The sequence below is a fragment of the Pseudomonas parakoreensis genome (assembly GCF_021602155.1).
GTDB classification, from domain to species: Bacteria; Pseudomonadota; Gammaproteobacteria; order Pseudomonadales; family Pseudomonadaceae; genus Aquipseudomonas; species Aquipseudomonas parakoreensis.
The window spans coordinates 57672-115342 of sequence record NZ_BQHY01000004.1 but is presented as its reverse complement, the minus strand read 5'-3'; the positions used below and the strand labels follow the sequence as shown (position 1 = coordinate 115342).

The window sequence follows — 57671 nt, the reverse complement described above, 5'->3', positions numbered from 1 at the left end:
CCATGCGTCCTTGGCCTTGAGCAGTTCGCGGATATACGGGCTCTTGTAGTTGGCTTCCAGCGGGAATTCGCCGCCGAAGGTGGTTTCCGGGTAGCGCTTGATCGCCGGGAAGTACCAGTGGTTGTCGTAATGCACCAGCAGCGGCTTGTCGTTGGCGATCAGCTCGGCGCCGAGGCTCAGGCCGAACAGAATCAGAAACAGCCACAGCGACCACCAGCCACGCTTGTTGGCTTTGAACAGTTCGAACCGGCGGCGGTTGAGCGGGGACAGGTTCATCTCAATGCTCCCGGCTGGCGAAGTCGATGCGCGGATCGACCAGGGTGTAGGTGAGGTCGCCGATCAGTTTCACCACCAGCCCCAGCAGGGTGAAGATGAACAGGGTGCCGAACACCACCGGGTAATCGCGGTTGATCGCCGCTTCGAAACTCATCAGGCCCAGGCCGTCGAGGGAGAAGATCACCTCCACCAGCAACGAGCCGGTGAAGAAGATGCCGATGAACGCCGACGGAAACCCGGCAATCACCAGCAGCATGGCGTTGCGGAACACGTGGCCGTAGAGCACGCGGTTGCGCGTCAGGCCCTTGGCCTTGGCGGTGACCACGTACTGCTTGTTGATCTCGTCGAGGAAGCTGTTTTTGGTCAGCAGGGTCATGGTCGCGAAGTTGCCGATCACCAGCGCCGTCACCGGCAGCGCCAGGTGCCAGAAGTAGTCGAGAACCTTGCCGCCCAGGCTCAGCTCATCGAAGTTGTTCGAAGTCAGGCCGCGCAACGGGAACCAGTCCAGATAACTGCCGCCGGCAAACACCACGATCAGCAGAATCGCGAACAGGAATGCCGGGATCGCGTAGCCGATGATGATCGCCGAACTGGTCCACACGTCGAAGTGGCTGCCGTGCCGCGTGGCCTTGGCGATCCCCAGCGGGATCGACACCAGGTACATGATCAGTGTGCTCCACAGCCCGAGCGAGATCGATACCGGCATCTTCTCCTTGATCAGGTCGATGACCTTGGCGTCGCGGAAGAAGCTGTCGCCGAAATCCAGCTTCGCGTAGTTCTTGACCATGATCCACAAGCGTTCCGGGGCCGATTTGTCGAAGCCGTACATGTGCTCGATTTCCTTGATCAGCGCCGGGTCCAGGCCTTGCGCGCCGCGATAGGCGGAGCCGGCCACCGAGACTTCGGCGCCGCCACCGGCGATGCGGCTGGTGGCGCCTTCGAAGCCTTCAAGCTTGGCGATCATCTGCTCCACCGGGCCGCCTGGCGCGGCCTGGATGATGACGAAGTTGATCAGCAGGATGCCGAACAGGGTCGGGATGATCAGCAGCAGTCGCCGAAAAATATACGCCAGCATCTGATTACTCCGTGCCCACAGGGTCGGCTTGCAGTTTGGTTTCGACTTCTATGGCGGGTTTCGCGTCAGGCTTGACCCACCAGGTGTTAATCCCGATGTCGTATTTGGGCGAGACTTTCGGGTGACCGATGTGGTTCCAGTAAGCCACGCGCCAGGTCTTGATGTGCCAGTTGGGGACTACGTAGTAACCCCATTGCAGGACCCGATCCAGCGCCCGCGCATGGGCCACCAGGCTGCTGCGTGAATCGGCGTTGATCAGGCTTTCCACCAGTTGATCGACGATCGGATCCTTCAGGCCCATGGTGTTGCGGCTGCTCGGTTTGTCGGCGGCGGCGCTCATCCAGAATTCTCGTTGCTCGTTACCCGGCGAGTTGGATTGCGGGAAGCTGCCGACCATCATGTCGAAGTCCCGCGAGCGCACGCGGTTGATGTATTGCGAAACGTCGACACGGCGGATCACCAGATCGATGCCGAGGTCGGCCAGATTGCGTTTGAACGGCAGCAGCACGCGTTCGAATTCGGTCTGTGCAAGGAGGAACTCGATGACCACCGGTTTGCCGCTGGCGTCGACCATTTTGTCGTCGACAATCTTCCAGCCGGCCTCTTGCAGCAGTTGATAGGCCTCGCGCTGCTGGGCGCGGATCATGCCGCTGGCGTCGGTCTTGGGGTTCTCGAAGGCTTCGCTGAACACCTGCGCCGGCAGTTTGCTGCGAAACGGTTCGAGGATCGCCCGTTGTTCGGCGTCGGGCAGGCCGGTGGCGGCCATTTCCGAGTTCTCGAAATAGCTGCGGGTGCGGAAGTAGGCACCGTTGAACAGCTGTTTGTTGGTCCACTCGAAATCGAACAGCAGACCGAGCGCCTGGCGCACCCGCACATCCTGAAACACCGGACGGCGCAAATTGAAAACGAAGCCCTGCATGCCGGTCGGGTTGCTGTTGGCGATCTGTTCCTTGATCAGCCGGCCTTCGGTGACCGCCGGAATGTTGTAGGCGTTGGCCCAGTTCTTCGCGGTCATTTCCAGCCAGTAATCGAACTGCCCGGCCTTCAGCGCTTCGACGGCGACGGTGTTGTCGCGGTAGTAATCGGTGGTCATCACGTCGAAGTTGTAGAACCCGCGATTGACCGGCAAATCCTTGCCCCAATAGTCCTTGACCCGCTCATAGCGCACCGAGCGCCCGGCCTTCACTTCGGCGACCTTGTACGGGCCGCTGCCCAGCGGGATTTCCAGATTGCCCTTGGTGAAATCGCGATTGGCCCACCAGTGTTTCGGCAGCACCGGCAACTGGCCGAGGATCAGCGGCAACTCGCGATTGTTGGTGTGCTTGAACTTGAACAGCACCTTGAGCGGGTCTTCGGCGATCACCTCATCGACGTCGCTGTAGTAGCCGCGAAACAGCGGCGAACCGTCTTTGGTCAGGGTCTGGAAACTGAATACCACGTCTTCGGCGCGCACCGGATGGCCGTCATGAAAGCGCGCTTCCGGACGCAGGTAGAAACGCACCCAGCTGTTGTCCGGGGCTTTCTCGATCTTCGCAGCGATCAGGCCGTACTCGGTGAACGGCTCGTCGAGGCTGTGCTTGGTCAGGGTGTCGTAGATCTGCCCGACATCATCGGCCGGCACGCCTTTACTGATGAACGGATTGAGGCTGTCGAAGCCGCCGAACCCGGCCTGGCGGAAGATCCCGCCCTTGGGTGCATCGGGGTTCACGTAATCGAACTGTTTGAAGTCCGCCGGGTATTTCGGCGGTTCGTTGTACAGGGTCACCGCGTGTTGCGGGGCGGCAATCGCCAGCCCGGCGAACAGCAGACCGCTGGCCTGCAGGAGCAGGGCACGGATGGGGGTCATTTATTGTTCTCCGAAGATTTCAGCCACCACGCGCTCAGGCCCAGGGTGTAGGGCGGCGTGGTGACGAAAGCCAACCGGTTGCGGTAGGCCAGTCGGTGATAATTGAGGTACCAGTTGGGAATGCTGTAGTGCTGCCACAGCAGCACGCGGTCCAGCGCCTTGCCGGCGGCGACCTGTTCGTCGCGGGTTTGCGCGGCGAGCAATTGTTCGAGCAGGTGATCGACCACGGGGTTGGCGATGCCGGCGTAATTCTTGCTGCCCTTGACCCCGACCTGACTGGAATGGAAGTACTGCCACTGCTCCAGGCCCGGGCTGAGGGTCTGGTTGAGGGTCATCAGGATCATGTCGAAATCGAATTGATCCAGACGCTGTTTGTACTGGGCGCGATCCACCGTGCGCAGGCGCGCGTCGATGCCGATGCTGTTGAGGTTTTCGATGTACGGCTGCAGGATCCGCTCAAGGTTCGGATTGACCAGCAACAGTTCGAAGCTCAGCGGCTGCCCGGCAGCGTTTTGCAGGCGCTGGCCGTTGAGCTTCCAGCCGGCCTCGGCGAGCAGGGTCAGGGCCTTGCGCATGGTTTCTCGCGGGATGCCACGGCCATCGGTTTGCGGCAAGGTGAACGGCTCGGTGAACAGCTTCGCCGGTAACTGATCTTTATACGGCTTGAGCATCAGCCATTCGTGCCCGACCGGCAGGCCGCTGGCGCTGAATTCGCTGTTGGGGTAGTAACTGGTGGTGCGTTTGTAGGCGTCGCTGAACAGCGCGCGGTTGGTCCACTCGAAGTCGAACATCAGGCCCAGCGCTTCGCGCACCTTGACGTCGCTGAAGGTCGCGCGTCGGGTGTTCATGAACAGGCCCTGGCTCTGGGTCGGGATCTGATGCGCGATCTGCGCCTTGATCACGTCGCCACGGCGCACCGCCGGGAAGTTGTAGCCATTGGCCCAGTTCTTCGCCTGATGCTCGATGTAGATATCGAATTCACCGGCCTTGAACGCTTCGAAGGCCACGTCGCTGTCGCGGTAAAACTCGACTTCCATGCGATCAAAATTGTACTTGCCGCGATTGACCGGCAGGTCCTTGCCCCAGTAATCCTTGACCCGCTCGAAGATCAGCTGCCGCCCCGGCGTCACCGAGGTGATGCGATACGGCCCGCTGCCCAGCGGTGGATCGAAGGTGGTGGCCTTGAAGTCGCGATCTTTCCAGTAATGCTGTGGCAGCACCGGCAGCTCACCGAGGCGCAGAATCAATAACGGATTGCCCGAGCGTTTCATCACGAAACGAATGCGCTGCGGGTTGAGGATGTCGACCCGCGAGACTTCCTGCAGGGCGGTGCGGTACAGCGGATGGCCGTCCTTGAGCAGCAAACGATAGGAGAACGCCACGTCGTAGGCGGTGATCGGTGTGCCATCGTGGAAACGTGCTTCCGGGCGCAGATTGAACACCACCCAACTGCGATCTTCGCTGTATTCCACCGATTGCGCGATCAGGCCATAGCTCGATGCCGGCTCGTCGCCGGACGGCGAATACTGGCCGGTGCCGACCATCAGCGGCTCGTTCAGCTCATTGATGCCGTACTGCAGGAAATTCGGCGTGGTGACCGGGCTGGTGCCCTTGAAGGTGTACGGGTTGACCGTATCGAAGGTGCCGAACGCCATCACCCGCAACGTACCGCCCTTGGGCGCTTGCGGGTTGACCCAGTCGAAGTGGGTAAATCTGGCCGGGTACTTGAGCGTGCCGAACTGCGCATAACCGTGACTCTCGGTAATCGTCGCGCTTGCGGGTGAGCTCAAGGCCAGGCTGATCAGGAGCAGGAGGAGGGGACGCTTCAAGTCAGATCCGATCCAGGCGGCTTGGGCTTTGTGGGCCGTACAGTAACAGCTTGTCTGGACAGGAAAAAGATGCGGGTTAATGGGCTGTTAATCGGCGTGCAATTCTCACCCGGTTTGCATTGTAGCGAGGGGATTTATCCCCGATGGACTGCGCAGCAGTCCCCGTGGTTTTTGGAAGGCAGGGGCCGCTTCGCGCCCCATCGGGGATAAATCCCCTCACCACAAGGAATCCATCGGGGACAATAATTCGGGCAATAAAAAAAGCCCCTGAATTTCAGGGGCTCTTTGTCAGTGCGGCTGGTAAACCGTGAGCATCTGCCCAGGCTTGAGGGCCTTGCCGGCGCCCGGGTTCCAGCGCTTGAGATGCTGCATCTCGACGTTGAAACGCTTGGCCACCACGTACAGGGTGTCGCCACGCTTGACCTTGTACTGGGTCTGCTGCTGGTTGTCGGCCTTGCCTTTGGTCTTGCTGTTGGCTGCAATCACCGTGTTGATCCGGCCACTGTTACGAGCCGGGGCGCGCTTGGTGGTGTCCTGCATCACCAGGGTCTGGCCGACCTTGAGGTTCTTGCCGGTCAGCTTGTTCCAGCGCTGCAGGTCCTTGACTTCGACCTTGTTGGCCTTGGCGATGGAACCGAGGTTGTCACCGCGTTTGACCCGATAGGCGCGTTTGAGCTTTGCCACCTCGGTCGGGTCGGCACCGTCGAATACCGGTTTCAGCGAACGGGGACTGATCAGTTCTTCAGGCCGCATGGTCTGCAGGCTGGCGGTCAGCAGTTGCGCCTTGGACGTCGGCACCAGCAGATGCTGCGGGCCGTCGATGGTGGTGCGTTGCTTGAAGGCCGGGTTGAGCTGGAACAGTTCGTCTTCGTCGATGTTGGCCACCGCCGCGACCTTCGACAGGTCCATGCGCTGGTTGATTTCGACGACCTGGAAATACGGTTCGTTGGCGATCGGGTTGAGGTTCACCCCGTAGGCTTCCGGGGCCAGCACCACTTGCGACAGGGCCAGCAGTTTCGGCACGTACGCCTGGGTTTCCGCCGGCAACGACGACAGGTTCCAGTAGTCGGTCGGCAGGCCGAGCTTCTCGTTGCGCTCGATGGCACGGCTCACCGTGCCTTCACCGGCGTTGTAGGCCGCCAGGGCCAGCAGCCAGTCGCCGTTGAACATGTCGTGCAGACGGGTCAGGTAGTCCATCGCTGCGGTGGTCGAGGCGGTGATATCGCGACGGCCGTCATAAAAACGGGTCTGGCGCAGGTTGTAGTAGCGACCGGTGGACGGAATGAATTGCCACAGCCCCGAGGCGTCGGCGCGCGAGTAGGCCATCGGGTTGTAGGCGCTCTCGATCACTGGCAGCAGGGCCAGTTCCAGCGGCATGTTGCGCTCTTCGAGACGCTCGACGATGTAATGAATGTAGAGACTGCCGCGTTCGCCGGCATTCTCGAGGAAAGAAGGGTTGCTGGCGAACCACAGGCGCTGTTGCTCGATGCGCGGGTTGACGCCCAGGCCGTCCTGCAGCTGGAAACCACCGCGCATGCGCTCCCAGATGTCCTGAGGCACCTGCGGGCTGGGCTTTTCGCTCAGCCAGATCGGTTTCTGCTTGGCTCGCGCAGCAATGTTCGGCGTATGGGTCGCTTCAGTCTGCGGAGCATGGCTGGAACAGCCCGCCAATGTGGCGGACACAGCCACCGCGATGGCTTGGGCCAGGCGGGTCAACGTGTCTGAATTGACGGACTTACGTATGGATGACGACATTGGCTGGAAGTAAGTTCCGGGCAAAAATGTCGGGCGATTCTAGAAAGCGCACCCCCTGCGGTCAACCATTCAGAATTTTTGTACCAGGGGGCGAGTCACTTAGAATTTATCTTTCCACGCCCGCAGAGCCGCAAAAACCTCACTCGGCGCCCGGTTTTGAGCGCCTGCCCGTTCGTCCACTTTTTGTGTAACTAATGTTTCAGAGGTGCGCAGAAACGGATTGGTGAGCTTTTCCAGGGCCAGGGTCGACGGCAGGGTCATCACGCCTTTTTCCCGTTGTTGAGTGACTTTTTCCAGACGGGCGGCAATGTCCGGGTTGCCCGGTTCGACCGCGGCGGCAAACTTCAGGTTGCTCAGGGTGTATTCATGGGTGCAATACACCAGCGTATCCTCGGGTAACGCGGCGAGGCGGCTGAGCGAGTGGTGCATCTGTTGCGGCGTGCCTTCGAACAGGCGCCCGCAACCGGCGGCGAACAGGGTGTCACCGCAAAACAGCAGGCCGTGGTGGTAATAAGCAATGTGGCCGAGGGTGTGACCGGGCACCGCATAGACATCGAAGTCCCAGCCGAGGACGCTGACCGTGTCGTTGTCCTTGAGCGCCACATCGCGCCCCGGGATGTTTTCGCTGGCCGGGCCGTAGACTGTGGCGCCGCTCGCGGCTTTCAGGCGTTCGACGCCGCCGACGTGGTCGTGGTGGTGATGGGTGATCAGAATGTCGCTCAGCACCCAGCCCGGGTGTACGGCGAGCCAGGCCTGCACCGGCGCGGCATCGCCCGGATCGACCACGGCGCAGCGCTGGGTGCGGTGATCCTGTAACAACCAGATGTAGTTGTCGGTGAACGCGGGCAGGGCACTGATCTGTATCATCGTCGGAATTCGCCAAGCGGAAAACATTGGCGCATCTTAGAGCTTCTAGCGGCGTTGGAGAATGACATGACCGATAAAGCGTTCGCTCAGGCCGATCCCGACTGGCTGGCGTTGATCGGCGCGGCCCGTGAATGGCTCGCCGGCCCGCTCGGGCAATTTCTGCTGGATGAAGAACGACGCATGCTCGAAGACGAGTTGGGGCGGTTCTTCGGCGGCTATCTGGTGCATTACGGGCCATCGGCGCAGACCCCGCCGTCGGCGCCACAGGTGCAGCGCAACGTGCGGCTTGGCGCGCCATTGCCGGGGGTCGAGATCGTCTGCGAGGAACAGGCCTGGCCGTTGAGCGAGCACGCCGCCGACGTGGTGGTGTTGCAGCACGGTCTGGATTTCTGCCTGTCGCCCCACGGATTGCTGCGTGAAGCGGCGAGCAGCGTACGCCCCGGCGGGCATCTGCTGATCATCGGCATCAATCCCTGGAGCACCTGGGGCCTGCGCCATGTGTTCGCCCACGACGCCTTGCGCCAGGCGCGCTGCATCTCGCCGTCGCGGGTTGCCGACTGGCTCAACCTGCTGGGCTTTGCGCTGGAGAAACGCCGCTTCGGGTGCTATCGTCCGCCGCTCGCGTCGCCCAAGTGGCAGGCCCGACTGGCCGGCTGGGAACGCAAGGCCGGCGACTGGCAACTGTCGGGCGGTGGCTTCTATTTATTGGTCGCGCGCAAGATCGTGGTTGGCCTGCGACCGTTGCGTCAGGAACGTCGCGAGCCGATGGGCAAGCTGATTCCGCTGCCGATGGCCAAGGTCAACCGCCGTCGGATCGAACCGTAAACCTTCTTTTTATAGTGGCCGGACCTGCTCCGGCCGCGGCCATCGTCGATCCGCGATTGACGGGGCCAGGCATTTATCTGGATAGCGTGGCATGAGCGAAAGCGTCGATAGCGTAGAACTGTTCACCGACGGCGCCTGCAAGGGCAACCCCGGCCCGGGCGGCTGGGGTGCCTTGCTGGTGTGCAAGGGCGTGGAAAAGGAACTGTGGGGCGGCGAAGCCAACACCACCAACAACCGTATGGAACTGCTCGGCGCCATCCGTGGCCTTGAAGCCCTGAAGCGTCCTTGCGAAGTGCTGCTGGTGACCGACTCGCAGTACGTGATGAAAGGCATCAACGAGTGGATGGCCAACTGGAAGAAACGCGGCTGGAAAACGGCCGCGAAAGAGCCGGTGAAAAACGCCGACCTGTGGAAAGAGCTGGATGAGCAGGTCAACCGCCACAAGGTCACCTGGAAGTGGGTGCGCGGGCACATTGGTCATCACGGGAACGAACGGGCTGACCAATTGGCCAACCGTGGGGTAGATGAAGTGCGCGGCTACAAGCAGAGCTGATTGCCAGCAGGCTCACTCCTGCCATCTGGAATGCATTCCCCTGTAGGAGCTGCCGCAGGCTGCGATCTTTTGATTTTGTTTTTTCGAAAGCAAGATCAAAAGATCGCAGCCTGCGGCAGCTCCTACAGGGTTATCGGCGCCGATCAAGCGGTGGTGGGCGACGCGCACCGTGAGCGTGTTAACATCGCCGCTTTTGCACGATTGACCCCGTTGAGAACTGAACACTGATGGCCACCAGATCCGTTGTACTCGATACCGAAACCACCGGCATGCCGGTGACCGATGGTCACCGGATCATTGAAATCGGCTGTGTCGAACTGATCGGTCGGCGCCTGACGGGCCGGCACTTTCACGTTTACCTGCAACCGGACCGCGAGAGTGATGAAGGGGCGATCGGCGTTCACGGCATCACCAACGAATTCCTCGTCGGCAAACCGCGTTTCGCCGAAGTCGCCGACGAGTTCTTCGAGTTCATCAATGGTGCGCAGCTGATCATCCATAACGCGGCGTTCGACGTTGGCTTCATCAACAACGAATTCGCCTTGATGGGCCAGCACGATCGTGCGGACATCACGCAGCACTGCACCATTCTCGACACCCTGATGATGGCGCGGGAACGTCACCCGGGGCAGCGCAACAGCCTCGACGCCTTGTGCAAGCGTTATGGCGTCGACAACTCCGGCCGTGAACTGCACGGCGCTTTGCTCGACTCGGAGATTCTCGCCGACGTCTACCTGACCATGACCGGTGGCCAGACCAGCCTGTCGCTGGCCGGCAACGCTTCCGACGGCAATGGCACAGGTGAGGGCGCGGACAACTCCGCCACCGAAATCCGTCGTCTGCCGGCGAATCGTCAGCCTGCGCGGATCATCCGGGCGACGGAAGACGAGCTGGCGGAGCACCTGGCGCGGCTCGAGATCATCGCCAAGTCGGCCGGTGGCCCGGCGCTGTGGACGCAGATCGCCGAGGCTGACGCTCAGGCCTGAAAGATCAAAAGATCGCAGCCTTCGGCAGCTCCTACATTGGAATGCGATCCCTGTAGGAGCTGCCGAAGGCTGCGATCTTTTGCTTTTGGCTGAGTGAAGCCAACTGGCCACCCTCGCCACTTTCGCTGCAACCCTCTACCCTGAGTGCATTGGCAGACATTGATCCGCCGCCTCGGGACACTGAGCCTCATGTACAAAGATTTGAAGTTTCCGGTGTTGATCGTCCACCGCGACATCAAGGCCGACACGGTCGCCGGCGAGCGTATCCGGGGCATCGCCCGGGAGTTGGAGCAGGAAGGTTTCAAGATCGTTTCGGCCATCGACTACACCGAAGGGCGGTTGGTGGCGTCAACCCATCATGGTCTGGCGTGCATGCTCATCGCTGCCGAAGACGCCAGCACCAATTCCCATCTGTTACAAAACATGGCCGAACTGATCGGTCTGGCGCGGGTTCGGGCTCCGGATCTGCCGATCTTTGCCCTCGGCGAACAGGTCACCCTGGAAAACGCCCCCGCCGATGCGATGGCCGAACTCAATCAGTTGCGCGGCATTCTCTATCTGTTCGAAGACACGGTGCCGTTTCTCGCCCGGCAAGTGGCGCGGGCGGCGCGCAAATACCTGGATGGCCTGCTGCCGCCTTTTTTCAAGGCGCTGGTGCAGCACACCGCCGACTCCAACTATTCCTGGCACACCCCCGGGCATGGCGGTGGCGTGGCCTACCACAAGAGTCCGGTGGGGCAGGCGTTTCACCAGTTCTTTGGCGAAAACACCCTGCGTTCGGATTTGTCGGTGTCGGTGCCGGAGCTTGGTTCGCTGCTCGATCACACCGGTCCGTTGGCTGAAGCCGAAGAGCGCGCGGCGCGCAACTTTGGCGCCGATCACACGTTTTTCGTGATCAATGGCACCTCGACTGCCAACAAGATCGTCTGGCACTCGATGGTCGGTCGGGATGATCTGGTGCTGGTCGATCGCAACTGCCACAAGTCGGTGCTGCACGCGATCATCATGACCGGCGCGATCCCGTTGTATCTGTGCCCGGAGCGCAATGAACTGGGGATCATTGGTCCAATTCCGCTGAGCGAATTCAGTCGCGAATCGATCCAGGCCAAGATCGACGCCAGCCCGCTGACCAGGGGCCGCGCGCCGAAAGTCAAACTGGCGGTGGTGACCAACTCGACTTACGACGGCCTGTGCTACAACGCCGAGCTGATCAAGCAGAGCCTGGGCAATAGCGTTGAAGTGCTGCATTTCGATGAAGCCTGGTACGCCTATGCGGCGTTTCACGAGTTCTTCGCCGGGCGTTATGGCATGGCCACCTCGCGCACAGAAGACAGCCCACTCGTGTTCACTACACATTCCACGCACAAGCTGCTCGCTGCGTTCAGCCAGGCCTCGATGATTCACGTACAGGACGGTGGTGCGCGGCAACTGGACCGTGATCGTTTCAACGAAGCGTTCATGATGCACATCTCGACCTCGCCGCAATACAGCATCATCGCCTCGCTGGACGTGGCCTCGGCCATGATGGAAGGCCCGGCCGGGCGCTCGCTGTTGCAGGAAACCTTCGATGAGGCGCTGAGTTTCCGCCGGGCGCTGGCCAATCTGCGCCAGCACATTGCGGCGGATGACTGGTGGTTTTCGATCTGGCAGCCGCCCGGCGTCGAAGGCATCGACCGGGTGCAGACCGAAGACTGGCTGCTGCAGCCGGACGCCGACTGGCATGGCTTCGGTGAAGTCAGCGACGACTACGTGCTGCTCGACCCGATCAAAGTGACCCTGGTCATGCCTGGATTGAATGCCGGCGGCGCGCTGAGCGAGAAGGGCATCCCGGCGGCGGTGGTCAGCAAATTCCTCTGGGAGCGCGGATTGGTGGTGGAAAAGACCGGGCTGTATTCGTTCCTGGTGTTGTTCTCGATGGGCATTACCAAAGGCAAGTGGAGCACGCTGCTCACCGAGTTGCTCGAATTCAAACGCAGCTACGACGCCAACGTCAGTCTGGCGAGCTGCCTGCCTTGCGTGGCGCAGCAAGACACCGCGCGCTATCGCGGCATGGGCCTGCGTGACCTGTGCGATCAACTGCACGCCTGTTACCGCAGCAACGCCACGGCCAAGCATCTGAAACGCATGTACACGGTGTTGCCGGAAATCGCCATGAAACCGGCCCACGCCTACGATCAACTGGTGCGCGGCGAGGTCGAGGCGGTGCCGATCGATGAGCTGGAAGGACGGGTCGCGGCGGTGATGCTGGTGCCGTATCCACCAGGGATTCCGTTGATCATGCCCGGCGAGCGCTTCACCGAGGCAACCCGCTCGATCATCGACTACCTGAAATTTGCCCGCACGTTCGATAGCAGCTTTCCCGGTTTTGTCGCTGATGTGCATGGACTGCAACATGAAGATGAAGGCAATGGACGGCAGTACACCGTCGATTGCGTCAAGGAATGAGGACTTTTCCGAGTATGCAACCGGTCATGAATCCAAAATACCCAGGACTGTCGGTGCGCGTCGCCGACGATGGTTTTGCGACGTACATCTGGGGCAGCGACTTCAGTTTCGAGGTGGCTGCGTATGGCGCGGCAGTCATTGGCCAGCCGGTCGAGCGCTGGGCGGTGACGCCGATCGTGCCGTACCGCAAGTGCTACGGCATCGATCCTGAAGAGTTCAGCAGCTATCGCGACGCCGCCGACAGCGCGATTTTCATGGCGTATCTGGACGACGAACCGGTCGGCCATCTGGTGATCAGCACCAACTGGAACGGTTTTGCCCACATCGATGAATTGGCGGTGCACGCACCGGCGCGCCGCCATGGCGTCGCCAAGGCGTTGCTGGATGTCGCGCAGTTCTGGAGTCGCAAGAAGAAGCTGCCGGGGATCATGCTCGAGACGCAGAACAACAACCTCGGTGCCTGTCGTTTGTACGAACGTTGTGGCTACGAGATTGGCGGTATCGACCATTTGCGTTATCGCGGGATAGACCCGAATACCGCCGAAATTGCGCTGTTCTGGTATCGACTGTTCGACAACCCGCTGGAAAACCCGCTCAGCTCGCCAGCATCGCCTCGGCTTGTTCCGTGACGATCGCCAACAGCGTTTGAATTGCAGCCGGCGTGGCGCTGTGTCGGTAGCTCAGCGCATACAGGCTGATCGGCACCGCCGGTGACAACGGGCAGACGTCCAGGCCGCCCGCCCGTGCACCGAGCGCAGTGAACGGGTCGACGATGGCCAGGCCTTCGCCGGCCTCGACCATGCTGCGCATCATCTGATGGGTTTGCACCCGGGTCTGGATGCTCGGCGCCGGGCGCAGGGCCTGGAGTTTGTTCTCCAATGCCGGGCTCAGCGGGTCGTGGCCTTCGAGGCCGACCATCGCCTGGCCGGCGAGATCCTGAAGGGAAATGTACTTCTGCTTCGGTTGCAGCCAGCCGTGCGGCGCGAGCAGTTGCAGCTTGCCGTGGGCCAATGGCTGGCAGTGGATGTCGGGGTGTTCCGGATCGTGCAGGCTCAGGCCCAGATCGCTTTCGCGCAGCAGCAGGCTGCGAACGATGTCGCACGTGGGCGAGCTGAGCAAGCGGCAGGGCGCGTCGGGCAAACGTCGGCGCAACAGCGCGATGCTTTGCGGCAACAGCAGTTGCGCCAGCGGCGGGGTGCCGATGATGCGCAGGGGCGGAGCGAGGTATTGCTTGAGGCTGCTGGCCAGACGCTGCACCGGCTCCAGCGCCTGATAGACGTGAGCGATTTCCACCTGCAGCGCCCGCGCTTCGGGCGTTGATTGCAATCGACCGCGCACGCTGGCGAACAGCATGAACCCCAACTCGCTCTCGGCTTCGCGCAAACGCTCTTCGACGTCAGTCACCGGGAGCTGCAGCCATTCGGCGGCGGTGCCCAGGTGACCAGTCTGCAAGAGCGCCTGAATCACTTCGATATGACGTAAACGCATGCGTGAAGTCCATGTTCAGCAGGTGGGGTCAGTGGCTGAATCCTACCCCAAGTCTGCGCACATGACTTCTGCTCATAACGCGCGGTTATTGAGCAACGGTTGGCTCGGGTTCGCGGATCAGGGTGATGTCCGACTGAACCAGCAAAAACTCATTGTCGCTGAGCTTCTTGACTCGATCGCCAATCGCCAGTTTGTAGGTGGTGACAGGCTCCATGCCGGTGAAACCGTCTGCCGACGGGGTGGATTCCTGGAACTCATGCACGGAATAAACGCGGCCTTCCGCATCTCTTGCATGGAACTGACCGACGAGTACTGCTGCCATCTGCTTAGAACCTCTGGAGATAAAACGCTTGATTTGCGGCTTGGTAGACCGTCATCAAGCCCTGTAAGTTTTCCTGCAGGAAAAAAATAATCAGCGCGGAGGAATTTATTGCGCACGCTGGTGAAACGGTCATCGAATCATCTATAACTACTGGCTCTTCCCACGGACAGTCGAGAGTCTTCCATGAGCAATGTCTACAACGTCGCTGTAGTCGTCGGCAGCCTGCGCAAAGCATCGATCAACCGCAAAGTGGCGCTGGCACTGGCCGAGCTGGCACCGGCGAACCTGAAACTGAAGATTGTCGAAATTGGCGATCTGCCGCTTTACAACGAAGACATCGACGGCGATTCACCGCCGGCAGCCTACAGCACTTTCCGCCAGCAGGTGGGCTCTTCCGACGCGGTGCTGTTTGTCACCCCGGAATATAACCGCTCGGTGCCGGCGCCTTTGAAGAATGCGATTGACGTGGGCTCACGGCCTTATGGCAAAAGTGTCTGGAGCGGCAAGCCGGGAGCGGTGATCAGCGTGTCGCCGGGGGCCATTGGCGGTTTTGGTGCCAACCAGCACCTGCGCCAGTCTTTCGTGTTTCTCGATGTGCCGTGCATGCAGCAGCCGGAAGCGTACCTGGGCGGTGCGGGTTCAGCGTTTGACGAGGCGGGCAAATTGAGCGAGTCGGTCAAGCCGTTCCTGCAAAATTTCATCAATGCGTATGGGGAATTTGTGGAACAACACAAAAAATAATCGGGTCAGAGCTGCGGCTTGAGAAAATCCTGTGGGAGCGAGCCTGCTCGCGAAAGGGTCATCAGCCACACCTCGTGGTGACTGACAGTCCGCTTTCGCGAGCAGGCTCGCTCCCACAGTTGTGTGGTTTGGTTTATTTCATTCATTAAGGCTGTCGCGAATGCTCGCTGCGTCACTGATCTTCCTGCTGACCATCACCCTTGTCATCTGGCAACCCAAAGGCCTCGGCGTCGGCTGGAGCGCGACGCTCGGCGCCGTACTCGCATTGATCTTCGGCGTCGTGCACCTGAGCGATATTCCGCTGGTGTGGCAGATCATCTGGAACGCCACCGGCACCTTCGTCGCACTGATCATCATCAGTCTGTTGCTCGACGAAGCGGGATTCTTCGCCTGGGCCGCGCTGCATGTGGCGCGCTGGGGGCGGGGCAGTGGGCGCAAGCTGTTTGCCTACATGGTGCTGCTCGGCGCGCTGGTGTCGGCGCTGTTCGCCAATGATGGCGCGGCACTGATCCTCACGCCGATCGTGATTTCGATGCTGCTGGCACTGCGCTTTTCTCCGGCGGCAACCCTCGCGTTCGTCATGGGCGCCGGTTTCATCGCCGACACCGCGAGCCTGCCGCTGGTGGTGTCGAACCTGGTCAACATTGTTTCGGCGGACTTCTTTCACATCGGCTTCAACCGCTATGCGGCGGTGATGGTACCGGTCAACTTCGTCAGCGTGGCCGCGACCCTGGGCGTGCTGATGTGGTTTTTCCGCCGCGACATCCCCAAGGCCTACGATCCCGAACAGCTCGAACAGCCGCACACGGCGATCCACGACAAGGCCACGTTCTACGCTGGTTGGGTGGTGCTGGTGATCCTGTTGATCGGCTGCTTCTTCCTCGAACAGCTGGGCATCCCGATCAGCGCGATCTCCGCAGTCTGCGCTGCGTTGCTGCTGGGGATCGCTGCCCGTGGTCACAAGATCTCCACGCGCAAGGTGCTCAAAGAAGCGCCGTGGCAGATCGTGATTTTCTCGCTGGGCATGTACCTGGTGGTCTATGGTCTGCGTAATGCCGGGCTGACCGGGTATCTCGCTGGATGGCTGGATGTGTTCGCCGGTTATGGCGTGTGGGGCGCGGCGCTGGGCACCGGGGTACTGACAGCGCTGTTGTCGTCGATCATGAACAACCTGCCGACGGTACTGATCGGTTTGCTGTCAATTGATGCCAGCCAGGCGAGCGGTGTGGTCAAGGAAGCGATGATTTATGCCAACGTGATCGGCAGCGACCTGGGGCCGAAAATTACCCCGATCGGCAGTCTGGCGACGTTGCTCTGGTTGCATGTACTGGCGCGCAAGGATATCCGGATCGGCTGGGGGTATTACTTCAAGGTCGGGATTGTGCTGACGGTGCCGGTGTTGTTGATGACCTTGGCGGCTTTGGCGTTGCGGTTATCCCTTTAGACCGAGTTGATCCCATCGCTGGCAAGCCAGCTCCCACAGGTTTTGTGATGCGGCTCAGAAAGTGAGCACACAGAAGATCGCTGGCAAGCCAGCTCCCACAGGTTTTGTGGTGCGGCTCAGAAAGTGAGCACACAGAAGATCGCTGGCAAGCCAGCTCCCACAGGTTTTGTGATGCGGCTCAGAAAGTGAGCACACAGTAGATCCCTGTGGGAGCTGGCTTGCCAGCGATGGGGCCGGTGCAAACACCGCAAAATCTCAAGCCTGGCCCGGCACATTCGGCCAGAGATCCGCCACCAGAAACAACCGCTCCGCCTCTTCCCATTCGCCCCGGGCATTCTCGGTCAGGCGCACCATCAGTTGCGCCGGAGCCATCGGTTCCAGGGTGTCCAGCCACCTCTGCAGGTGTTCAGCGCTCCAGGTCTGATCTGCCGGGTAGCGTGCCGGCGCCAGCCACGCATGGCGGGGCAGCGGTTGCCAGCGTCCGGCCGGGCGCTGGGCGACGAACGCCGGCCAGTCCTTCTGATGCAACCAACTGCCGCGCAGATGCTGCGGATGCGCCCCTTTCGGCGGCTCGGCATGACCGGGCCACGGGTACAACAGGTAGCCGCCCAGCCACAACTGCGCACTGAACACTTCGATATCCAGCGTGGCCAGTGCCGCACGGCTTTCCGGGCGCGCCGAGATCGGCAGCTGGTGTTCGGCCAGATGCGCCAGTTTGCGGTCCAGTCGATCATGACAACCCGGCCCCAGCCATTGCGCCGCGTCGTGGCCGTCACCGTGCTGCGGCCCCAGGTACAACTTGATCGCCAGCTCCAGGTGATGCACGCCGTCGCGGTCGCGCAGCAGCATGTCCAGTTCACCGAGGGTGTGGCCTTCGCGGCGGATCGGCAGGTTGGCGGCAATCAGTTCAATGCCCGGCGCATGCTCCACGGCAAACTGCCACAACCGCTCGTAATACAGGCCCAGTCGCCGGGTGCGCGCCTGCGCCAGCCAATGCAGCAAGCCATAACTGTCCCGGTCAAGTTGCCGCAGCCACTGCTCCAGGCGCGCGGGATCGCTGACCCAGTCGCTGCCGGCCAGCGGATGGCGTTGCGGCCAAGGCGTCGCCGCGAGCATCGGCGGGGCGAGAATCACCCACGCCAGATCCCGCACTTCGGGATGGCGTAATTGATGTGGCAACAGGAGCAGGTCGGGAAACAGGATCATCTTGCGAGCATAGCCTGAAACACGCGCGCACCCTTGAGGCTGAAAGGATTTTGTCTATGGCGGGCTTTCGCCCATAATCGTGCTTTTCGCGTTTTCGATTGTCCGCAGAGGTCCCATGGAGCAATTTCGTAATATCGGCATCATCGGTCGCCTGGGCAGTTCCCAGGTGCTGGATACCGTCCGCCGACTGAAACGCTTTCTGCTCGATCGTCACCTGCACGTGATTCTCGAAGACACCATCGCCGAAGTCCTGCCGGGCCACGGCCTGCAAACCTCGTCGCGCAAGATGCTCGGCGAAGTCTGCGACATGGTCATCGTCGTCGGCGGTGACGGCAGTTTGCTCGGAGCTGCACGCGCATTGGCCAAGCACAATATTCCAGTGCTGGGGATCAACCGTGGCAGCCTCGGCTTTCTGACGGATATTCGCCCCGATGAGCTGGAAGTCGAAGTGGCCAAGGTGCTCGACGGCCACTATCTGGTGGAAAACCGTTTCCTGCTGCAAGCCGAAGTCCGCCGCCACGCCGAGGCCATCGGCCAGGGCGATGCGCTGAACGATGTGGTGCTGCACCCGGGTAAATCGACGCGGATGATCGAGTTCGAGCTGTACATCGACGGCCAGTTCGTCTGCAGCCAGAAGGCCGACGGTCTGATCGTCGCCACCCCGACCGGTTCCACCGCTTACGCGTTGTCGGCGGGTGGCCCGATCATGCATCCCAAGCTCGACGCCATTGTGATCGTGCCGATGTACCCCCATATGTTGTCGAGCCGGCCAATTGTGGTCGATGGCAACAGTGAGCTGAAAATCGTCGTGTCGAAAAACATGCAGATCTACCCGCAGGTTTCCTGCGACGGGCAGAACCACTTCACTTGCGCGCCGGGCGACACCATCACCGTCAGCAAGAAAGCCCAGAAGCTGCGGCTGATTCATCCGCTCGACCACAATTACTACGAAGTCTGCCGGACCAAACTCGGCTGGGGCAGCAAGTTGGGTGGTGGAGGCGACTGATGCTCGATCCCGCGCGCAGTTATGACTTGATTGGTGACGTGCACGGATGCGCCCTGACCCTCGAACACTTGCTTGACCGCCTCGGTTATCACAAGCAGGGCGGGGTCTGGCGGCACCCATCGCGCATGGCCGTGTTCGTCGGCGACATCATCGACCGTGGCCCGCGGATCCGCGAAGCCCTGCACATCGTCCACGACATGGTCGAGGCCGGGCAGGCGCTGTGCATCATGGGCAATCACGAATTCAACGCACTGGGCTGGAGCACGCCGGCGCTGCCGGGCAGCGGCAAGCAGTTCGTGCGCGAACACACGCCGCGTCATGCACGCCTGCTGCACGAAACCCTGACCCAGTTCGAAGACCATCCGGGCGACTGGCATGACTTCCTCAACTGGTTCTACGAACTGCCGCTGGTGGTCGATGCCGGACGATTCCGCGTGGTGCACGCCTGTTGGGATGCCAGCCTGATCGAACCGTTGCGCGGTCTGTTCCCCGATGCGCGTATCGACGAGCACTTTCTCCAGGCCTCGGCCGTGCCCGGCAGCTTCGCCTGCACCGTGTTCGACCGCTTGCTGCGCGGCACCGACATGCGCCTGCCGGATGGCCTGACCATGACCAGTGGCGACGGTCTGGTGCGTTCGTTCTTCCGTACCAAGTTCTGGGAAGACGATCCGAAAACCTACGGCGACATTGTCTTCCAGCCGGATGCACTGCCTGAGCCGGTGGCGCAGAAACCGCTGACCTCCAGTGAAAAAAACAACCTGCTGCGCTACGGCATCGACGAGCCGTTGTTGTTCGTCGGCCATTACTGGCGCAGCGGCAAACCGGCGCCGATCCGCCCGAATCTCGCGTGTCTCGATTACAGCGCGGTGCTCTACGGCAAACTGGTGGCCTATCGTCTGGATCAGGAAACACGCCTGGATCCGCATAAATTTGTCTGGGTCGATGTCGAGCGGCCGGAGGTGCTGCAATGAGTGCGGTAGCGGTATTGCGTCTGCCACTGGCGGTGGATTTGAGTGGTTTCGTCAAGCTGCTGCAACGGATGCAGGTGCCGCATCGGGTCAGTGAAGAGGCGGGCGAGCAGGTGCTGTGGGCGCCAGCGGAAATCAGCGAAGACGTACGTTCGCTGTACGAGCGCTTCCCGGCCGGCGATCCCGATCAGCAACTGGACATCCCGCTGGCGCCAACCTTCAAGCGCCCGAGCTTCGCCGAACAACTCAAACACGCCAAGGCCACCGGGTTGATCCTGCTGCTGAGCCTGCTGGTCGGTGGCCTGACCTATCTGGGCGACAACCTCGAAACGATCCGCTGGCTGACTTTCCTCGACTTTCGCGTGGTCGGCGAGTACATCCAGTTCACGCCGCTGGCCGACAGCCTGGCGGCGGGGCAGTGGTGGCGCCTGTTCACGCCGATGCTGCTGCATTTCGGCATCCTGCACCTGGCCATGAACGGCATGTGGTACTGGGAGCTGGGGCGGCGCATCGAGTCACGTCAGGGCAGCATCAATCTGCTCGGGCTGACCCTGCTGTTCAGCCTGGTGTCGAACTACGCGCAGTTTGCCTGGAGCGGCCCGAGCCTGTTCGGCGGCTTGTCCGGCGTGCTTTACGGACTGCTTGGCCACTGCTGGATTTTCCAGTTGCTGGCGCCGAACCCGGCGTATCGCCTGCCGCGTGGGGTGCTGGTGATGATGCTGGTGTGGCTGGTGATCTGCATGTCCGGGCTGGTTTCGATGATCGGTTTCGGTCAGATCGCCAACGCCGCGCACGTCAGCGGGTTACTCATCGGATGCTTCACCGGTTTGTTGGGCGGTTTGTATAACCGCCGTAAACTGGCCGCCTAACATTTTCAGTGAATAGAGAGCACGGAGACCCAGATGTCCTCTTTTAACGACATGATCAACAACATCACCCCGGACATCTACGAGAGCCTGAAACTGGCCGTGGAAATCGGCAAGTGGTCCGATGGCGGCAAACTCACCGCCGAACAGCGCGAGCTGTCGCTGCAGGCGATGATCGCCTGGGAAATCCAGAACCTGCCTGAAGACCAGCGTACCGGTTACATGGGCCCGCAGGAATGTGCGTCGAAGTCGATCGAAGTGCCGAACATCCTGTTCAAGTCGGATGCCATCCATTGATCGAGATTGGCCGCGGTGCAATCAGCAAAATGTCGGCGCGCCTGGACGGGCCGAACGTGCAATACGCGTTTCGTCTCGATGACGTCGAGGTGCCGGTCAACCCCATGATCGGCACTACGGTGCGTCTGGAGTACCTGGGGGCGATTCATTGCACCCATTGCGGGCGCAAGACCAAAACCAGTTTCAGCCAGGGTTACTGCTACCCGTGCATGACCAGACTGGCCCAGTGCGACCTCTGCATCATGAGCCCGGAGCGCTGCCACTTCGAGGCCGGCACCTGCCGTGAGCCGGAGTGGGGTCAGAAGTTCTGCATGACCGATCATGTGGTGTATCTGGCCAACTCGTCGGGGATCAAGGTTGGCATCACTCGTGCTACCCAGTTGCCGACCCGCTGGCTGGATCAGGGCGCGAGTCAGGCGCTGCCGATCATGCGCGTCGCCACGCGTCAGCAGTCGGGCTTCGTCGAAGACCTGTTCCGCAGCCAGGTGGCCGACAAGACCAACTGGCGCGCCTTGCTCAAGGGCGATGCGGCGGCGGTGGACCTGGCGCAAGTGCGCGATCAACTGTTTGAAAGCTGCGCTGAAGGCTTGCAAGGTCTGCAACAGCGATTCGGCCTACAGGCAATTCAGACGATTGCCGATGTAGAACCGCTCGAAATCCGCTATCCGGTCGAGCAATACCCGGCCAAAATCGTCAGCTTCAACCTGGACAAGAACCCGATTGCCGAAGGCACGCTGCTGGGGATCAAGGGTCAGTACCTGATTTTCGACACCGGCGTGATCAACGTTCGTAAATACACGGCCTATCAACTCGCCGTGCATCAATAAGGATTCCAGCATGCGCACCGAACAACCGAAGATGATTTACCTGAAGGACTATCAGGCGCCCGAGTACCTGATCGACGAGACGCACCTGACCTTCGAGCTGTTCGAGGACCACAGCCTGGTCCACGCGCAACTGGTGATGCGCCGCAACCCGGAGCGTGGCCCGGGCCTGCCGCCACTGGTACTCGACGGCCAGCAGCTGGAACTGCTGTCGGTGACCCTGGCCGACCAGGAACTGGGCGCCGGCGATTATCAGCTGACTGAGAACACCCTGACGCTGCAGCCGGCCAGCGCCAGCTTCACGGTCGACACCAGCGTCAGAATCCACCCGGAAACCAACACCGCGCTGGAAGGCCTGTACAAGTCCGGCACGATGTTCTGCACCCAGTGCGAGGCCGAAGGCTTCCGCAAGATCACTTATTACCTCGACCGCCCGGACGTGATGAGCAAGTTCACCACCACGGTGGTCGCCGAGCAGCACAGCTATCCGGTGCTGCTGTCCAACGGCAACCCGATTGCCTCCGGGCCGGGCGAAGACGGCCGGCACTGGGCGACCTGGGAAGACCCGTTCATGAAGCCGGCGTACCTGTTCGCGCTGGTGGCCGGTGATTTGTGGTGTGTCGAAGACACCTTCACCACCATGACCAATCGCAATGTTGCACTGCGCATTTACGTCGAGCCGGAAAACATCGACAAGTGCCAGCACGCAATGAACAGCCTGAAGAAGTCGATGCGCTGGGATGAACAGGTCTACGGTCGCGAGTACGACCTGGACATCTTCATGATCGTCGCCGTCAACGACTTCAACATGGGCGCGATGGAGAACAAGGGCCTCAATATCTTCAACTCCAGCGCCGTGCTGGCCCGCGCCGAAACCGCCACCGACGCCGCGCACCAGCGGGTCGAGGCGATCGTCGCCCACGAATATTTCCACAACTGGTCGGGCAACCGCGTGACCTGCCGCGACTGGTTCCAGCTGTCGCTCAAGGAAGGCTTCACCGTGTTCCGCGACGCCGGTTTCTCCTCGGACATGAACTCGGCCACGGTCAAGCGCATCCAGGACGTGGCGTACCTGCGTACCCACCAGTTCGCCGAAGATGCCGGTCCCATGGCCCATGCGGTGCGTCCGGACAGCTTCATCGAGATCTCCAACTTCTACACCCTGACCGTGTACGAAAAGGGCTCGGAAGTGGTCGGCATGATCCACACCCTGCTGGGCGCCGAAGGCTTCCGCAAGGGCAGTGACCTGTACTTCGATCGCCATGACGGCCAAGCCGTGACCTGCGACGATTTCGTCAAGGCCATGGAAGACGCCAACGGTGTCGACCTGACCCAGTTCAAGCGCTGGTACAGCCAGGCCGGCACGCCGCGTCTGGCGGTCAGCGAGTCCTACGACGCTGCGGCGAAAACCTACAGCCTGACCTTCCGTCAGAGCTGCCCGGAAACGCCGGACAAAGTGGAAAAACTGCCGTTCGTGATCCCGGTCGAACTGGGCCTGCTCGACAGCAAGGGCAACGAGATTGTCCTGCGTCTGGCCGGTGAAGCGGCAGCGCAAGGTACCAGCCGTGTGATCTCGGTGACTGAAGCCGAGCAGACGTTCACCTTCGTCGACATCGCTGAACACCCGCTGCCATCGTTGCTGCGTGGTTTCTCGGCGCCGGTCAAACTGAGCTTCCCGTACAACCGCGACCAGTTGATGTTCCTGATGCAGCACGACAGCGATGGCTTCAACCGCTGGGATGCCGGTCAGCAACTGTCGGTGCAAGTACTGCAGGAATTGATCGCCCAGCAGCAGAAGGGCGAGAGCCTGGTGCTTGATCCACGTCTGATCTCGGCGCTGAAAACCGTGCTGTCCGACGAGTCGCTGGATCAGGCCATGGTCGCTGAAATGCTTTCGCTGCCGAGCGAAGCGTATCTGACCGAAATCAGCGAAGTGGCGGATGTCGAGGCGATCCACGCCGCTCGCGAGTTTGCCCGCAAGCAACTGGCGGACAACCTGTTCGAAGCGCTGTGGCTGCGTTATCAGGCCAACCGCGATTTGTCGAAGCAGACGCCATACGTGGCCGAGGCCGAGCACTTTGCCCGTCGTGCACTGCAGAACATTGCGCTGTCGTACCTGATGCTCAGCGGCAAGCCGGAGGTGTTGGCCGCTGCACAGGAACAGTTCGAAAACAGCGACAACATGACCGAGCGCCTCACCGCGTTGGCGGTGCTGGTCAACTCGCCGTTCGAAGAACAAAAGGCCAAAGCGCTGGCAACTTTCGCCGAGCACTTCAAGGACAACCCGCTGGTCATGGATCAGTGGTTCAGCGTGCAGGCCGGCAGCACGTTGCCGGGCGGTCTGGCGCGGGTGAAGGCGTTGATGCAGCACCCGGCGTTCAACATCAAGAACCCGAACAAGGTACGTGCGCTGGTCGGTGCGTTTGCCGGGCAGAACCTGATCAACTTCCACGCCGCCGACGGTTCGGGCTACCGCTTCCTCGCGGATCTGGTGATCGAATTGAACGGCTTCAACCCGCAGATCGCCTCGCGGCAACTGGCGCCACTGACCCGCTGGCGCAAATACGACAGCGCCCGTCAGGCCTTGATGAAGGCTGAGCTGGAGCGGATTCTGGCTTCTGGGCAGTTGTCGAGTGATGTGTACGAAGTGGTGAGCAAAAGCCTGGCGTAAGTAGGGATAAGATCAGACCTTGTGGGAGCGGGCTTGCCCGCGATGGCGGCCTCAGATTCAACGTTGATGTTGACTCATCTACCGCTATCGCTGGCAAGCCAGCTCCCACAGGTTTTTGCGTTTTCTGTTATTTCAGGTCAAACCGATCCAGCTCCATCACCTTGGCCCACGCCGCCACGAAGTCCTTCACGAACTGCTCCTTCGCGTCAGCACTCGCATACACCTCGGCCAGCGCGCGCAAAATCGCGTTGGAACCAAACACCAGATCCACCCGCGTCGCCGTCCACTTCACGCTGCCGGTCTTGCGGTCGCGTCCTTCGAACTCGTCTGCTGCCGGTGAGGTCGGCTTCCACTCCACGCCCATGTCCAGCAGGTTGGTGAAGAAGTCATTGCTCAGCGTTTCAGCGCGCGAGGTGAACACACCATGCCGACTTTGCCCGACGTTGGCCCCCAATACCCGCAGACCACCGACCAGTACGGTCATTTCCGGGGCGGAGAGGGTGAGCAGTTGCGCCTTGTCGATCAGCAATGCTTCGGCGGAAACGGTGTATTTGCCTTTGCTGTAGTTACGGAAACCATCGGCAATCGGTTCGAGGAAACCAAACGACTCGACATCGGTTTGCTCCTGAGTCGCATCGGTTCGACCTGGATTGAACGGCACCGACACCGAGTGCCCGGCGTTTTTCGCCGCTTGTTCGACCCCGGCGTTACCTGCCAGCACGATCAGATCCGCCAGCGAGACTTTCTTGCCGGATGATCCGGCGTTGAACTCGTTCTGAATGCCCTCAAGGGTTTTCAGCACCTTGTCCAGTTGCTCCGGCTGATTGGCCTGCCAGAATTTCTGTGGGGCCAGACGCAGACGGCCACCGTTGGCGCCGCCACGCTTGTCGGAACCACGGAAGGTTGATGCGGCGGCCCATGCGGTGGACACCAGTTGCGACACCGACAGCCCGGACGCCAGCACTTTGCTTTTCAGCGCCGCCGCGTCGTTGCTGTCGATCAGCGGGTGCGTGGCCTCAGGAATCGGGTCTTGCCACAGCAGTTCCTCGTTCGGCAGTTCCGGGCCGAGGTAGCGCGACAGTGGGCCCATGTCACGGTGGATCAGCTTGTACCAGGCGCGGGCGAAGGCGTCCGCCAGTTGGTCCGGGTTGGCCAGGAAGCGTCGGGCGATCGGCTCGTAGATCGGGTCGAAGCGCAGCGCCAGGTCTGAAGTGAGCATGGTCGGCGAGAGCTTTTTGCTCGGATCGTGCGCATGGGGAACGGTACCCGCCCCGGCGCCATTTTTCGGTTTCCACTGGTGCGCACCGGCCGGACTCTTGAACAGTTCCCACTCGAAACCGAACAGGTTTTCCAGGTAGTTGTTGCTCCACTGGGTCGGAGTGGTGGTCCAGGTGACTTCGAGGCCGCTGGTGATGGCGTCGGCGCCTTTGCCGGTGCCGAACGCGTTGCGCCAACCGAGGCCTTGTTCTTCCAGTCCGGCCGCTTCCGGCTCAGGCCCGACATTGTCGGCCGGGCCGGCGCCGTGGGTTTTGCCGAAGGCGTGACCGCCGGCGATCAGGGCCACGGTTTCTTCGTCGTTCATGGCCATGCGGCCAAAGGTTTCGCGGATATCGCGACCCGAGGCGACCGGATCGGGATTGCCTTCCGGACCTTCCGGGTTGACGTAGATCAGGCCCATCTGCACGGCGGCCAGCGGGTTTTCCAGGTTGCGTTCGCCCTGATCGGTGCGGCTTTCCTCTTTGCCATGCAGATCGGGTTCGGCCACCAGTGTACCGTCCCCGGGTTCTTGCATGGCTGACTTGTCTTTGCCGTAACGGCTGTCGCCACCGAGCCATTCGCGTTCCGAACCCCAGTACACGTCTTCATCCGGCTCCCAGACATCGGGACGGCCGCCGGAGAAACCGAAGGTCTTGAAGCCCATGGATTCCAGTGCGACGTTGCCGGTGAGCACGATCAGGTCGGCCCAGGAAATATTGCGACCGTATTTCTGTTTGATCGGCCACAGCAGGCGCCGGGCCTTGTCGAGGCTGACGTTGTCCGGCCAGCTGTTGAGCGGGGCGAAACGCTGCTGGCCGGAGCCGGCGCCCCCGCGCCCGTCGGCGGTGCGATAGGTGCCGGCACTGTGCCAGGCCATGCGGATGAACAGCGGGCCGTAGTGACCGAAGTCGGCTGGCCACCAGTCCTGCGAGTCGGTCATCAGCGCGCGCAGGTCTTGTTTCAGGGCCTGGAAGTCCAGGCTCTTGAAGGCTTCGGCGTAGTTGAAGTCCTTGCCCAGCGGATCGGACTTGGGCGAGTGCTGGCTGAGGATCTTCAGGTTCAGTTGATTCGGCCACCAGTCACGGTTCGTCGTACCACCACCGGCAGCGTGGTTGAACGGGCATTTCGATTCATTTGCCATGTTCGGATCCTTATCAGGTCTTGTGCGGCCGGCTCATGCCGACTTCGGACTAGTAAGGCTAGACCCGACTTGGGCAACCAGCTAATAGGCCGACTATTGGAGGTTGATAGGCGCAGTCTTTCAGCGTTTTTGCCTGTTGCGCAGGTTGGATGATTGTCTGATTCGACCTTGAAATCCCCGTGCTTGAGGGCTTGCTGCAAAACGGATTGCGAGAATCGTGATGACATAAAGAAATGTTATTGTATAACATAAAAAAGATTTCATTCTGTTTCTGCCAGCGTTACTCGCCAAACGCCGGCAGCGATCTCATTTTTCTGCTCATGGAAGTTCTGAAATGCCTGCCCGTTCCCAACCCCTTCAACGACGCCTGACTCCTCTGGCCGCCGCGCTGCTTGTTGCCTCACCTGTGTTCGCCGCCGAGCCGCTCGAACTGCAACCGCAAGTCATCACCGGCAATCCGCTGGGCAGCCAGACCCTGGCATCGCCCTCGACCGTCCTCAGCGGCGACGACCTCACGTTGCAGCAGAAGGGCAGCCTCGGCGAGACGCTGAACAAGCAGCCCGGCGTGTCCTCGTCGTACTTTGGCCCGGGCGCGAGTCGGCCGATCATTCGCGGGCAGGACGGTGACCGCATTCGCATCCTGCGTAACGGCGTCGGCGCGCTGGACGCCTCGTCGCTGTCCTACGATCACGCGGTGCCGCTGGACCCGGTCAACGTCGAGCGCATTGAAATCGTCCGTGGCCCGGCGGCGTTGCTGTACGGCGGCAGCGCGATCGGCGGGGTGGTCAACACCTTCGATAACCGCATCCCCACCGAAGCCATCGAAGGCATTCACGGGGCCGGCGAGTTGCGTTACGGCGGTGCCGACACGACCCGCAGCAGCGCGGGGAAACTCGAGGCCGGCAACGGTCAGTTCGCCTTGCACCTGGACGCCAGCGCCCGTGAATTCAATGACCTGAAAATTCCCGGCTACGCCAAGACCGGCACGGCGCGCGCCAACGACGACGGCGACTCGCGCAAGCATCGGCTCGCCAACAGCGACGGTCGTCAGGATGGCGGCGCCGTCGGCAGTTCCTACACTTGGGATGACGGTTACGCCGGTCTGTCCTACAGCCATTACGATTCGAACTACGGCTCGCCCGCCGAAGACGACGTGCGCATTCGCATGCAGCAGGAGCACTACGCGTTCGCCTCGGAAATGCGCAATCTCGACGGGCCGTTCAGCTCGATCAAACTCGATGCCGGCTACACCGATTACCAGCACCGGGAAATCGAGGGCGGTGAAGTCGGTACCACCTTCAAGAACAAGGGTTACGAAGCTCGGGTCGAGGCCCGGCATCAACCGCTGGGCCCGTTCAACGGGGTAATCGGCGCCCAGGTCAGCCGCAACGAATTCTCGGCACTGGGCGAAGAAGCCTTTGTGCCGCACACCGATACTGACGCTGGCGCACTGTTCATTCTGGAAGAGTTGCAAGCCACTGAGCGCCTGCTGTTCACCCTCGGCGGACGCCTCGAACACACCACCGTCGACCCGGACGCCAAAGGCAACGAGCGCTTTGCCAATGCCGACCGCTCCAGCAGTTTCACCGCCGGCAGCCTGTCGTCCGGCGCGGTGTACACGCTGACGCCGATCTGGTCGGTCGCCGCGACATTGGGCTACACCGAACGCGCGCCGACCTTCTATGAGTTGTACGCCAACGGCGCCCACGTCGCGACCGGCACCTATGAAGTCGGCGATGCCGGGCTGTCGAAAGAAAAAGCCGTGTCCAGCGACCTCGCATTGCGCTTCGACAACGGCACGCACAAGGGCAGTGTCGGTGTGTTTTACAGTCACTTCTCCAACTACATCGGCTTGCTCGGCACGGGCCGTACACTGAATGACGAAGGCGAAGAGGATGCTGGCGGGATTGCCGAATACACCTACTCGGGTGTGCGTGCACGTTTCAGTGGCATCGAGGCGCAGGATCGCTGGACGCTTGGCGAAAATGCCTACGGCAAATTTGCTTTGGAGCTGTCAGGCGATTACACCCGCGCCAAGAATCTCGACAACGGCCAGGACCTGCCGCGCATCGCGCCGCTGCGCTTGAACAGTGGTTTGCTGTGGGAACTGGATCGCTGGCAGGCGCGGATCGATATCGAACACGCCAGCTCGCAGCATCGTGTGCCAGACAACGAAAGCAGCACCGACGGCTACACCACGCTGGGCGCCAATGTGGGTTATCACTTTGATGTCGGCCAGAGCAAATGGCAGGCCTTCGTCAACGCCGAGAACCTGACCAACCAGACCGTGCGCTATGCCAGTTCGATCCTGCGCGATATTGCACCGGCAGAAGGTCGCAGCATTCAGGTCGGGTTGCGCACGACGTTCTGATAGCCCTTCGCCCCCCCTGTCGGAGCTGCCGCAGGCTGAAATCTTTTGATCTTGAAAAAACGAAATCAAAAGATCGCAGCCTGCGGCAGCACCTGCACGGGCATCAGCTTGATTGTGCGGTGTCATCCTCCGGCAGCGCATCCAGCGGATCTTCCTGCCCCGGCAATTCGGTGATCACACTGAAATCCGTGACCTCGACCGCGCCCAATCCATAGCCCAGCAAATGGAACGAGAAGGCCTTGCGCTGTTGCGGGTTGTCGAAGCTGAAATCCATCTCCAGCGGCTGGTCCGCCGTGGCGACCATCTCGGTCGGCAGGCCCAGTTGCACGTCCTGTTCGAACTCCTTGGCCTTGAGCTGAATGTACGCCGCCTGCTGCGGGTCCACCGAGCGCACGGTCAGGCGCACGCGGGTGTGCGAGCCCTTGGGCATTTCCAGGTACTGCGCGCCGATCAGGTTGTCGGCCCAGTCATCGTTGATCTGCGCCTGCAGCGGGATGACATTATTGCTGCCGAACTGGTAACGCTGATTGAGCGGGGTGCGCAGCAGCGACAGGTCCAGCGCCATGGCCCGCGCGGCAATCTGCCGGGCCTGCTGGCTGCTTTCATTGCCCTTGAAGGTGGCACGCTCGGCAATGAACCCGGCGCTTTCGTAGTAGCGGCAACGGCGCGGCATGTCGCACTCGGAGAAGATCCCCTGACCATTGTGGTAGCGCAGTTTGCCGTTGGTGTAGGACATGATTTCGCGCCCGCTGTCGTAGTCGCGAAACAGCGAGCGCCCGCTCAGCGCCGTCGGCACTGGCAAGTCGAAATAATCGAGGATCGATGCGCTCAGGTCGACATGTCCGTACACCCCGGCATTCAGTCGCGGCAGTTGCTCATGTTCCGGTGCCAGCGTCAGGTTGAAGCCCCACGACGACGCCAGACGCACACCATCGATGCCGTGGGATTCGTCCGAGGTGATCACCACCAGCGTGTCCTTGAGCACGCCCTGGCGTTCGAGGCCGCTGAGGAACTGCCCCAGCGCATCGTCGAGATAACCGACAGCGGCCTGCTTCGGTGTCTCGTAGCGCGCCAGATAGTCTTCCGGCGCGGAGTAGGGCTGGTGGGTGCCAACGGTCAGCAGGGTGAGCATCCACGGTTGCTTCTGCTGCTTCAGTTGACCAACGTAATCCAGCGCGCCTTCAAAGAACGCCTTGTCATCCTTGCCCCACGGAAACTCCAGATAGTTGGCGTTAGAGAACCATTCCAGACCGTGGGTCGCATCGAAACCGATGTGCGGCATGATCTTGTCTTTGGCCATGAAGCGCAGACCGGCGCCTTGCAGGTAGTGGGTGCTGAAGCCGTGCTGGCGCAATTGCGCCGGCAGGCAGGCCTGATTGCGCTCCTGTTGGGTGAGCATTTCCACGCCTTTGGGCGTGCCGTTGTTGAGCTTGTCGTAATCGCCGCAGAGCATGGCGTACAGGCCGCGAATGGTCTGGTGCGTATGCAGCACGTAATCCGGGGTGTTCATGCCGCGCTCGGCCCAGCGGCTGAGATTGGGCATCAGGTCTTCCTGATAATGGCTGCCGATGGCCTCGCGATTGGCGCGGATGTACGCGCCGGGAATGCCTTCCAGGGCGATGATCAGCACGTTGCGCGCCTGCCCCGGCGCGGCCAGCAATTTGTGGCCATTGAGATCCAGATCGGTCAGCCCGGCCATCTGTGGCGCGGCGGGTTCGGCGTCACCGTCCAGCCATTCCTCGGCCTGCAACTGCAGATCGGCGACTTGTGAGGCGAGCAACTGATGCGGCAAGTTGTACATGCGCCACGGATCTTCCTCGCTCGGCCACTGGTTTTGCACACCCCAGTGCGCGGCGAACAGCAGCGCCGGTGCGGCCCACACGGCACGGGGCAGGGCAGCAGCGGGTTGCGCGCGATTGGCGAACCGCGTCAGCAACCAGAACAGCAGCGCCAGCAACAGCGCCACAGCCAGCGCCGGATGGGCAAAGCCGCCAACGGTGGAGTTTTCCACGAACTGCGGGTCAATCAGGTAATGCAGGTCGGCAGGATTCGGCAGCCGGCCGACAGCACTGACCAGTTCCGCCGTCGCCACCGCCAGCAACCCCCAGAACAGCAGCAACGGCAACCCCAGCCACCACGCCCGGCGATGCAGCAACATCACCAGCAAACTGCCAATCGCCAGGTCGGACAAATAGCCCAGCGGCGACGACCATCCCAACGCCGCGCGCAGGCACACCGGTACGATCAGTACCAGCAGAATCAGGGAAAACAGGCGGGCATGCGGCTGCCGCAACCAACGCAAAAGAACGCTCACAAACACAGACCTTCCAGCCATCAAACCGTCATAAAAGTGTGCGCGATGATACCAAGGGTGGGCTGTGTGATCGCCCTTTTAAACGCGTGGCTGATCTGCTCGCGCAGGCGCGGTAAAGGGCTTGAGGACGGTGACCAGCGGTGATGTCAGCCCGCTAGCGGTCGACGCACAGCGTGTAACCGATGGCAGATTTATTGTTTCAGGCTGTTTAAATCAGCGCATGACGGCCCATGCGAGCGTGCTATGGATATTCGATAACGGTATTTAATTTCTGTTTTTTATAGCGATAGAGTTCGGCCTTTCAGCCAAATCCACCCCTGCTGCGAGGTTGTCATGGCCACACCGTTCAAACATTCTGCGGTGACCCTGTTGGCCGCATCTCTGGCGAGCAGCATGCTGTTCAGCAGCGGTGCGCAGGCCGAAGGCAAGATCAGCATCGCCCAGCAATTCGGCATCGGTTATCTGATTCTCGATGTGGTCCGTGATCAACAACTGATCGAAAAACACGGCAAGGCGCAGGGGCTGGAGATCAAGGTCGACTGGAACAGCATCTCCGGCGCCACAGCCATGAACGAAGCACTGCTGACCGGTGCGCTGGACGTGGTCTCCGCCGGGGTGCCACCGATGCTTACCGTGTGGGATCGCACCCGCGACAAACAGAACGTCAAGGCCATTGCCTCGCTCGGCTCGATGCCCAATTACTTGCTGACCAACAACCCCGACATCAAGACCCTGAAGGACTTCAGCGACAAGGATCGCATCGCCGTACCCGCAGCGGGCGTGGGTTTCCAGTCGCGGACCCTGCAGATCGAAACGGCCAGGGAATTCGGCAATAACCAGTACAAGAAATTTGACGACATCTCGCTCAGCTTGCCGCATCCGGACGCTACGGCGGCGCTGATTGCCGGCGGGTCGGAAATCAACGCGCATTTCTCCAGTCCGCCGTTCCAGTATCAGGCGCTGCAAAACCCCAACGTGCACAAAGTGCTGAGTTCCTACGATGTGCTCGGTGGTCAGGCCACCTTCAACGTGCTCTACACCACGGAAAAATTCCACGACGACAATCCCAGGACCTACAAGGCGTTCTACGATGCGCTGGCCGAAGCGGAAAAAATAATCAAAGCCGACAAACCCGCCGCCGCCCAGGCGTACATCCGCGTCGAACAGTCGAAGCTGCCGCTGGCGCTGGTCGAGAAGATCGTCACCGATCCGGAAATCGACTTCACGGTGGTGCCGCAGCGCACGTTCATCTATGCCGAAAAATTGCAGGAACTGGGCGTGCTGAAGAACAAGGCCGGCAGCTGGAAGGATTACTTCTTTGAAGAGGCGCATGGTGGCGCGGGGAGCTGATGCATAAAAACAGCCGCCGAGCGGCGGCTGCCTGAGTTGAGTGATCAGGACTGCAAGGCTTCCATCAACACCTGCACCAGTTGGCCACCCTCAGGGGTTGCCCAACTGCCGGCCAGTTCGGCGATCAACTGATTGGTCGTGGTCAGGGTCACCCCCCCTTTGTCCATGCGGCGCAAGGCGATATCGTCGGCCATGACGCTCGGCGATCCGCCGCCATCGGCAATTACCTGCACTTCATAACCGTCGCGCACCAGACTCAACGCCGGGTATACCGTGCAGACGTCGTTGGTTACCCCGGCAATAATCAGCTTCTTGCGTCCGGTCGCCTTGACGGCGCCGGCAAAGTTTTCATCATCCATGGCGTTGACGATGCCCAAGCGTTTGACTCGTGCGGCGAACTCGGCAGGCAGGATCGTCTCAAGTTCGCTGAGCAATGGACCCTGAGCGTATTCCTCCATACTCGACGTCAGCACCACCGGCAGTTTGAGAATGCTTGCGGTTCTGGCGAGCATCAGGGCATTGCGTTTGAGTTCTTCGAACGGAATGGATTTCACCCAGCCCATGGTGCCCACCTGATGGTCGATCAACAGCAGGGCAGCATTATTGGCACTGAATTTCTCGTAACTCATGGTATCTCTCCTGGCAGATGTTACGGGGCACGGCGCCCCGGTCGATGGAACGGTTCAACGGGGTTGCAGAGTTCCGAACTCACCGCGCTGATAGGCCGCAACCGCCCGGCTCAGCGCGTCTGACGAGGCAAGTGCCAGCGGCCCCTGCCAATACACCGGTTGATGCAATGGCACACCACGAAACACCACGGCGTGGGCGGGTGCATCTGTAGCCCGCAGGGTGATGCTGTGCGCTTCGCCGATGGCCAGGCTCACGGGTACCTGCGCGTTGTCGATGGTGAAACGCTGGTCGTCGATCCAGATGTCGCCGTCGATTGGCATGACGAACGCCGACTCGCCGCTGGCAACGGGAATCCGCACTTCGTGCCTCGGCTTGATGCTGATATCGAGCAGGCTTACGTCGGTCGGCAGATCCAGCGGCGAGCGGGTGTCGAGAAAGGCACCCAGTGGCACCCGGATTTCGGCCCCCGGCAAACGCAAGACCGGCACGTCTTCAGGGGCAAGACTGAGGGCAAAAGGCGCAGCCTCCTGAAATGCGAGCGGCAAATTGATGAAAATTTGCAGCATGTGTACGGTCTTGCCGCTTTCGTTCGGGACCTCTTCGTGAACGATGCCTTTGCCGGCGGCTGTCCAGTGCAGGCCACCTGGTCGAATCAAGTTGCGGTTGCCCAGCGAATCACGGTTGTCGATTGCGGTTTGCGAGTCGGCAAACAGATACGACACCGCGCTGAACCCAGCGTGTGGGTGGGGCGCAAACGTCGGCCCGCTGATCCACGCATGGTCCACGGCAAGAAACGGGTCGATGCTGACATCCGGCTGCCCGCCGTGCAGAGAAAAGGCACGGAAATGGCTGCCGTGACGCATGGACTTCAAGGAGGCGCGGGCGGACATAGCAGACTCCTTACACTTGGCTCAATGTCGGATAGTCGATATAGCCCTTGGCGCCCGGGGTGTAGAACGTGTCTTTGTCCGGTGCATTGAGTTCGGCACCGAGACGCAGACGCTCGGGCAGATCCGGGTTGGCAAGGAACGCACTGCCGAACACCACAGCATCCGCTTGTGCGTTTTCGATCAACGCCTGGGCGGCGGCTTGATCGAGTCCTCCACCGATCAGGTAGCGACCATCGAAGAGTGGCCGCAGCAACGCGTGATAGTCGGTCTTGGCGCCAAACAAGGCGACGTGCAGATAAGCAAGGTCGAGACTGTGCAGGTGCTCGACCAGATAGGTGTACGTTGCTTGTGGGTCGGCATCGATGATGTCGTTGAAATTCATCTCGGGGGAGATTTTCAAGCCCACGCGATCACTGCCAATTTCCGTGGCAACTGCCGCCAGCACTTCGAGGAGGAACCGCGCGCGATTTTCCACCGAGCCGCCATATTCATCACTGCGCTGGTTGCTGCCAGAGGAGAGAAACTGCTCTGGCAGATACCCGGAGGCCCCATGCACTTCAACACCATCGAAACCGGCCTCAATCGCCCGGCGAGCTGCCTGACGGTAGCCTTCAACCACTGCGGCAATTTCGACCACGCTCAGTGCATGCGGCGTGACGAAGTCTTGCAGGCCATTCGAGGTCCAGGTCTGACCAGCCGGTTTGATCGCCGACGGTGCCAGGGGCAGGGCGCCGCGGGGTTGCAGCGACGGATGGGAGATTCGTCCGCTGTGCATCAATTGCATGAAAATTCGGCCGCCTTGAGCATGCACCGCGTCGGTGACTTGTTTCCAGGCGCTGACCTGTTCGTCGGTCTCGATCCCGGGAGTACGCACGTAGCCTTTACCCGTCCCCTGGGGATACACGCCTTCACTGATGATCAGGCCGGCGCCGGCGCGCTGCGTGTAATAAGTGGCGACCAGATCACTGGGTACGCCGTCGTCATCGGCACGGGATCGAGTCATCGGCGCCATCACCAGACGGTTCTCAAGTACAACGCGACCCATCTGGACGGGCGTGAATAGCGAACTCATTTTGCTGCTCCTCGGTAATTGATGTGGCTATCATTGATCAATCCGTTTTCGGGATAAATCCGCTAAAGATGAAATGACTATTCCACTCATGGAGCAATTTCCGTGGAGCTTTTGAACGATATGGCGCTGTTTGTGGAGGTAGTGAAGGTGCGCAGCTTTCGTCGCGCGGCCGAGGCACTGGGCATGCCCAATTCGACTCTATCGCGGCGCATCAGCGGCCTTGAAAAGGCCATTGGCCTGCGTTTGCTACATCGCACCACGCGCAAGCTTGAACTGACTGAAGCCGGGCAGCTGTACTTTGACCGCTGCAAGCGGATCGTCGAGGAGGCGCGCCTGGCGCACGAGCAACTGGGTGAAATGCTGGCGCAGCCCAGTGGACTGTTGCGCGTGTCGATGCCGGTGGATTTCGCTAACGTTTATCTGGCACCGCTGATCGCCGAATTTGCCGGGAATTACCCGGGCATCAGCTTCGATTTCGACCTTACGCCACGCCAGGTGGATCTGGTCAGCGAGCCGGTGGATGTCGTGATCCGCATGGGTGAGCCGGCGACGTCCAATCTGATCGCCCGCAAGCTCACCACGTTGCGACGCGGGTTGTATGCATCACCGGGGTATCTGCAGCGTTTTGGTACGCCGCGGCAACCGAGTGATCTGGTGAAGCACGAGTGCTTGCGTTTGCGCACGCCAAGGCCGGACAACTGGATCCTGTCTACGGCCGGAGAGACGATTGAAGTCGAAATCGCCGGACGCTTTCAGCTCAACAGTGTCGGCATGCTCAGGCGCCTGGCCATGCTTGATCAGGGAATCGCCGTGTTGGCCGAAGGCATTGCCGCCGAAGATCTGGCCAGCGGCGCGTTATGCCGGGTGTTGCCGCAGTGGCAGTCCAATTCAATTGCGGTATACGCACTGACGGAAACCCGCTTGTTGCCGGCCAAGACCCAGCGTTTCATCGAGTTTTTGCGTGAGCGGCTGGTGGATGCCTGAGGATGTTGTCGGCGCCAGCCTGAAGCTGTTCACTTGGAAAACCGTACTGATCACCCTTGGGCTGTGGACAGTGGTCAACCTGATCACTGGTTGGCTGGGGTTCTTTGCGGCGGCCGGTTATCTCGGTTATCGCTGGAGTCAGGTGTTGAAGCGCAAGCAGCAGTTGGCTGCGGCGCCCGTGGAGAAAACTGCGGCGGCACCGCGCTCGGGGATGTCGAGAGAAAGTGTGCGCAACGCACTGGCTCGCAAACGCGGCTGACTTGCGCAATAAAAAGGGGCGACCTGATCATCAATCAGGCCGCCCCTTTTTTATTGCCGCGCAGTCAGATCAATGCATCTTGCTGTGATCGTGACCTTCCATGTGCGTCAGCGCACGGACTTCGGCTTTGACTTCGACGGGCTGTTTCTCGCCCTTGGCGTTTTCCACGGTCAGGGTCAGCGGCACGCTTTCGCCTTCCTTGAGCTGAGCGGTCAGGCCCATCAGCATCACGTGGTAGCCGTTCGGGTCGAAGCTGACCGCTTTGCCGGCCGGCAGGTCGACCGATTTGACCGGGCCCATGCTCATCACGTCGTTCTTCATGGTCATTTCGTGGATCTGTACATCTTTGGCCACCGGCGAGGCCACGCTCAGCAGTTTGCTGTCGCTGTCGGCGGTGACGGTCATGAACGCACCGCTGGCCGATTGGGTCGGTACGGTCGCACGCACCCAGGCGTCGTCGACCTTGGTCTGAGCGCTGGCCTGAAAAGCCAGGCCCAGCAGGGACACAGCGAGAACGGCGCGTTTGATGTTGTTCAAAACGGGGCGCATCAGCAGACCTCCATAACGGTGAGCAAATCTTCCGTGCACTCTTGTGCCGAAAGCGATACAGACAGACCCAGGCGCAACTGGCCGCGCGAGTCGTAGACGTAACTGGTGGACGTGTGGGAGATCGTGTAGGTGTCGCCCGCCGGGACCTTCTCGTAGAACACGTCGAATTCCTTGGCGGTGGCCTTGGTTTCCTCGACGGTGCCGTACAGCGCGACGAAACTCGGGTCGAAGGCTTTGACGTAGCTGTCGAGGATCTGCGGCGTGTCGCGTTCCGGGTCGAGGGTGATGAAGATCACCTGCAGACGGTCGCCATCCTTGCCCATCAGCTTCTTGATTTGCGCGGCGCGGGCGAGGGTTGTCGGGCACACGGCCGGGCATTGGGTGAAGCCGAAGAAGATCATCGGCATCATGCCGCGGAAGCTCGACAGCGTCATGGTTTCGCCGTCGGTGTTCTTCAGCTTGAAGGTGCGCCCGAGGATCTTGTCGCTCAGGTCCTTGCCGTACTTGTACGACAGTTGGCCACGGGTGTCGCAGCCGGCGAGCAGGCCCAGGCCCAGCACGCCCATTCCCGCAAGCACCTTGCGGCGAGTCAACAAAGCCGTCATCTAATACCGCCTTTTGCAGCCCGTCAGTCGGCAGGACTGGCGGGGGGTTAACCGTAAAAGCGGCGCATGATACCAAACTGACGGCAGACGCCGGCCACGGATCGCCGCGTGGCGCAGGATCTGGCGACAAAAGGTGTAAGAAAAAGTGACGGGAGGCTAATGAAAATTCGCCTCATCGGCCCGCCAGCCGCCGCCCAGCGCGGTGTACAGGTTGACCTCGGCCACCAGTTGCGCCAGCCGATCGGTGATCAGCCCCTGCTGTGAACTGAACAGCGAACGCTGTGCGTCGAGAAACGTCAGGCTGCTGTCGACGCCATTCTGATACCGATGCTGCGCCAGGTTGTAGTAGTCCTGAGTGGCCCGCACCAGATCGCGTTGTGCCTGCAATTGCTGCTGATAAGTGCTGCGCGCCGCGAGGCCATTGGCGACTTCCTGAAACGCGGTCTGAATCGATTTCTCGTATTCGGCGACTGCGACGTCTTTCTGCAATTTCGAATAATCCAGGCTCGCGCGCAGGCTGCCGGCATTGAAAATAGGCAGGTTGATTTGCGGCTGGAACGTCCAGGCGCCCGAGCCGGCGCTGAACAGCCCGGACAGATCGCGGCTGGAGGTGCCGGCACTGGCGGTCAGGCTGACACTGGGGAAAAACGCCGCGCGCGCCGCGCCGATATTGGCGTTGGCCGCCTTCAGTTGGTACTCGGCCTGGAGAATGTCCGGGCGTCGTTGCAGCAGATCCGACGGCAACCCGGCCGGCAGTTGCCGGATCAGATCGCTGGCCAGTGGTTGCGCCGGCAGTTGCTCGGGGACTGGCGCGCCGACCAACAGCGTCAGGCTGTTGAGATCCTGCGCCACCTGGCGTTTGTAGCGCGCCAGATTGGCTCGCGAACTGTCGACGCTGGTCTTGGCCTGCGCCTGTTCCAGAGCCGAAGACTTGCCGGCGTCACGGTTGCGCGTGGTCAGGCGCAGGCTCTGTTCATCGGCGACGAGGGTCTGGCGCGTCAGTTCGAGCAACTCCTGATCGGCGCGCCAGGTCAGGTAGGCATTGGCGACGTTGGCCACCAGACTCAGCTCGGCACTGCGCCGCGCCTGCTCGGTCGCCAGCCAGGTCTGCAGCGCCTGCTCGCTGAGGCTGCGCACCCGGCCGAAAAAATCCAGCTCATAGGCACTGACGCCGAGATTCGCCGCATAGGTCGAATTGATCATGGCTTTGCTGCGGGTCACGCTGGGCGGCAGGCGCTGGCGCGACTCACTGGCATTGGCCGACACCGCCGGCAGCAGATCGGCGCGCTGGATCCGGTACTGCGCCTGGAACGCCTCGACGTTCAGCGCCGCCACGCGCAGGTCGCGATTGTTCACCAGCGCGCTTTCTATCAGCTGTTGCAGCGCCGGGTCGTTGAACAGCGTGCGCCAGTCTTCAGTGCGCGCTGCGGCGGGTGTCTGTGTCGGGTAAACCGCACCTTGCGGGTACTGCGCCGCGCTCGGTGAGGCAGGGCGCTGGTACTCGGGAATCAACGAACAACCGGCCAACAGGACGGCGAGGGACAGCAGGGACATGCGCAACATCGAACGCTCTCATGCAGAAAAAATACGTGCCGGGGGACTCAGTCTCCACACCCCTCGCGAACACCGTTGAAGCCTGACTTCGCCGTTATGCCCCTGCCATCCAGCGCGCCAGGCCATGCCGTCCGCTGACGCCCAGTTTGGCGGTGGCACGCTTGAGGTAGGTCTCGACCGAACTGCTCTTGACCCGTAGCTGCTCGGCCAGTTGCGGCACGGTGCCGCCGGTCAGCAGCCCGAGGCAGACTTCCTTTTCCCGGGCCGACAGCACAATGGCGCCCAGCGCCAGGCGCTCGTCGAACACCTGCTGCAACGGCGCCTGTTCCAGATCGGCCAGAGGCAGGCGCGGTTGTTTGGCGACGATCTGTCGACTGAGTTGCGCGTGCCGTTCAATCAGCGGCAACAGGGTGTCGGACAGGCTTTTGAGAAACGACAGCTCCGGCAGGGAAAACACCCGTTGCGTATGCGGTCGGTAGAACGAGATGACACAACGGCGGTTGGAGGTGCGCGACACCAGATTGCACTGGTGCACGCTGTGCTGCGGATGGCGGGGCTGGAGTGAGGCTTTGAGTTGAATCAGCAGGGAATCATTCATCTCGATCATCTTCTGCAAGAGCGGATGATCGTCCGGACTCGTCAACGGGTCTGGCGGCGGAAAGGTCTGCGGCAGGCCGGCGCTGCCCAGCGCCTTGATCTCGACCACGCTGGCCTGACGTTCGTCCAGCGTCCACTCGCTGAGATCGACGCGATTGACCGGCACCAGGGTGTCGACCAACTGGAACAGGTTATTGGCGAAATGATCATCGCCGGTGCTGGCAATCAGTTCCCCCAGTTGCCAGTAGAAGTGCGGGTTTTCCATGTTGCGAATGCTGCCGGTCAGATTCATATCCTTGTCATCCCTGGTTCCGAGTCATCACCGAGTCGTCCGCTGTTGATGCAAAAGCCGCCCACGCAATCGTCTCTCCTTGAAACTGATCTGGGGCGGGATTTAAGCCTATGGATTTGTCCTACGTCTGTAGGGGAAAACAGGGACACAAAGTGCCATCATTTCTGAAAGTTGGCGCCGGGCTTCTGACGCTGCCAGGTACAGAGGTCGCGCTTTGCGTGACTGTTCGGTCACGGCAAAGGCTTGAAAACCGGGGCAGTTACCTTTTCATGTGCTGACTGCGCTGGTCGATGGCGGCGTCAGCGTGTGGCATTTTTCCTACAAGAATTTCAGTATTTCCTCTCCAAACTTTTAGTAGGTTCCCACCCAATCCGGCTGTTCAAGCGTTGGCTGGCCGGCAGGGGGGACGAGGTTGTCCGGGTTTCAGGTGTCATGTCGGCCTCGGGGCCGATGCTTGAATAGGCGCAAAATCACCTGAGAAGGATCTTATGCCGCCTATTTCCGCCCCTGCGGTGGCCACGCCGTCCGCATCGCTCCAGACGTATCCGCTGACCGCTGCGCAGTTGGATATCTGGCTGGATCAGCTGAGTCGCGGTGATTCGCCGCTGTATAACATCGGCGGCTACATGGACCTCAGTGGCCCGTTGGAGCCGGCCCGGATGCAGGCCGCGCTGGAAGCGCTGGTGGCCCGGCATGACGCAATGCGCACGGTGCTGTTGCCCGGCACCGGTGCAACAGGCTTGCCGCTGCAGCAGTTTGCCCGGTCAGTTGCGGTGCCGATGCCGATCCACGATGTGTCGACGCACGGCGAGCCTGAATCGGCGGCGCGGCGATTGGTTCAGGCGCGCATCGATCAACCCTTCGTGCTGGACGGCGGCTGCCTGTTCCGCTTTCAGTTGATCCACCTCGATGACCAGCGACATTGGTTAGCCGTGCAGGCTCATCACTTGATCTTCGATGGCTGGAGCTTTGGCGAAATGTTCAAGTCGCTGGACGAGATCTATAACGCGCTGGCGCACGGCCAACCGGCACCAGTCGCGGCGCCGTCGTACATCGACTTCATCGAAGACAATGCGCGCTACCAAGCGTCGCCGCGTTATGCGCAGGATCGCGCGTACTGGCTGGACAAGTACCGACAAATGCCCGAACCGCTGTTGCTGCCGCGGCACCCGCAGCGCCAGACCAGCCCCGCCGCACAGACGCAGGTCTACACGCAGCCCTTGCCGACGCTGCTGCACGAGCGCATGAAGCAGGTGGCCCGGGCGTACGGTGCCTCGGCGTTCCATGTGCTGCTGGCGGCGCTGCATGTCTACTTCAGTCGCAGCACGCAGCGTGACGAATGGGTGGTGGGGTTGCCGATTCTCAACCGCTCCGGCGCGCGCTTCAAATCCACCCTCGGGCTGTTCGCCCAGGTCAGCGCGGTACGCATGGGTTTCGGTCGCGAATCTACCTTCGCTGAACTGGTGCGCGCGATCCGTGATGAGCTGCGCAAGGATTTCCGCCATCAGCGCTTCCCCGTGAGTGAAATGAACCGCGCGCTGGGTTTGCTGCGCGAAGAGCGCTCGCAGCTGTTCGAGGTCACGGTTTCCTACGAACAGGGCACTCACGATTATCGCTACGGCGAGGCATCGGGACGGATCATCAAGGCCTCGAACGTCGAGGAGGCCACGCCGCTGGCGGTGCACCTGCTGAGCAGTCTTGCCAACGACGACGCGCGCCTGTACCTGATCTACAGCGAGGCATATTTCAGCGCCGATCAAGTCAAGGCTCTGGCGGAACGCTGGTTGTTGATTCTGGAGCAGGGGCTGGAGGCGGTGAACCTGCCGGTGGCGGATTTCGACCTGAGCACGCCCGAGGAAACCGCGCTGCTGCAACAGTGGAATGCCACGCGGGTGGACTACCCGGCGCCGGCCACCCTTGCGCAGCGTATCGAAGCGCAGGCGATGCTGCGGCCGCAGGCGCTGGCGGCGGTTGCTCAAGGGCAATGCCTGAGCTATGCCGAACTCAATCAACGTGCCAATGCGCTCGCTCATCATCTGCTCGACCTCGGTGTGCGCCCGGATGACCGGGTGGCGATCATCGCCCGGCGCGGGCTCGACACACTGGTCGGGTTGTTGGCGATTCTCAAGGCTGGCGCCGCTTATGTTCCGCTGGATCCGGCGCATCCGGCCGAGCGCCTGAGCTATCTGCTGGAGGACAGCGCGCCTATCGCGGTGCTGACCCAGCGTGCGCTGCGCGGGCATTTGCCGGCGTTGTCGGTGCCGGTGATCGAGCTGGATCAGCCGAGTTGGTCGGCTGGCCGGGTCGACGCGCCGAAGGTGCCGGGGCTGACCCCGGCCAACCTCGCTTATGTGATTTACACCTCTGGTTCAACCGGCCTGCCCAAGGGGGTGATGGTCGAGCATCGCACCCTGTGCAATCTGGTCGATTGGCACGCTGACGTTTTCGACCTGCGCGCCGGCAGCCATACCTCGAGCCTGGCCGGCTTCGGTTTCGACGCGATGGCCTGGGAAGTCTGGCCGGCGCTGTGCGTGGGCGCGACCCTGCACCTGGCGCCGGTCAGCGAGGGCAGCGAAGACATCGATGCGCTGCTCGACTGGTGGCGTGCGCAGCCGCTGGAGGTGAGCTTTTTGCCGACCCCCATCGCCGAATACGCGTTCAGCCGCCAACTCGCTCACTCGACGTTGCGCACGCTGCTGATCGGTGGCGATCGCCTGCGCCAGTTCCCGCGTCAACAATCCTTCGAAGTGATCAACAACTACGGGCCGACCGAAGCCACTGTAGTGGCGACCTCGGGTCGCATCGACGCCGGGCAGGCGCTGCACATCGGCAAACCGGTGAGCAATGCCACGGTGTATCTGCTGGATGAACAGCAGCAACCGGTGCCGCTGGGCGTGAGCGGCGAGTTGTACATCGGCGGGGCCGGGGTGGCGCGCGGTTACCTGAACCGCGCCGACCTGAGCGCCGAAAAGTTTCTGCGTGATCCGTTCAGTGCTGAACCGGGGGCGCGCATGTATCGCACTGGCGATCTCGCACGCTGGCGCGCTGATGGCAATCTGGAATACCTGGGGCGCAATGACGATCAGGTGAAAATCCGTGGGGTGCGCATCGAACCGGGGGAAATCGAAAGCGCACTCACCAGCCATCCAGCGGTGCGCGAAGCGGTGGTGCTGGTGCGCGACGGACAATTGTTGGCCTGGTTCACCGAGCGGGTGCCGTTGAACATCAATGAACTGCACGCACACCTGAAAACCCGCCTGAGCAGCGCCATGCTGCCGAACGCCTACGTACGTCTGCCGGCGCTGCCGCTGACCGCCAACGGCAAGGTTGATCGCAAAGCGCTGCCCGCGCCCGGGGCAGAGGATTTGATTCGCCGCGAATACGAGGCACCGCGAGGCGAGGTCGAAATCGCCCTGGCGCAGATCTGGGCCGAAGTCCTGCAAGTGGAGCGGGTCGGGCGTCACGATCACTTCTTCGAGCTGGGTGGGCATTCGTTGCTGGCGGTGATGCTGATCGAACGCATGCGTCAGCTCGATCTGAGCAGCGACGTGCGCGTGCTGTTCAGCCAGCCGACGCTCGCTGCACTGGCCGCTTCGGTCGGCAGCGGTCGGGAAATCGAAGTGCCGGCCAACCGCATCGCCGCCGATTGCACGCACATCACGCCGGCGATGTTGCCGCTGGTACAACTGCAGCAGATGGACATCGAGCGGATCGTCGCCAGCGTTCCGGGTGGCGCCGCCAATGTGCAGGACATCTACCCGCTGGCACCGTTGCAGGAGGGGATTCTCTACCACCACATCACTGCCGCGCAGGGCGATCCGTACCTGCTGCAGTCGCAACTGGCGTTCGACAGTCTTGAACGCGTCGAGGCCTTCGCTGCGGCGCTGTGCGAGGTCATGGCGCGCCATGACATTCTGCGCACTTCGGTGCTCTGGGAAGGCCTGACCACCCCGGTGCAAGTGGTGTGGCGTGAAGCGATTGTGCCGTTGCAGGAGGTCGAGCTGGATCCGCGTGACGGGCCGATCCTTGAACAGTTGCACGAGCGTTTCAACGCCCGGCGTTATCGCCTCGACGTCAGCCAGGCGCCGTTGCTGCGTCTGGTATATGCGCGTGATCCGGTGCTGGATCGGGTGGTGGGGATTCTGCTGTTCCATCATCTGGCCATGGACCACATCGCCCTTGAAGTGATGCGCGGCGAACTGCAGGCCAGCCTGTGCGGACACACTGTGGCGCTGGCGCCGCCAGTGCCGTATCGCAATTACGTGGCGCAAACGCGGCTGGGCGTCAGCGAGCAGGAACACGAGGCGTTTTTCCGCGCGCAACTGGCGGACATCGACGAGCCGACCCTGCCATTCGGGCTGATGGAAGTGCAGGGCGACGGACGCGGCATTGACGAAGCGCAGCAGACCCTGCCGGCTGACGTCTATCAGCGCTTGCGCACCCAGGCACGCCAGGCCGGGGGCAGCGTGGCGAGTCTGATCCATCTGGCGTGGGCGCGGGTGCTGGCGGCGACGTCCGGCCAGCAGCGTGTGGTGTTCGGCACGGTGCTGATGGGGCGCATGCAAGGCGGCGAGGGCGCTGACCGCGCTTTGGGCGTGTTCATCAACAGCTTGCCGTTGCGCATCGATGTCGATGCCGGGGTGCTCGACGCCGTGCGCGCCACCCATGCGCGACTGACCGCGCTGCTCGGCCATGAGCACGCGTCGCTGGCACTGGCTCAGCGCTGCAGCGGCGTCGCCTCGCCGTCACCGTTGTTCAGCGCGCTGCTCAACTACCGGCACAGTGACGAATCTGAATTGCTGGAGCCGTCCAGTCAGGCCTGGCAAGGCATCGAAACCCTAGCCAACGAGGAGCGCACCAATTACCCGCTGACCATGAGCGTGGATGATTACGGCAACGGCTTGCGCCTCACCGGCAGGGCCGTGGCGCAGATCGGCGCGCAACGGATTTGCGGCTACATGCAAACCGCGTTGAGCGGCCTGGTACAGGCCTTGGAGCAGACTCCGCAACAACTGTTGAACCGCTTGCCGATCCTGCGAGCCGAGGAGTTGCAACGTTTGCTGATCACGTTCAACGCCACCGAGGTCGATTGTCCGCTGGACCAGCCACTGCACGCGTTGTTCGAAGCACAGGTGCGGCGTAAGCCAGACGCCATCGCGCTGCAATCCGCGCAGGGAACCCTGACTTACCTCGAGCTCAATCAGCGCGCCAATCGTCTGGCCCATCACCTGCGCGAACTCGGCGTTCAACCGGACTCGCGCGTAGCGATCTGTGTCGAGCGCGGGCTGGATCTGGTGATCGGTCTGCTGGGGATTCTCAAGGCTGGCGGCGCCTATGTGCCGCTGGATCCGGACTATCCGCTGGAGCGCCTGAACTACATGCTGCAGGACAGCGCGCCGGTCGCACTGTTGATGCATGGCGCCACGCGGCAATTGCTGGGTGAGCCGGGTGTGACGATGATCAATCTGGATCACGGCAGTTGGGAGCAGCAGCCGTCAGACAATCTGCAGGTGCCGGGCCTGAGTGCTTTGAACCTCGCTTACATGATCTACACCTCGGGTTCTACGGGGTTGCCCAAAGGCGTGATGATCGAACACCGCAGCGCCTGCAACATGGTGCATTGGGGTTCGCAGCTCAGTCCGCCGACCGAACACGGTGCGCTGCTGCAAAAGGCGCCGTTCAGCTTCGACAGTTCGGTGTGGGAGATCTTCTGGCCGCTGTGTTCCGGGATGCGATTGATACTGGCGCGGCCGGACGGCAATCGCGATTCGGCGTATGTGGTGCAGACCATTCGTGAGCAGCAGGTGACGGTGGTCAAGTTTGTGCCTGCCTTGCTGCAGCAGTTCATCGAGCAGGACGGTGTCGAGCAATGCACCAGCCTGACCGATGTGCTCAACGGTGGCGGCGAACTCAGCGCGGCGCTGGCCCGCCAAGTGCGTGATCGCCTGCCGTGGGTGCGGTTGCACAACGTTTATGGCCCGACCGAAACTACTGTGGACAGCACGGGCTGGACGCTGGAACCGGACATGCCGGTGCCGGAGAGCGTGGTGCCAATCGGTACAGCCTTGAGCAACACGCGGCTGTACGTGCTCGATGCGTACGGTCAACCGGTACCGCAAGGCGTCAGCGGTGAGTTGCACATTGGTGGCGTCGGCGTGGCGCGGGGCTATCACGGGCTGCCGGAGGTGCAGGCCGAGCGTTTTATCGACAGCCCGTTTGTGCCGGGTGATCGCCTGTACCGAACGGGCGATCTGGCGCGCTACAACAATCACGGCGAGCTGGAATTCCTTGGTCGCAACGACTTCCAGATCAAGCTGCGGGGCTTGCGTCTGGAGCCGGGAGAAATCGAGGCACGGTTGATCGAGCATTCGGCGATTCGCGAGGCGGTGGTGATGGTCCGAGATGAGCGTCTGGTGGCCTGGTACACCGTGCGCGCCGGTATCGACGCGCCGTCACTGGAAACTCTGCGCGCGCATGTGCTGGAGCGTTTGCCCGAGTACATGGTGCCGGGCGCGTTCGTGCGACTCGACGCCTTGCCACTGACACCGAACGACAAGATCGATCGCAAAGCCTTGCCGGAGCCGGGGGCCGATGCCGTCATCAATCGCCCATACGTGGCACCCGAGGGCGAAGTCGAAACCACGCTGGCGCGGATCTGGGGCGAGGTGCTCGGCGTCGAACAGGTCGGTCGTCACGACAACTTCTTCGAACTGGGCGGGCACTCGTTGTTGGCGGTGAGTCTGGTGGCGCGCATGCGCCAGAGCGGTTTGCACACCGACGCCCGGGCGCTGTTCAGTCAGCCGACCCTGGCGGCGCTGGCGCTCAGCACCACACCCGAGGCGCAGCAAGTGTTCATCCCGCCAACCACTATCCCGAGCCTGGCCCGCAAACGCCGGCTCTGACGCCGAACCCTGTAGGAGCTGCCGCAGGCTGCGATCTTTTGATTTGGCTTTTAACAGCAAGATCAAAAGATCGCAGCCTGCGGCAGCTCCTACAGGGGGGGATTGCGGCGCCCGAGCCGGCGGCTTGTCCCCGCTTCCCATGTCAGCCCCGCAAGCCCCGATGTTTTAGCTTTTCCAGGCTGCGCGCAGCAGGCACGGACTCGCGGCTGCGCGCTCCTTTTTCTCGTATTTACAGCAGGTTATCCCATGCATTTCAGCGAACTGATGGCTGTTCTTTCCACCCATGCGATCCGCCTTCAACAGGAAGATGAAGACCTGGTCATTCTGGGCAGCGACGACGCGCTGGACGATGCGTTGTGGGACAGCCTCAGCGAACACAAGGCGCAGCTGCTGGAACTGGTCGCCCGTCATGGTGGCGACTGGCTGAGCCCGGCGTTTCGCATCACCCCGGACATGCTGCCGCTGGTGACGCTGGATCAGCCGACCATCGACCGGCTGGTGGCCAAGGTGCCCGGTGGCGCCGCCAACTTGCAGGACATTTACCCGCTGGCGCCGTTGCAGGAAGGCATGCTCTACCTGCACCTGTCGGCAGCCGCCGGCGATCCTTACGTGTCACAAGCACGGTTTGCCTTCGACAGCCGCGAACGGCTGGAGGCCTTCGCCGAGGCGTTGCAGTGGATGATCGAACGCCACGACATTCTGCGCACCTCGTTTGCCTGGGAACGCCTGGACGAACCGCTGCAAGTGGTGCAGCGGCAGGCTCGTCTGCACTGCGAGGAAATCGCCCTCGACCCGGGCGCGGATGCATTGGCGCAACTGCTGGAGCGCCACGACCCACGATACTTCCGCCTCGACATCCAGCAGGCGCCGCTGCTGCGTCTGGTGTACGCCATGGACCCGGCCAACGGGCGCGTGGTCGCGCTGTTGCTGTTCCATCACCTGATCATGGACCACGTCGCCCTCGACGTGGTGCGCCGCGAAACCCGCGCGCACCTGCTCGGCCAGACCGCGCGGGTCGGACCGCCGGTGCCGTACCGTGATCACCTGGCCAAGGCGCGCATGGGTCTGGACGAGCAATCCCATGAAGCGTTCTTTCGCGAGATGCTCGCCGATATCGACGAGCCGACCTTGCCTTGTGGTCTGCAGGACGTGCAGGGCGACGGCCAGGACATCGAAGAAGCCGTGCTGATGCTCGACGCCGATTTGAGCCGACCACTGCGCGGCCAGGCGCGTCAGCTCGGCGTCAGCGTCGCCAGCCTGATGCACCTGGCGCTGGCGCGGGTGCTCGGCCAGTTGTCCGGGCGCACGGCGGTGGTGTTCGGCACCGTGTTGCTGGGGCGGATGGAGGCGGGTGAGGGCGGCGAACAGGCGCTGGGGATGTTCATCAACACCTTGCCGCTGCGGGTGGATGTCGGGCAGGACGGCGTGCGCGCCGGGGTGCTGGCCACCCATCGACGCCTGACCGCGTTGCTCGGCCATGAACAGACCTCGCTGGCCCTGGCCCAACGTTGCAGTGCGGTGGCGGTGCCGACGCCGTTGTTCAGCGCGATCCTCAACTATCGCCACAGCAGCAGCGAAGAGATCGCCGAGGTCAGCGAACTGGCCCCTGGCGTGCAAGTGCTGGGCGCCCGCGAGCGCACCAACTACCCGCTGACGATCAACATCGACGACCTCGGCGAAGACTTGCGCATCACCGCGCTGGCGGATGCGGCGCTGGGTGCCGAACGCATCGCCGCTTACCTGCACACCGCGTTGCACAGCCTGCTACAGGCCTTGCAATCGAACCCGGATGCGCCGCTGCACCAGCTGAATATTCTGCCAGCGGCCGAGCGCGAATACCTGCTGCACGGAGTCAACTCGCCGTTGCCGCAGTTCCCGCAAACGCCGTTGATCCATCAGCAGTTCGAAGCGCATGCGGCGGCACGCCCGGAGGCCACAGCGCTGCTGTTCGAGGAGCAGACGTTGAGCTACGGCGAACTCAATCGCCGCGCCAACCAGCTTGCGCATCATCTGCTGGCGCTGGGGATTCGCCCGGATCAACGCGTGGCGATCTGCGTCGAGCGCGGCCCGCAGATGATCATCGGCCTGCTCGGTATCCTCAAGGCTGGCGCCGGTTACGTGCCGATCGACCCGGCGTATCCACTGGAGCGCATTGCCTACACCTTGCAGGACAGCGCCCCGGTGGCGGTGCTGACCCAGGCCGATACGCTGGACCGGGTTGGCGCGCTCGCCGTGCCGAGCATCGATCTGGACAGTGTGCAATTGCAAGCTGAACTCGGCAGCAATCCGCAGATTCCCGAGCTGAGTCCGAGTCATCTCGCCTACGTGATCTACACCTCGGGCTCCACTGGGCTGCCCAAAGGCGTGATGGTCGAACACCACAATGTCACGCGCCTGTTTTCCGCGACCCACGACTGGTTCAACTTCAACCCGCAAGATGTGTGGGCGCTGTTCCATTCCTTCGCCTTCGATTTCTCGGTGTGGGAAATCTGGGGCGCGCTGGCGTTCGGCGGCCAGTTGCTGCTGGTGCCGCAGGCCGTCAGCCGCTCGCCGGACGACTGCTACGCGCTGCTGTGCCGCACTGGCGTCACCGTGCTCAATCAAACGCCGAGCGCCTTCCGCCAGTTGATCGCCGCGCAGGGCCGCAGCCCGTTGCAGCATTCGCTGCGCGAGGTGATCTTCGGCGGCGAAGCCCTGGAGCCGGGCCTGCTCAAACCGTGGTACGCGCGGCTCGGCAATGCCGGTACGCGGCTGGTGAACATGTACGGCATCACTGAAACCACGGTGCACGTGACCTATCGCCCACTGGAAGCAGCGGACGCGCAACTGGTCGGGCGCAGCCCGATCGGTGTGGGCATTCCCGACCTGCAACTGTACGTGCTCGACGCGCAGCGCGAACCGGTACCGGTCGGCGTGATCGGCGAGTTGTACGTCGGTGGCGCCGGGGTTGCCCGGGGTTACCTCAACCGCGAAGCCCTGACTGCTGAACGCTTTATCGCCGACCCGTTCAGCGGCCGTGCTGCAGCGCGCCTGTACAAGACCGGTGACCTCGCGCGCTGGTCAGCGGATGGCAGCCTCGACTACCTGGGGCGCAACGACGATCAAGTGAAAATCCGTGGTTTCCGCATTGAGCTCGGTGAAATTGAAGCTCGCCTCGCCGCCTGCGCCGGTGTGCGCGAAGCGCTGGTAATCGCTCGTGAAGACAGTCCCGGTGACAAGCGTCTGGTCGCCTACTGGCTGGCCGCCGAAGGCACTGAACCGAGCGCCGCGCAACTGCGCGACGCGTTGTTGCAATCGCTGGCCGACTACATGGTGCCGAGTGCGTTTGTGCGCCTCGACGCATTGCCGCTGACCACCAATGGCAAGCTTGATCGCAAAGCCTTGCCACAACCGGACAGCGATGCCTTTGCCCGTCGGGGTTTCGAAGCCCCAGTGGGGGAAGTTGAAACCCTGATCGCCGGCATCTGGCAGACCTTGCTCGGGGTTGAACAGGTCGGGCGACACGACAACTTCTTCGAGCTTGGCGGCCATTCGCTGTTGGCGGTGAAACTGATCGAACGCATGCGTCAGCACGACTTGCAGTGCGACGTGCGCGTGCTGTTCGGCCAGCCGAGCGTCGCGGCGCTGGCGGCGACCCTGAGTCACCGTCACGCCCTGCGGGTGCCGGACAATCTGATCGCTATCGATTGCACGCGGATCACCCCGGACATGCTGCCGCTGGCCACGCTGGATCAGGCCGCCATCGACCGCGTGGTCGCCAGCGTGCCCGGCGGCGTCGGCAATGTGCAGGACATTTACGGTCTGGCACCGTTGCAGGCGGGGATTCTCTACCACCATCTGGCGACCAGCGCCGGTGACCCCTACGTGTTGCAGGCGCAATTTGCCTTCGCCGGACTGGCGCAGATCAAGGCCTTTGTCCGCGCGCTGAACGCGGTGATCGCGCGCCACGACATCCTGCGCACCAGCGTGTTCTGGGAAGGGCTTGAGGAGCCGGTGCAAGTGGTCTGGCGCGAGGCGCCGCTGGCACTGGAGCGGATCGACGCCGACCTGCTGGAAGGCGATGTGCTGGCGCAGATGCAGGCGCGGTTCGATCCACGGCACTACCGCCTCGACCTGCGCCGCGCGCCGCTGATGCGTCTGGCCTACACCGAAGACCGTGCACAGCAGCGCTGGGTCGGCATCCTGTTGCTGCACCACATCGTCCTCGATCACACTGCATTGGAAGTGCTGCTCGCGGAAATGAACGACAGTCTGCAACCGAGCGGTGTCGATCTGCCGGCGCCGGTGCAGTACCGCAACTACGTGGCGCAGGCGCAACAGCATGCCGATACCCAAGCGCACGAAGCGTTCTTCCGCGACATGCTCGGCGACATCGACGAGCCGACCGTGGCCTTCGGTGTGCAGGACGTGCATGGCGATGGCAGCAGCAGCGTCGAGAGCGCGCAAGCGCTGGATTCGAGCGTGGCCCAGCGCTTGCGCGAACAGGCGCGGCGCCTCGGCATCAGCGCCGCGAGTCTGGTGCACCAGGCCTGGGGTCAGGTGCTGGCAAAGGTCTCGGGCCGTGAGGATGTGGTATTCGGCACCGTGCTGCTCGGGCGCATGCAGGGCGGCGAGGGCGCCGACCGCGCACTCGGCATGTTCATCAACACCTTGCCGTTGCGGGTCAGTGTTGGCGCTACCTCGGTAGAGCAAGGCGTGCGCGTTACTCATGAGCGTCTGGCGCAATTGCTGGCGCATGAGCAGGCCTCGCTGTCGCTGGCCCAGCGTTGCAGCGGTGTGGCGGCGTCGCTGCCGCTGTTCAGCAGCTTGCTCAATTATCGCCATAGCGCGGCGGAACCGGCAGGCGTGACCTGGGACGGGATCGAGATTCTCAGCTCGCGCGAGCGCAGCAACTATCCGCTGGTGGTCAGCGTCGATGACCTCGGCACCGGTTTCCGCCTGAGCGTGCAGGCGGTGCCGCAGGTAGATGGTGCGCGGGTCTGCGATTACCTGCAGACCGCGCTGCACAATCTGCTGACGGCGCTGGAGCACAATCCGGCCACGCCGCTGCGGCAGATCTCGGTGCTGTCGCCGAGCGAACGCCAGCGGGTCCTGGTCGGCTTTAACATCAGCGGTCGCGACTTCCCGCCGGCACAAACCGTGCAGCGTTTGTTCGAGGCCCGGGCGGCCGCGCACCCTGCAGCGTTGGCGGCGGTGCAAGGTGCGCAGCAGTTGCGCTATGGCGAACTCAATCAGCGGGCCAATCGTCTGGCGCATCACCTGATAGGCCTTGGCGTGCAGCCCGATGACCGGGTCGCCCTGTGCGCCCGGCGCAGTCCGGACATGCTGGTGGCGCTGCTGGCGATCCTCAAGGCCGGCGCCGGTTATGTGCCGGTCGATCCGGCGTATCCGCCGGAACGCATCGCCTATCTGTTGCAGGACTGCGCCCCGGTGGCGGTCGTGGCGCAGGCCTCGACTCGCGATCTGCTCGGTGGCGTGCCGGTCGTCGATCTGGACAACGACCTCTGGCAGCACCTCTCGGATGCCAATCCGCAGGTGCCGGCATTGACGCCGAACCATCTGGCTTACGTGATCTACACCTCCGGTTCCACCGGCCAACCGAAAGGGGTGATGGTCGAGCACGCGACCCTGGAAAACCTCGTGCACTGGCACGCTGAAGCCTTTGATTTGCAGACCGGCAGCCAGACCGCGAGTGTCGCCGGCTTCGGTTTCGATGCGATGGCCTGGGAAGTCTGGCCGGCGCTGTGTGTTGGCGCGACCTTGCACCTGCCGCCGCCGTCGATCCGCAACGAGCACCTCGACGAGTTGCTCGACTGGTGGTGCGCGCAGCCGTTGCAGGTCAGCTTCCTGCCGACGCCCGTGGCCGAATACGCGTTCAGCCGGCAATTGCAGCACCCGACCTTGCGCACGCTGCTGATCGGCGGCGACCGACTGCGTCAGTTCAACCGTGCGCAAACCTTCGAGGTGATCAACAACTATGGCCCGACTGAAGCGACGGTGGTCGCCACCTCGGGCCGGGTCGAACCGGAAAAGCCGCTGCATATCGGCCGCCCGATTGCTAACGCCAAAGTCTATGTGCTGGACGCTGAGCAGCACCCGGTGCCGGTGGGGGTGGCGGGCGAGTTGTATGTCGGCGGCGCGGGCGTGGCGCGCGGCTATCTGAATCGCCCGGAGCTGAGCGCTGCGCAGTTCCTGTTCGATCCGTTCAGCGACGAGCCGCAGGCGCGCATGTACCGTACCGGCGATCAGGCGCGTTGGCTGGCCGACGGCAACCTCGAGTACCTGGGGCGCAAAGACGATCAGGTCAAACTGCGTGGCGTGCGTATCGAACTCGGTGAAATCGAAGCCGCGCTCGGCAGCCACGCGGCGCTGCGGGAGGCGGTGGTACTGGTTCGCGATGGACGGCTGATTGCGTGGTTCACCGAGCGCACGGCGGTCGATATTCAGCAGTTGCACACGCATTTGCAGGCACGCTTGCCGGATGCGCTGCTGCCGGCGGCATACGTACGTCTCGATGCGCTGCCGTTGACCGCCAACGGCAAGATCGACCGCAAGGCCTTGCCGCAACCGGAGCAGGGCGCGTGGCTCAGCCGCGAATATGAAGCGCCACAAGGTGCGGTGGAAACCGCGCTGGCGCAGATCTGGATCGACGTGCTGAACGTCGAGCGCGTCGGGCGTCACGACAACTTCTTCGAACTGGGCGGGCATTCGCTGCTGGCGGTGAGCCTGATCGAACGCATGCGCCAGATCGACCTCGCGGCTGACGTGCGCGTGTTGTTCAATCAGCCGACCCTCGCTGCACTGGCCGCCGCTGTGGGCAGCGGTCGCGAAATCGAAGTGCCGGCCAACCGCATTCCGCCGGGTTGCACCCGCATCATCCCGGACATGCTCAGCCTGACCGAGCTCGATCAGGCGAGCATCGAGCGCATCGTCGCCACCGTGCCCGGTGGCGCGGCCAATGTGCAGGACATCTATCCGCTGGCGCCGTTGCAGGAAGGCATTCTTTATCACCACCTGAGCGCCGAACAGGGCGATCCGTATCTGCTGCAATCGCGGCTGATCTTCGACAGCGTCGAGCGTCTGCGCACTTTCAGCCGAGCCTTGCAGCAGGTCGTCGCGCGTCACGACATTCTGCGCACCAGCGTGGTCTGGGAAGGCTTGCCGAGTCCGCATCAGGTGGTGTGGCGCGAGGCGCCGCTGGTGGTACAGGCGGTGCCGCTGGATCCGGCTCAGGGCGACGTCCTTGAGCAGCTGCACGGGCGCTTCGATGCCCGCCACAACCGCCTCGACTTGAGCCAGGCGCCGTTGATGCGCATCGTTTATGCCGAAGACCCGGCGCAGCAACGGGTGGTGGCGATCATCCTGTTCCAGCACTTGATTCTCGACCACACCGCCATGGAGGTAGTGGGCCAAGAGATGCGCGCGTTCATGTTCGATCAGGCCGACCGCCTCGGCACGCCGATGCCGTACCGCAACTACGTGGCGCAAGCGCGCCTCGGTGCCAGCGAACAGGAGCACGAAACGTTCTTCCGCGACATGCTCGGCGATATCGACGAGCCGACCCTGCCGTTCGGCCTGCACGACGTGCAAGGCGATGGCGGCGACATTGAAGAGGCGCAGCAAGCCGTCGATGCCGGATTGACCCTGCGCCTGCGAGAGCAGGCGCGGCAGTTGGGTGTCAGCCCGGCGAGCCTGATGCATCTGGCCTGGGCGCAGGTGCTGGGGGTACTTGCCAACCGCCGCGACGTGGTGTTCGGCACGGTGCTGTTGGGTCGCTTGCAGGGCGGCGAGGGCGCGGATCGCACCCTGGGCGTGTTCATCAACACCTTGCCGCTGCGGGTGGATGTCAGCGAAGGCGTGCAGTCTGCTGTCAAGACCACCCACGCACGGCTGACCGCGCTGTTGGCCCATGAACATGCGCCACTGGCGCTGGCCCAGCGCTGCAGCGCGGTGTCCGGCGCGCCGCTGTTCAGCGCACTGCTCAACTACCGGCATACCGTCGCCGAGGCGCAGCCGCGTGACGGTCAGGGCATCTGGGAAGGCGTGCAATTGCTCGGCGGCGAAGAGCGCAGCAACTATCCGTTGACCCTCAGCGTCGACGATCTCGGCACAGACTTTTCTTTGACCGTGCTGGCGTTGACGCAGATCGGCGCGCAACGGATCTGCGGCTACATGCACACCGCGCTGGAACATCTGCTGCACGCACTGGAGCAGGCGCCACAGCGTGCGCTCAACCGTTTGCCGATTCTTGCGGTGGAGGAATACGAGCGCCTGCTGGTCGGGTTCAACCCGACGGCGGCGGCATACCCGCGCGGGGCGACGATTCAGTCACTGGTGCAAGTGCAGGCCGAGCTGCAGCCACAGGCGCTGGCGGTGGTGCAGGGCACGCAGCAACTGACCTACGCGCAGCTCAATCAGCAGGCCAATCGCCTGGCCCATCACTTGCTCGGCCTCGGCGTGCAGCCGGACGACCGGATTGCCGTGTGCCTGCCACGCAGCCCGCAGATGCTGGTGGCGCTGCTGGCGATTCTCAAGGCTGGCGCCGGTTATGTGCCGGTCGATCCGGCGTACCCGGCGGAGCGCATCGCCTACCTGTTGCAGGACAGCGATCCGGTGGCGGTGCTGGCGCAGGGTTCGACCCGCGAGCTGCTGGGCCGGGTGCCGGTGATCGATCTGGATCAGAACCTCTGGCAGCACCTGGCGGCGACCAATCCACAACTGCCGACGCTGACCCCGGCGCATCTGGCTTACGTGATCTACACCTCGGGTTCGACCGGCCAGCCGAAAGGCGTGATGGTCGAACACGCGACCCTGGAAAACCTTGTGCACTGGCACTGTGAGGCGTTCGACCTGCATGCCGGCAGCCACACCGCCAGCGTCGCCGGTTGCGGTTTCGACGCGATGGCCTGGGAAGTCTGGCCGGCGCTGTGTGTCGGCGCGACCCTGCACCTGCCGCCGCCGTCGATCAGCAACGAACATCTGGATGAGCTGCTCGACTGGTGGCGCGCACAGCCGTTGCAGGTGAGCTTCCTGCCGACGCCGATTGCCGAATACGCCTTCAGTCGTGAGCTGGGGCATCCGACCTTGCGCACGCTGTTGATCGGTGGCGACAAGTTGCGCCAGTTCCCGCGTGAGCAGACCTTTGCCGTGATCAACAACTACGGCCCGACCGAGGCTACGGTGGTTGCGACTTCCGGGCAAATCCATGCCGGGCAATTGCTGCACATCGGCCGGCCCATCAGCAACGCCAGGGTTTACTTGCTCGATGAACAGCAACGTCCGGTGCCGGTTGGCGTGGCGGGCGAGTTGTACGTCGGTGGCGCGGGGGTGGCCCGTGGTTATCTGAACCGTCCCCAGCTGACCGCCGAACGCTTCCTCGAAGACCCGTTCAGTGACGAACCGCAGGCGCGCATGTACCGCACCGGCGACCTCGCACGCTGGCTGGCCGACGGCAATATCGAGTACCTGGGGCGTAACGACGATCAGGTCAAACTGCGCGGCGTGCGGGTGGAACTGGGTGAAATCGAAGCCGCGCTGTCCAGCTATCCGGCGGTGCAGGACGCGGTGGTGCTGGTGCGCGAGGCGCGGTTGATCGCCTGGTTTACTGCCCGCACAACGGTCGATATCGAGGATCTGCGCGCGCATTTGCAAGCGCATCTACCGCAGGCACTGGTGCCGGCAGCCTACGTGCGGCTTGAGACGCTGCCCCTGACCGCCAACGGCAAACTCGACCGCAAGGCCTTACCCGAACCGGATCAGCACGCCTGGCTCAGCCGCGAATACGCAGCGCCGCAAGGGCCGGTGGAGACCGCGCTGGCGCAGGTCTGGGCCGAGGTGCTGCAGGTCGAACAGGTCGGGCGGCACGACAACTTCTTTGAGCTGGGCGGGCATTCGCTGCTGGCGGTGACCCTGATCGAGCGCATGCGTCAGCTCGGCCTGAGCACCGACGTGCGCGTGCTGTTCAGCCAGCCGACCCTCGCCGCGCTGGCCGCCGCCGTCGGCAGCGGTCGCGAAGTCGTGGTGCCGGCCAACCTGATTCCGGCCGGTTGCACGCACATCACCCCGGACATGCTGACGCTGGTGCAACTGGATCAGCCAGCCATTGAGCGCGTGGTTGCCACGGTGCCGGGCGGGGCCGCCAACGTGCAGGACATTTATCCGCTGGCGCCGTTGCAGGAAGGGATTCTTTATCACCACTTGAGCGCCGCGCAGGGTGATCCGTACCTGCTGCAATCGCGCCTGGCGTTCGACAGCCTTGAACGCTTGCAGGCCTTCGCCGCCGCGCTGCGTCAGGTCATGACCCGGCACGACATTCTGCGCACCGGCGTGGTCTGGGAAGGGTTGGCAACGCCGGTGCAAGTGGTCTGGCGCGAAGCCGAGCTGCCGCTGCAGGAGGTTGCATTCGATCCGGCGGGCGGTGATGTTCTGGCGCAGTTGTATGAGCGTTTCGACGCGCGTCATTACCGCATCGACCTCAGTCAGGCGCCGCTGATTCGCCTGGTGTACGCGCAGGATCCGGCCAACGACCGGGTGGTCGCCATGCTGCTGTTCCATCACATCGCCATGGATCACACGGCGCTGGAAGTGGTGCAGCAGGAACTGCAGGCGCTGCTC

37 protein-coding genes (2 of these 37 cut by a window edge) are annotated in these 57671 nt (G+C 62.3%); 19 read left to right on the top strand and 18 right to left on the bottom strand.

Annotated features, from left to right (window positions below; translation table 11 throughout):
• The 6 genes from L6D63_RS07345 to gloB form a co-directional block, all read right to left on the bottom strand.
• On the bottom strand, window positions 1-276 hold the start of the coding sequence (locus tag L6D63_RS07345; RefSeq protein ID WP_131671347.1) for an ABC transporter permease. The gene continues 744 nt to the left of window position 1, outside the view; 276 of the gene's 1020 nt are visible here — the first part of the coding sequence; it begins with the start codon at window positions 274-276; the stop codon falls past the left edge of the window.
• A gap of 1 nt (window position 277) precedes the next feature.
• Window positions 278-1351 carry a microcin C ABC transporter permease YejB gene (locus L6D63_RS07340; RefSeq protein ID WP_025109088.1) on the bottom strand — a complete coding sequence of 358 codons (1074 nt, stop codon included), beginning with the start codon at window positions 1349-1351 and terminating at the stop codon, window positions 278-280.
• Window positions 1352-1355: 4 nt separating this feature from the next.
• Window positions 1356-3197, bottom strand: coding sequence for an extracellular solute-binding protein (locus L6D63_RS07335; RefSeq protein WP_131671348.1), 1842 nt, complete (start codon window positions 3195-3197; stop codon window positions 1356-1358).
• Entirely contained in the window at window positions 3194-5026 is a 1833-nt protein-coding gene (locus tag L6D63_RS07330) for an extracellular solute-binding protein (RefSeq protein WP_131671349.1), read from the bottom strand. Before L6D63_RS07330 ends, L6D63_RS07335 begins: the two co-directional genes overlap by 4 nt.
• A 288-nt stretch (window positions 5027-5314) precedes the next feature.
• A complete protein-coding gene (locus L6D63_RS07325) occupies window positions 5315-6781 on the bottom strand; it encodes a LysM peptidoglycan-binding domain-containing protein (protein ID WP_041067277.1) in 1467 nt (488 codons plus the stop codon).
• A gap of 99 nt (window positions 6782-6880) precedes the next feature.
• The gene (gene gloB / locus L6D63_RS07320) at window positions 6881-7648 is read right to left on the bottom strand and encodes a hydroxyacylglutathione hydrolase (RefSeq protein WP_047293825.1); all 768 of its coding nucleotides are present in this window, start codon (window positions 7646-7648) and stop codon (window positions 6881-6883) included.
• 66 nt (window positions 7649-7714) lie between these two features.
• Here gloB and L6D63_RS07315 point away from each other — a divergent pair, with 66 nt between their 5' ends.
• The 5 genes from L6D63_RS07315 (at window position 7715) to L6D63_RS07295 (ending at window position 13086) form a co-directional block, all read left to right on the top strand.
• Window positions 7715-8473, top strand: coding sequence for a methyltransferase domain-containing protein (locus tag L6D63_RS07315; protein ID WP_047293705.1), 759 nt, complete (start codon window positions 7715-7717; stop codon window positions 8471-8473).
• A gap of 91 nt (window positions 8474-8564) precedes the next feature.
• On the top strand, window positions 8565-9026 hold the full coding sequence (gene rnhA / locus L6D63_RS07310) for a ribonuclease HI (RefSeq protein WP_003224162.1): 462 nt from the start codon (window positions 8565-8567) through the stop codon (window positions 9024-9026).
• Window positions 9027-9253: 227 nt separating this feature from the next.
• Complete coding sequence (dnaQ, locus tag L6D63_RS07305) at window positions 9254-10012, top strand: DNA polymerase III subunit epsilon (RefSeq protein WP_047293706.1); 759 nt, start codon at window positions 9254-9256, stop codon at window positions 10010-10012.
• Window positions 10013-10201: 189 nt separating this feature from the next.
• Window positions 10202-12457, top strand: coding sequence for an Orn/Lys/Arg family decarboxylase (locus L6D63_RS07300; RefSeq protein ID WP_121185929.1), 2256 nt, complete (start codon window positions 10202-10204; stop codon window positions 12455-12457).
• A gap of 14 nt (window positions 12458-12471) precedes the next feature.
• Window positions 12472-13086 carry a GNAT family N-acetyltransferase gene (locus L6D63_RS07295; protein ID WP_095668978.1) on the top strand — a complete coding sequence of 205 codons (615 nt, stop codon included), beginning with the start codon at window positions 12472-12474 and terminating at the stop codon, window positions 13084-13086.
• On the opposite strand, the gene L6D63_RS07290 is transcribed toward L6D63_RS07295, so the two are convergent.
• Entirely contained in the window at window positions 13052-13945 is an 894-nt protein-coding gene (locus L6D63_RS07290; protein WP_047293711.1) for a LysR substrate-binding domain-containing protein, read from the bottom strand. The two genes, L6D63_RS07295 and L6D63_RS07290, sit on opposite strands and share 35 nt — an antisense overlap.
• Before the next feature lie 85 nt (window positions 13946-14030).
• On the bottom strand, window positions 14031-14267 hold the full coding sequence (locus tag L6D63_RS07285) for a hypothetical protein (RefSeq protein ID WP_041067263.1): 237 nt from the start codon (window positions 14265-14267) through the stop codon (window positions 14031-14033).
• A 183-nt stretch (window positions 14268-14450) separates the two neighbouring features.
• Here L6D63_RS07285 and L6D63_RS07280 point away from each other — a divergent pair, with 183 nt between their 5' ends.
• Window positions 14451-15008, top strand: coding sequence for an NADPH-dependent FMN reductase (locus tag L6D63_RS07280; RefSeq protein WP_131671350.1), 558 nt, complete (start codon window positions 14451-14453; stop codon window positions 15006-15008).
• A gap of 160 nt (window positions 15009-15168) precedes the next feature.
• Complete coding sequence (locus tag L6D63_RS07275; protein ID WP_047293716.1) at window positions 15169-16452, top strand: arsenic transporter; 1284 nt, start codon at window positions 15169-15171, stop codon at window positions 16450-16452.
• Window positions 16453-16707: 255 nt separating this feature from the next.
• On the opposite strand, the gene L6D63_RS07270 is transcribed toward L6D63_RS07275, so the two are convergent.
• The gene (locus tag L6D63_RS07270) at window positions 16708-17658 is read right to left on the bottom strand and encodes a DUF1853 family protein (RefSeq protein WP_131671351.1); all 951 of its coding nucleotides are present in this window, start codon (window positions 17656-17658) and stop codon (window positions 16708-16710) included.
• 115 nt (window positions 17659-17773) lie between these two features.
• On the opposite strand from L6D63_RS07270, the gene L6D63_RS07265 reads away from it, so the two are divergent.
• From L6D63_RS07265 to pepN, 6 genes are read left to right on the top strand one after another with little or no spacing between them, the layout of a single operon-like run.
• Window positions 17774-18664, top strand: a complete 891-nt coding sequence (locus L6D63_RS07265; protein ID WP_003224174.1) for an NAD(+) kinase — start codon at window positions 17774-17776, stop codon at window positions 18662-18664.
• Window positions 18661-19635, top strand: a complete 975-nt coding sequence (locus tag L6D63_RS07260; RefSeq protein WP_372241222.1) for a metallophosphoesterase — start codon at window positions 18661-18663, stop codon at window positions 19633-19635. The genes L6D63_RS07265 and L6D63_RS07260 overlap by 4 nt, the downstream gene beginning before the upstream one ends.
• On the top strand, window positions 19632-20501 hold the full coding sequence (locus tag L6D63_RS07255; RefSeq protein ID WP_041067247.1) for a rhomboid family intramembrane serine protease: 870 nt from the start codon (window positions 19632-19634) through the stop codon (window positions 20499-20501). The genes L6D63_RS07260 and L6D63_RS07255 overlap by 4 nt, the downstream gene beginning before the upstream one ends.
• Before the next feature lie 33 nt (window positions 20502-20534).
• Window positions 20535-20795 (top strand): YeaC family protein, encoded by a 261-nt coding sequence (locus L6D63_RS07250; RefSeq protein WP_007919229.1) that lies wholly within the window; start codon window positions 20535-20537, stop codon window positions 20793-20795.
• Window positions 20792-21622 (top strand): DUF2797 domain-containing protein, encoded by an 831-nt coding sequence (locus tag L6D63_RS07245; protein WP_095668982.1) that lies wholly within the window; start codon window positions 20792-20794, stop codon window positions 21620-21622. The genes L6D63_RS07250 and L6D63_RS07245 overlap by 4 nt, the downstream gene beginning before the upstream one ends.
• A gap of 10 nt (window positions 21623-21632) precedes the next feature.
• A complete protein-coding gene (pepN, locus tag L6D63_RS07240; RefSeq protein ID WP_131671352.1) occupies window positions 21633-24290 on the top strand; it encodes an aminopeptidase N in 2658 nt (885 codons plus the stop codon).
• Window positions 24291-24417: 127 nt separating this feature from the next.
• On the opposite strand, the gene katG is transcribed toward pepN, so the two are convergent.
• Window positions 24418-26688, bottom strand: a complete 2271-nt coding sequence (gene katG / locus L6D63_RS07235; protein WP_131671353.1) for a catalase/peroxidase HPI — start codon at window positions 26686-26688, stop codon at window positions 24418-24420.
• A 334-nt stretch (window positions 26689-27022) separates the two neighbouring features.
• Here katG and L6D63_RS07230 point away from each other — a divergent pair, with 334 nt between their 5' ends.
• The gene (locus L6D63_RS07230; RefSeq protein WP_131671354.1) at window positions 27023-29059 is read left to right on the top strand and encodes a TonB-dependent receptor; all 2037 of its coding nucleotides are present in this window, start codon (window positions 27023-27025) and stop codon (window positions 29057-29059) included.
• 103 nt (window positions 29060-29162) lie between these two features.
• On the opposite strand, the gene L6D63_RS07225 is transcribed toward L6D63_RS07230, so the two are convergent.
• Window positions 29163-31394: an LTA synthase family protein gene (locus L6D63_RS07225; protein ID WP_131671355.1), complete on the bottom strand. Its 2232-nt coding sequence runs from the start codon at window positions 31392-31394 to the stop codon at window positions 29163-29165.
• A 312-nt stretch (window positions 31395-31706) separates the two neighbouring features.
• Here L6D63_RS07225 and L6D63_RS07220 point away from each other — a divergent pair, with 312 nt between their 5' ends.
• Window positions 31707-32723, top strand: a complete 1017-nt coding sequence (locus L6D63_RS07220; protein ID WP_131671356.1) for an ABC transporter substrate-binding protein — start codon at window positions 31707-31709, stop codon at window positions 32721-32723.
• 44 nt (window positions 32724-32767) lie between these two features.
• Here L6D63_RS07220 and L6D63_RS07215 read toward each other — a convergent pair whose 3' ends face one another.
• The 3 genes from L6D63_RS07215 to L6D63_RS07205 are packed head-to-tail and all read right to left on the bottom strand — an operon-like array spanning window position 32768 to window position 35315.
• Window positions 32768-33352: an isochorismatase family protein gene (locus L6D63_RS07215; protein WP_236170298.1), complete on the bottom strand. Its 585-nt coding sequence runs from the start codon at window positions 33350-33352 to the stop codon at window positions 32768-32770.
• Window positions 33353-33406: 54 nt separating this feature from the next.
• Window positions 33407-34243 carry a pirin family protein gene (locus L6D63_RS07210; RefSeq protein ID WP_047293736.1) on the bottom strand — a complete coding sequence of 279 codons (837 nt, stop codon included), beginning with the start codon at window positions 34241-34243 and terminating at the stop codon, window positions 33407-33409.
• Window positions 34244-34253: 10 nt separating this feature from the next.
• Window positions 34254-35315, bottom strand: a complete 1062-nt coding sequence (locus L6D63_RS07205) for an alkene reductase (RefSeq protein ID WP_086792781.1) — start codon at window positions 35313-35315, stop codon at window positions 34254-34256.
• A 102-nt stretch (window positions 35316-35417) separates the two neighbouring features.
• Between L6D63_RS07205 and L6D63_RS07200 the strand changes: the two genes are divergently transcribed.
• Both L6D63_RS07200 and L6D63_RS07195 read left to right on the top strand, forming a co-directional pair.
• Entirely contained in the window at window positions 35418-36299 is an 882-nt protein-coding gene (locus L6D63_RS07200; protein WP_047293740.1) for a LysR family transcriptional regulator, read from the top strand.
• On the top strand, window positions 36292-36558 hold the full coding sequence (locus L6D63_RS07195) for a hypothetical protein (RefSeq protein WP_236170297.1): 267 nt from the start codon (window positions 36292-36294) through the stop codon (window positions 36556-36558). Before L6D63_RS07200 ends, L6D63_RS07195 begins: the two co-directional genes overlap by 8 nt.
• A gap of 69 nt (window positions 36559-36627) precedes the next feature.
• Here L6D63_RS07195 and L6D63_RS07190 read toward each other — a convergent pair whose 3' ends face one another.
• From L6D63_RS07190 to L6D63_RS07175, 4 genes are all read right to left on the bottom strand, one after another.
• Window positions 36628-37107: a copper chaperone PCu(A)C gene (locus L6D63_RS07190; RefSeq protein WP_131671357.1), complete on the bottom strand. Its 480-nt coding sequence runs from the start codon at window positions 37105-37107 to the stop codon at window positions 36628-36630.
• On the bottom strand, window positions 37107-37712 hold the full coding sequence (locus L6D63_RS07185) for an SCO family protein (protein WP_041067212.1): 606 nt from the start codon (window positions 37710-37712) through the stop codon (window positions 37107-37109). Before L6D63_RS07185 ends, L6D63_RS07190 begins: the two co-directional genes overlap by 1 nt.
• 156 nt (window positions 37713-37868) lie before the next feature.
• Window positions 37869-39275, bottom strand: a complete 1407-nt coding sequence (locus L6D63_RS07180) for an efflux transporter outer membrane subunit (protein ID WP_276574649.1) — start codon at window positions 39273-39275, stop codon at window positions 37869-37871.
• An 85-nt stretch (window positions 39276-39360) separates the two neighbouring features.
• Entirely contained in the window at window positions 39361-40155 is a 795-nt protein-coding gene (locus L6D63_RS07175; protein WP_041067206.1) for a helix-turn-helix transcriptional regulator, read from the bottom strand.
• 488 nt (window positions 40156-40643) lie between these two features.
• On the opposite strand from L6D63_RS07175, the gene L6D63_RS07170 reads away from it, so the two are divergent.
• Window positions 40644-47057, top strand: a complete 6414-nt coding sequence (locus L6D63_RS07170) for a non-ribosomal peptide synthetase (protein ID WP_131671358.1) — start codon at window positions 40644-40646, stop codon at window positions 47055-47057.
• A 246-nt stretch (window positions 47058-47303) separates the two neighbouring features.
• Window positions 47304-57671, top strand: partial view of a non-ribosomal peptide synthetase gene (locus L6D63_RS07165; protein ID WP_131671359.1) — the 5' portion only. 2646 nt of this gene lie beyond the right edge of the window; the window shows 10368 of its 13014 coding nt (coding positions 1-10368); the start codon lies at window positions 47304-47306; its stop codon lies off the right edge, out of view.

Excerpts from the sequence above, each read along its gene's own strand:
- L6D63_RS07290 (WP_047293711.1), bottom strand. The coding sequence starts at position 13,945 with ATGCGTTTACGTCATATCGAAGTGATTCAGGCGCTCTTGCAGACTGGT.
- L6D63_RS07250 (WP_007919229.1), top strand. The coding sequence starts at position 20,535 with ATGTCCTCTTTTAACGACATGATCAACAACATCACCCCGGACATCTAC.
- L6D63_RS07215 (WP_236170298.1), bottom strand. The coding sequence starts at position 33,352 with ATGAGTTACGAGAAATTCAGTGCCAATAATGCTGCCCTGCTGTTGATC.
- L6D63_RS07170 (WP_131671358.1), top strand. The coding sequence starts at position 40,644 with ATGCCGCCTATTTCCGCCCCTGCGGTGGCCACGCCGTCCGCATCGCTC.
- L6D63_RS07300 (WP_121185929.1), top strand. The coding sequence starts at position 10,202 with ATGTACAAAGATTTGAAGTTTCCGGTGTTGATCGTCCACCGCGACATC.
- dnaQ (WP_047293706.1), top strand. The coding sequence starts at position 9,254 with ATGGCCACCAGATCCGTTGTACTCGATACCGAAACCACCGGCATGCCG.
- L6D63_RS07255 (WP_041067247.1), top strand. The coding sequence starts at position 19,632 with ATGAGTGCGGTAGCGGTATTGCGTCTGCCACTGGCGGTGGATTTGAGT.
- gloB (WP_047293825.1), bottom strand. The coding sequence starts at position 7,648 with ATGATACAGATCAGTGCCCTGCCCGCGTTCACCGACAACTACATCTGG.
- L6D63_RS07275 (WP_047293716.1), top strand. The coding sequence starts at position 15,169 with ATGCTCGCTGCGTCACTGATCTTCCTGCTGACCATCACCCTTGTCATC.
- rnhA (WP_003224162.1), top strand. The coding sequence starts at position 8,565 with ATGAGCGAAAGCGTCGATAGCGTAGAACTGTTCACCGACGGCGCCTGC.
- pepN (WP_131671352.1), top strand. The coding sequence starts at position 21,633 with ATGCGCACCGAACAACCGAAGATGATTTACCTGAAGGACTATCAGGCG.
- L6D63_RS07190 (WP_131671357.1), bottom strand. The coding sequence starts at position 37,107 with ATGCGCCCCGTTTTGAACAACATCAAACGCGCCGTTCTCGCTGTGTCC.
- L6D63_RS07270 (WP_131671351.1), bottom strand. The coding sequence starts at position 17,658 with ATGATCCTGTTTCCCGACCTGCTCCTGTTGCCACATCAATTACGCCAT.
- L6D63_RS07225 (WP_131671355.1), bottom strand. The coding sequence starts at position 31,394 with ATGGCTGGAAGGTCTGTGTTTGTGAGCGTTCTTTTGCGTTGGTTGCGG.
- L6D63_RS07210 (WP_047293736.1), bottom strand. The coding sequence starts at position 34,243 with ATGTCCGCCCGCGCCTCCTTGAAGTCCATGCGTCACGGCAGCCATTTC.
- L6D63_RS07285 (WP_041067263.1), bottom strand. The coding sequence starts at position 14,267 with ATGGCAGCAGTACTCGTCGGTCAGTTCCATGCAAGAGATGCGGAAGGC.
- L6D63_RS07195 (WP_236170297.1), top strand. The coding sequence starts at position 36,292 with ATGCCTGAGGATGTTGTCGGCGCCAGCCTGAAGCTGTTCACTTGGAAA.
- L6D63_RS07220 (WP_131671356.1), top strand. The coding sequence starts at position 31,707 with ATGGCCACACCGTTCAAACATTCTGCGGTGACCCTGTTGGCCGCATCT.
- L6D63_RS07205 (WP_086792781.1), bottom strand. The coding sequence starts at position 35,315 with ATGAGTTCGCTATTCACGCCCGTCCAGATGGGTCGCGTTGTACTTGAG.
- L6D63_RS07230 (WP_131671354.1), top strand. The coding sequence starts at position 27,023 with ATGCCTGCCCGTTCCCAACCCCTTCAACGACGCCTGACTCCTCTGGCC.
- L6D63_RS07340 (WP_025109088.1), bottom strand. The coding sequence starts at position 1,351 with ATGCTGGCGTATATTTTTCGGCGACTGCTGCTGATCATCCCGACCCTG.
- L6D63_RS07335 (WP_131671348.1), bottom strand. The coding sequence starts at position 3,197 with ATGACCCCCATCCGTGCCCTGCTCCTGCAGGCCAGCGGTCTGCTGTTC.
- katG (WP_131671353.1), bottom strand. The coding sequence starts at position 26,688 with ATGGCAAATGAATCGAAATGCCCGTTCAACCACGCTGCCGGTGGTGGT.
- L6D63_RS07315 (WP_047293705.1), top strand. The coding sequence starts at position 7,715 with ATGACCGATAAAGCGTTCGCTCAGGCCGATCCCGACTGGCTGGCGTTG.
- L6D63_RS07175 (WP_041067206.1), bottom strand. The coding sequence starts at position 40,155 with ATGAATCTGACCGGCAGCATTCGCAACATGGAAAACCCGCACTTCTAC.
- L6D63_RS07325 (WP_041067277.1), bottom strand. The coding sequence starts at position 6,781 with ATGTCGTCATCCATACGTAAGTCCGTCAATTCAGACACGTTGACCCGC.
- L6D63_RS07180 (WP_276574649.1), bottom strand. The coding sequence starts at position 39,275 with ATGTTGCGCATGTCCCTGCTGTCCCTCGCCGTCCTGTTGGCCGGTTGT.
- L6D63_RS07295 (WP_095668978.1), top strand. The coding sequence starts at position 12,472 with ATGCAACCGGTCATGAATCCAAAATACCCAGGACTGTCGGTGCGCGTC.
- L6D63_RS07280 (WP_131671350.1), top strand. The coding sequence starts at position 14,451 with ATGAGCAATGTCTACAACGTCGCTGTAGTCGTCGGCAGCCTGCGCAAA.
- L6D63_RS07265 (WP_003224174.1), top strand. The coding sequence starts at position 17,774 with ATGGAGCAATTTCGTAATATCGGCATCATCGGTCGCCTGGGCAGTTCC.
- L6D63_RS07185 (WP_041067212.1), bottom strand. The coding sequence starts at position 37,712 with ATGACGGCTTTGTTGACTCGCCGCAAGGTGCTTGCGGGAATGGGCGTG.